The organism is Pseudomonas sp. Marseille-Q7302, from assembly GCF_965111925.1.
On record NZ_CBCOPK010000001.1, the window covers coordinates 274602 to 332272 of the forward strand.

Annotated in this window: 43 protein-coding genes, 1 tRNA gene and 3 pseudogenes (1 of these 47 only partly in view); 24 read left to right on the forward strand and 23 right to left on the reverse strand. The window is 57.8% G+C overall.

The annotated features are described in order from the left end of the window. Positions 1–60 precede the first annotated feature (60 nt). From ACWPW1_RS01380 to hemA, 9 genes and pseudogenes are all read right to left on the reverse strand, one after another. Complete coding sequence (locus ACWPW1_RS01380; protein WP_434775465.1) at positions 61–1269, reverse strand: STY4528 family pathogenicity island replication protein; 1209 nt, start codon at positions 1267–1269, stop codon at positions 61–63. A gap of 2 nt (positions 1270–1271) precedes the next feature. After that, a complete protein-coding gene (locus tag ACWPW1_RS01385) occupies positions 1272–1832 on the reverse strand; it encodes a DUF2857 domain-containing protein (RefSeq protein ID WP_434775466.1) in 561 nt (186 codons plus the stop codon). 593 nt (positions 1833–2425) lie between these two features. Next, positions 2426–3430 (reverse strand): annotated as a pseudogene (locus ACWPW1_RS01390) (ParB family protein); the annotation flags it as partial. 150 nt (positions 3431–3580) lie between these two features. Further along, positions 3581–3667: pseudogene (locus ACWPW1_RS01395) on the reverse strand (LysR family transcriptional regulator); the annotation flags it as partial. A 16-nt stretch (positions 3668–3683) separates the two neighbouring features. Then, entirely contained in the window at positions 3684–4883 is a 1200-nt protein-coding gene (locus tag ACWPW1_RS01400; RefSeq protein ID WP_434775467.1) for an MFS transporter, read from the reverse strand. A gap of 69 nt (positions 4884–4952) precedes the next feature. Continuing rightward, positions 4953–6809 carry an asparagine synthase (glutamine-hydrolyzing) gene (asnB, locus tag ACWPW1_RS01405; RefSeq protein WP_434775468.1) on the reverse strand — a complete coding sequence of 619 codons (1857 nt, stop codon included), beginning with the start codon at positions 6807–6809 and terminating at the stop codon, positions 4953–4955. A gap of 18 nt (positions 6810–6827) precedes the next feature. Next, positions 6828–7898, reverse strand: a complete 1071-nt coding sequence (locus tag ACWPW1_RS01410; protein WP_434775469.1) for a Gfo/Idh/MocA family oxidoreductase — start codon at positions 7896–7898, stop codon at positions 6828–6830. Further along, positions 7895–8395, reverse strand: coding sequence for a GNAT family N-acetyltransferase (locus tag ACWPW1_RS01415; RefSeq protein WP_434775470.1), 501 nt, complete (start codon positions 8393–8395; stop codon positions 7895–7897). Before ACWPW1_RS01415 ends, ACWPW1_RS01410 begins: the two co-directional genes overlap by 4 nt. Next, positions 8395–9627, reverse strand: coding sequence for a 5-aminolevulinate synthase (gene hemA, locus ACWPW1_RS01420; RefSeq protein ID WP_434775471.1), 1233 nt, complete (start codon positions 9625–9627; stop codon positions 8395–8397). Before hemA ends, ACWPW1_RS01415 begins: the two co-directional genes overlap by 1 nt. Positions 9628–9780: 153 nt before the next feature. On the opposite strand from hemA, the gene ACWPW1_RS01425 reads away from it, so the two are divergent. Beyond that, positions 9781–10623 (forward strand): helix-turn-helix transcriptional regulator, encoded by an 843-nt coding sequence (locus tag ACWPW1_RS01425; RefSeq protein WP_454252293.1) that lies wholly within the window; start codon positions 9781–9783, stop codon positions 10621–10623. Positions 10624–10690: 67 nt separating this feature from the next. Here the strand turns inward: ACWPW1_RS01425 and ACWPW1_RS01430 are convergent, their stop codons facing one another. After that, the gene (locus ACWPW1_RS01430) at positions 10691–10921 is read right to left on the reverse strand and encodes a histone-like nucleoid-structuring protein, MvaT/MvaU family (RefSeq protein WP_454252294.1); all 231 of its coding nucleotides are present in this window, start codon (positions 10919–10921) and stop codon (positions 10691–10693) included. A gap of 128 nt (positions 10922–11049) precedes the next feature. Then, positions 11050–12018: pseudogene (locus ACWPW1_RS01435) on the reverse strand (IS5 family transposase). A 137-nt stretch (positions 12019–12155) separates the two neighbouring features. Between ACWPW1_RS01435 and ACWPW1_RS01440 the strand changes: the two are divergent. Further along, positions 12156–12374, forward strand: coding sequence for a hypothetical protein (locus ACWPW1_RS01440; RefSeq protein ID WP_434775474.1), 219 nt, complete (start codon positions 12156–12158; stop codon positions 12372–12374). A 758-nt stretch (positions 12375–13132) separates the two neighbouring features. Further along, the gene (locus ACWPW1_RS01445) at positions 13133–13447 is read left to right on the forward strand and encodes a methyl-accepting chemotaxis protein (RefSeq protein ID WP_434775475.1); all 315 of its coding nucleotides are present in this window, start codon (positions 13133–13135) and stop codon (positions 13445–13447) included. Between the two features lie 230 nt (positions 13448–13677). Here the strand turns inward: ACWPW1_RS01445 and ACWPW1_RS01450 are convergent, their stop codons facing one another. Both ACWPW1_RS01450 and ACWPW1_RS01455 read right to left on the reverse strand, forming a co-directional pair. Continuing rightward, positions 13678–13950, reverse strand: a complete 273-nt coding sequence (locus ACWPW1_RS01450) for a hypothetical protein (protein ID WP_434775476.1) — start codon at positions 13948–13950, stop codon at positions 13678–13680. A gap of 1099 nt (positions 13951–15049) precedes the next feature. Then, complete coding sequence (locus ACWPW1_RS01455) at positions 15050–16762, reverse strand: DUF4214 domain-containing protein (RefSeq protein WP_434775477.1); 1713 nt, start codon at positions 16760–16762, stop codon at positions 15050–15052. A gap of 814 nt (positions 16763–17576) precedes the next feature. On the opposite strand from ACWPW1_RS01455, the gene ACWPW1_RS01460 reads away from it, so the two are divergent. The 7 genes from ACWPW1_RS01460 to ACWPW1_RS01490 are packed head-to-tail and all read left to right on the forward strand — an operon-like array spanning position 17577 to position 26665. Beyond that, a complete protein-coding gene (locus tag ACWPW1_RS01460; RefSeq protein ID WP_434775478.1) occupies positions 17577–18371 on the forward strand; it encodes an ABC transporter permease in 795 nt (264 codons plus the stop codon). Further along, entirely contained in the window at positions 18368–19588 is a 1221-nt protein-coding gene (locus ACWPW1_RS01465; RefSeq protein ID WP_434775479.1) for a Wzt carbohydrate-binding domain-containing protein, read from the forward strand. Before ACWPW1_RS01460 ends, ACWPW1_RS01465 begins: the two co-directional genes overlap by 4 nt. Beyond that, positions 19585–20997 carry an FkbM family methyltransferase gene (locus tag ACWPW1_RS01470; protein ID WP_454252295.1) on the forward strand — a complete coding sequence of 471 codons (1413 nt, stop codon included), beginning with the start codon at positions 19585–19587 and terminating at the stop codon, positions 20995–20997. Before ACWPW1_RS01465 ends, ACWPW1_RS01470 begins: the two co-directional genes overlap by 4 nt. Then, positions 20997–23522: a glycosyltransferase gene (locus ACWPW1_RS01475; protein WP_434775481.1), complete on the forward strand. Its 2526-nt coding sequence runs from the start codon at positions 20997–20999 to the stop codon at positions 23520–23522. The genes ACWPW1_RS01470 and ACWPW1_RS01475 overlap by 1 nt, the downstream gene beginning before the upstream one ends. A gap of 58 nt (positions 23523–23580) precedes the next feature. After that, a complete protein-coding gene (gene gmd / locus ACWPW1_RS01480; protein WP_007159973.1) occupies positions 23581–24612 on the forward strand; it encodes a GDP-mannose 4,6-dehydratase in 1032 nt (343 codons plus the stop codon). Between the two features lie 14 nt (positions 24613–24626). After that, positions 24627–25523, forward strand: a complete 897-nt coding sequence (locus ACWPW1_RS01485) for an NAD-dependent epimerase/dehydratase family protein (RefSeq protein WP_434775482.1) — start codon at positions 24627–24629, stop codon at positions 25521–25523. 5 nt (positions 25524–25528) lie between these two features. Continuing rightward, on the forward strand, positions 25529–26665 hold the full coding sequence (locus ACWPW1_RS01490) for a glycosyltransferase (RefSeq protein ID WP_434776678.1): 1137 nt from the start codon (positions 25529–25531) through the stop codon (positions 26663–26665). A gap of 7 nt (positions 26666–26672) precedes the next feature. On the opposite strand, the gene ACWPW1_RS01495 is transcribed toward ACWPW1_RS01490, so the two are convergent. Next, a complete protein-coding gene (locus tag ACWPW1_RS01495; protein ID WP_434775483.1) occupies positions 26673–27779 on the reverse strand; it encodes a glycosyltransferase in 1107 nt (368 codons plus the stop codon). 322 nt (positions 27780–28101) lie between these two features. On the opposite strand from ACWPW1_RS01495, the gene ACWPW1_RS01500 reads away from it, so the two are divergent. From ACWPW1_RS01500 to ACWPW1_RS01530, 7 genes are all read left to right on the forward strand, one after another. After that, positions 28102–28986, forward strand: coding sequence for a cell wall-binding repeat 2 family protein (locus tag ACWPW1_RS01500; protein WP_434775484.1), 885 nt, complete (start codon positions 28102–28104; stop codon positions 28984–28986). A gap of 24 nt (positions 28987–29010) precedes the next feature. Beyond that, on the forward strand, positions 29011–30114 hold the full coding sequence (locus ACWPW1_RS01505; protein WP_434775485.1) for a DUF4214 domain-containing protein: 1104 nt from the start codon (positions 29011–29013) through the stop codon (positions 30112–30114). Positions 30115–30220: 106 nt separating this feature from the next. Beyond that, the gene (locus tag ACWPW1_RS01510; protein WP_434775486.1) at positions 30221–32722 is read left to right on the forward strand and encodes a glycosyltransferase; all 2502 of its coding nucleotides are present in this window, start codon (positions 30221–30223) and stop codon (positions 32720–32722) included. After that, on the forward strand, positions 32715–35099 hold the full coding sequence (locus ACWPW1_RS01515; RefSeq protein WP_434775487.1) for a glycosyltransferase: 2385 nt from the start codon (positions 32715–32717) through the stop codon (positions 35097–35099). The genes ACWPW1_RS01510 and ACWPW1_RS01515 overlap by 8 nt, the downstream gene beginning before the upstream one ends. Beyond that, positions 35086–35664, forward strand: a complete 579-nt coding sequence (locus tag ACWPW1_RS01520) for a hypothetical protein (protein WP_434775488.1) — start codon at positions 35086–35088, stop codon at positions 35662–35664. Before ACWPW1_RS01515 ends, ACWPW1_RS01520 begins: the two co-directional genes overlap by 14 nt. Beyond that, on the forward strand, positions 35661–36680 hold the full coding sequence (locus tag ACWPW1_RS01525; protein WP_454252296.1) for a hypothetical protein: 1020 nt from the start codon (positions 35661–35663) through the stop codon (positions 36678–36680). The genes ACWPW1_RS01520 and ACWPW1_RS01525 overlap by 4 nt, the downstream gene beginning before the upstream one ends. After that, positions 36677–37657, forward strand: a complete 981-nt coding sequence (locus ACWPW1_RS01530) for a hypothetical protein (protein ID WP_434775490.1) — start codon at positions 36677–36679, stop codon at positions 37655–37657. The genes ACWPW1_RS01525 and ACWPW1_RS01530 overlap by 4 nt, the downstream gene beginning before the upstream one ends. Here ACWPW1_RS01530 and ACWPW1_RS01535 read toward each other — a convergent pair. Then, positions 37640–38329, reverse strand: coding sequence for a YqiA/YcfP family alpha/beta fold hydrolase (locus tag ACWPW1_RS01535; RefSeq protein ID WP_434775491.1), 690 nt, complete (start codon positions 38327–38329; stop codon positions 37640–37642). The genes ACWPW1_RS01530 and ACWPW1_RS01535 overlap by 18 nt on opposite strands. A gap of 39 nt (positions 38330–38368) precedes the next feature. Between ACWPW1_RS01535 and ACWPW1_RS01540 the strand changes: the two genes are divergently transcribed. Genes ACWPW1_RS01540 through ACWPW1_RS01550 form a run of 3 tightly spaced genes read left to right on the forward strand, consistent with a single transcriptional unit; the run spans position 38369 to position 42857 of the window. Beyond that, positions 38369–40144 (forward strand): type I secretion system permease/ATPase, encoded by a 1776-nt coding sequence (locus ACWPW1_RS01540; RefSeq protein ID WP_434775492.1) that lies wholly within the window; start codon positions 38369–38371, stop codon positions 40142–40144. After that, positions 40141–41460, forward strand: a complete 1320-nt coding sequence (locus tag ACWPW1_RS01545; protein WP_434775493.1) for an HlyD family type I secretion periplasmic adaptor subunit — start codon at positions 40141–40143, stop codon at positions 41458–41460. The genes ACWPW1_RS01540 and ACWPW1_RS01545 overlap by 4 nt, the downstream gene beginning before the upstream one ends. 5 nt (positions 41461–41465) lie before the next feature. Further along, positions 41466–42857, forward strand: coding sequence for a TolC family outer membrane protein (locus ACWPW1_RS01550; RefSeq protein ID WP_434775494.1), 1392 nt, complete (start codon positions 41466–41468; stop codon positions 42855–42857). A 54-nt stretch (positions 42858–42911) separates the two neighbouring features. Here the strand turns inward: ACWPW1_RS01550 and ACWPW1_RS01555 are convergent, their stop codons facing one another. The 3 genes from ACWPW1_RS01555 to ACWPW1_RS01565 all read right to left on the reverse strand — a co-directional run bounded on the left by ACWPW1_RS01555 (position 42912) and on the right by ACWPW1_RS01565 (position 47221). After that, positions 42912–44912 carry a DUF4214 domain-containing protein gene (locus tag ACWPW1_RS01555; RefSeq protein WP_434775495.1) on the reverse strand — a complete coding sequence of 667 codons (2001 nt, stop codon included), beginning with the start codon at positions 44910–44912 and terminating at the stop codon, positions 42912–42914. A gap of 118 nt (positions 44913–45030) precedes the next feature. After that, entirely contained in the window at positions 45031–47022 is a 1992-nt protein-coding gene (locus ACWPW1_RS01560) for a DUF4214 domain-containing protein (protein WP_434775496.1), read from the reverse strand. Positions 47023–47145: 123 nt separating this feature from the next. Continuing rightward, positions 47146–47221: transfer RNA gene (locus ACWPW1_RS01565), tRNA-Thr, on the reverse strand. Positions 47222–47339: 118 nt separating this feature from the next. Between ACWPW1_RS01565 and ACWPW1_RS01570 the strand changes: the two genes are divergently transcribed. Further along, positions 47340–47687 carry a hypothetical protein gene (locus ACWPW1_RS01570; RefSeq protein WP_434775497.1) on the forward strand — a complete coding sequence of 116 codons (348 nt, stop codon included), beginning with the start codon at positions 47340–47342 and terminating at the stop codon, positions 47685–47687. Positions 47688–47847: 160 nt separating this feature from the next. On the opposite strand, the gene betA is transcribed toward ACWPW1_RS01570, so the two are convergent. The 3 genes from betA to betI form a co-directional block, all read right to left on the reverse strand. Continuing rightward, on the reverse strand, positions 47848–49590 hold the full coding sequence (gene betA, locus ACWPW1_RS01575; protein ID WP_434775498.1) for a choline dehydrogenase: 1743 nt from the start codon (positions 49588–49590) through the stop codon (positions 47848–47850). A 90-nt stretch (positions 49591–49680) separates the two neighbouring features. After that, positions 49681–51153, reverse strand: a complete 1473-nt coding sequence (gene betB, locus ACWPW1_RS01580; RefSeq protein WP_434775499.1) for a betaine-aldehyde dehydrogenase — start codon at positions 51151–51153, stop codon at positions 49681–49683. A gap of 285 nt (positions 51154–51438) precedes the next feature. Beyond that, positions 51439–52026 (reverse strand): transcriptional regulator BetI, encoded by a 588-nt coding sequence (gene betI / locus ACWPW1_RS01585; RefSeq protein ID WP_059313127.1) that lies wholly within the window; start codon positions 52024–52026, stop codon positions 51439–51441. A gap of 192 nt (positions 52027–52218) precedes the next feature. On the opposite strand from betI, the gene ACWPW1_RS01590 reads away from it, so the two are divergent. The 3 genes from ACWPW1_RS01590 (at position 52219) to ACWPW1_RS01600 (ending at position 56041) form a co-directional block, all read left to right on the forward strand. Continuing rightward, positions 52219–52629, forward strand: a complete 411-nt coding sequence (locus ACWPW1_RS01590) for a winged helix-turn-helix transcriptional regulator (RefSeq protein ID WP_059313128.1) — start codon at positions 52219–52221, stop codon at positions 52627–52629. Further along, a complete protein-coding gene (locus tag ACWPW1_RS01595) occupies positions 52613–53611 on the forward strand; it encodes an LLM class flavin-dependent oxidoreductase (RefSeq protein WP_271653582.1) in 999 nt (332 codons plus the stop codon). Before ACWPW1_RS01590 ends, ACWPW1_RS01595 begins: the two co-directional genes overlap by 17 nt. A 258-nt stretch (positions 53612–53869) precedes the next feature. Then, positions 53870–56041, forward strand: coding sequence for an ATP-binding protein (locus ACWPW1_RS01600; protein ID WP_434775500.1), 2172 nt, complete (start codon positions 53870–53872; stop codon positions 56039–56041). Between the two features lie 134 nt (positions 56042–56175). On the opposite strand, the gene nfsB is transcribed toward ACWPW1_RS01600, so the two are convergent. Continuing rightward, the gene (gene nfsB / locus ACWPW1_RS01605; RefSeq protein WP_271653584.1) at positions 56176–56826 is read right to left on the reverse strand and encodes an oxygen-insensitive NAD(P)H nitroreductase; all 651 of its coding nucleotides are present in this window, start codon (positions 56824–56826) and stop codon (positions 56176–56178) included. Positions 56827–56844: 18 nt separating this feature from the next. Beyond that, positions 56845–57671, reverse strand: the 3' portion of a protein-coding gene (locus ACWPW1_RS01610) for an L-dopachrome tautomerase-related protein (protein WP_434775501.1). Its footprint extends 310 nt past the window's final position; the window shows 827 of its 1137 coding nt (coding positions 311–1137); its start codon lies beyond the right edge, outside the window — the gene reads right to left on this strand; its stop codon occupies positions 56845–56847.

Genomic DNA, 57671 nt, shown 5'->3' on the forward strand with positions numbered 1-57671 from the left:
CCAGGACCGTTTTTGTTGATCTGCCCATATGCGGGATGACCTGTGCCCTTGGTCGGTGAGCTATCCCCTGGGGATAGCGTCCCGCGGAGGAAGGCGCAACGCTGATCGCAGTTGATCCAAGTGAGCCCGACCTACCTCAGGATTTCGTGACGTTTGGCGCGCGCGTGCCGGTGACGATTCGGCAGGAATGATCGGGGTCGGCTCAGGCGGCAGCGGTGGTGGGGTAGGGGTAGACGCTGCAGCGCGGTTGAATTCGCCACGCAGGGCTTTCTGGATGATGCCGAACAGATAGCCAGCAGGATTACGAACCGTTGAGCGTTCGCAGCGGGCTGTCCATTCATCGAGGATTGCCTGTCGCTGTGCAGGCTCCACGGGCTTGAGGGCCGCCAGGGCGCCGGATTGTTGCTCACGGTCAAGAGCAAGAAAGCGTGGGGGGAGTACGAGGTCGTTAGACACAGTCATCTTCGTACGTACTAATTCTTTATCTACTTTACGTACAGTACGGTCTGCCTTCGGATTCCGAAGGGCGCCGTCAGAATCAGGGATTGCACCTGCTTCGGAATCCGAAGACGGTGCGGGCGTACTGTCTTCGGATTTCGGGATTTCAGGGTCCGTTACCGCCAGTACGCCTTTGTCCGTCCAGCCCTGCTGAGCGAGACGTTGAGCAATGATCTGCAAGCGAGTGGGAAGGCTACGCTGGTTGACCTGCGGATCTTCAGTCACCTCCTTTAGCACCTGTCGCGCGACCACCTGCACTGCCTTCGCCGCGTGGCTCAGTGCTTGGCTCACCAGCTTCAGATAGTCCGGATCCAGCTGGATTGCTTCGAACGGCGTGAGAGGCTCATCGTGCAGGACATAGAGGTTGCCCTGGATACGGCCGGTGTGAGGATCACGTTGTCGCCTGACGAGGCTCAGCCAGCGCGTCAGTCGGAGGAGAGCCAGAGCGCGGGCAACGGTTTCATTGGACGCTTGCGCGGTGCAAGGCATGACCGCTAAATACGGACGGAGCCGCTCGTAGGTCGGAAAGGCTGTCAGGCCGCTGCGATCCAGCAGCAGGTGCAAAACCTGCCAAGCGTTGCGCTCTAGCGGCGTCAAACGACGATCAAGCAGGAGCGCGCGCGGTAGGCTGTCGTGGCGGTTACCGCTGTAGAGGAAACCGTCCTGGGGCGTGCCGTCTGCCTTTGGGGATGGTTTGAGAGTACGCAGGACGTCATTAAAGACAGCTGTCAGGGGCGCGGGACTTGCGCGCCGCAACGCCTCGTGGGCCATGCCTACGCCCCCGGTTGGTCGGTCCAGCGACGAACCGACGACCAGAGAACGGCGAGCGGTATTTCATGCGTCTCGGCAAGCTCCATGGCCAGCTCGAGCATGGCGGTTTCGTCCTCGGTTGATAGCCCTCGTTGCACTACCTCGGTTTTCCATTGCCGCCAGAGTGCGGCGTCCTGCGCATCGTCCAGCGCGGGATAACGGCCTTTGCGTTTGGGTAAGCCCAGCACCTTGCGGCGTAAGGCAACCTCTTGGTGGGTGAGCCCGAAGCGGTGACTGACCATCTCGCTGCTGCTGCCCAGGCGCAGCATGCGATCAATCTGCGCGATTTCCTGACTCACATCGGCAGATTGTCCAAGCAGACGTTTGATCACGTCGCGATTGATCGACACCGTGCACCATGAGACTGGCGCATTCACCAGAAGGCTGACCAGGTCTGGCTGCTTCAGAGCGGCGAGCTCCTCCTCGTCAAATCCCATCGCTTGGCAGCGGCGAAGCTCGCCGTGATGTAAGTGATGTAGGGCTTGGGTCAGTACGGCTTGGTTCAGAGGGTGGCTGGTCGGCATGACAGAGGTTCTCGGAACAGTGCACAGGATCAAGAGAAAGAACCGGCCTCTAGGCGGTTGAGGCGACGGGTGTGGCGGATGAGCCGGAATAGCAGTGAGAGCGAAGGTCCACTTAGTGGGGCGATCTCGCCCGCCTGACCCTGCAAGAGCGCGCCGAGTCCATCGGCAAGGGCTGCGCGGTCGACCAGGGGTAGCGTCTGAGCGGTGCCAGTGAGCGCGTGAAGCAGGAGCAACACGGTACGCGCGGCGGGCTGCAGGGCATGGGCATCGCTCGGCCACGTACAGGAGAAGCCTAGGTGGCTTGGTTCGGAGATCACGTAGGGCTCGACACCTGCGTCTCGAGCCAATTGTTGGGCAAGGGGCGCAATCTGCTCTCGCAGGCGCTCAGGTTGGGGCCGCACTGATTCAACGCACGTCGAAGAGTAACTGGATTCATCCCTGCCCAGAGAAGGTTGAGCCATGTGAGGCGTGTTTCCCGGCTGCGCGAAGGGCTCACCGGTATGGCGGGCAATCAACTGCTGAATGGCCATGAGCCGTGGGGTGGTACCCGAATCAGTCTCATTGGGTGTCTGTCCCGACACATGCGAGGTGAGCGATGGCGTTTGCGAGAGCGCACGTTGGCGCGTTTCCTGTTGATCGATGTCCAGTGCCAGCGCCTCGTAATGCATCCCGAGCGCTGCTGCCATTTGTGCGATCAGCTCGTCCTGCACGCGTCGTGGGCAAAAGTGCTCGCCCGCAGAATCAAATTGCGCCAATACGTGTTGGAACAATTCGGCAAAGGTGTGGCGCTCGCGGTGGTTTGCCAGACGCTGCCAGGTGCGTTCGCACGCCCGTCTTAGAATCGCAAGGCGTTCTACTTGATGCCGTCCAAGGCCGGCGTACAGCACGGTGGGTATGGCAGGGAGCAGATAGCGCAACGCTTCCTGCATGCGACTGATGTGGGATTGGCGAACGGGATAGCCATCCGCGTTGAGACGTCGCGCCAGTTCGGATTGGGAGAGGGTGCGTCCGGCTTCTTGCTCGTAAAGCGCTTGCGCCCGTTGGATGGCTTTGGCGCGTTCGATGAAGGTCAGGCTGCCACGGAGTTCATTCTCGGCCAGGTGGCCCGTCAGTGCCTCCAGCTCGCCACGCTCGGTCCACGGACGATACCGGCAAGTCAGCCGGAAAAAGCGCTCCTCACCGGTTTCGGCATAGAGCTCGCGCAGGATCGACAGGCGCGTATTACCTCCGCTGTAGATGATGTAGTGAGACTCGCCAGTACGCCGCGTGATGACAGGTACGCTGTCCAGACCACGCTCGCGGATCGAAGCCTTGAGCTCGTCATAGGCCGGATTTCTTACCGTACGGGGGTTATGATCAAAGGGACGCAGTTCGTCGAGGGTGACGATCCGTAATGACTCGTAGGCCGTTCCTGCCTTGTACGTTTCGGGCTCGAGAAGAGAATCTTCTACCTGGCCAGCTTGCTGAGCCTTAGCGGGGGCACCCTGTCGAGAAGAACGGGACTCGGCATCGCCGGAAACTGATCGGGCCAGCGGGTCAAGCGAGTCAGGTTTGATCGGCTCGTCAGAGCCGGTGGCTTCAGGAGGATACGTGTGCATGGCAGACGTAAGGTCAATTGAGTAGGGGTGAATAGGTCCGGTCTCCGTGGCTCCTGCAAACGGGGCCACCGTCGGTGGAAACGCCCTCATAGCGCACGACCAACAGGAGATACCAGGGTTAAATCGCTTCTGGCGCTCTCCCTAAACCGACTGCTCGATACGCAGTCGTGCCGCTGCCCGGGCAAAATGACGTTCTTCTGCGACGGCGATGAAACAGCGTAAGTGGCGCAGTTCCACCGCCTTTCTCCTTTAGTCAGTGTTTAGAATCGAGATGGGCGTGATGGGATGCCGTGCCTTTCTGGCGTAGCAGGAACAGTTGGGCAAAGGCGCCAAGCGTGGCTACGCCGGCAGCGTAGAGCGCCAGATTACCGACCGGCTGTTCGAGCAGTAGAACGAACCCGCCTGCAGCCGCACCAAGCGCGCTACCCAAGTACAAGGCTGATTCATTCAAGGCCACTGCAAGGTTGCCATCACCATGGTGTTGGCGCGCCTGGATCAGCTCGTTGTTCTGCGGTACCTGCAGGGCCCAGCCGACCGCGCCCCATGCGGCAATGGGCAGCATGACAAGCCAGTGATTCCACTGTGCGGTTTGAGGAAGGAGGAGCAGAGACACGGCCAGGATGACCATGATCGCCAGCGTCAGCATCGCACTACGAACGCGATCAACCAAAGGGCCAATCAGGAAGCTTCCTAGTACACCGCCGATACCCCATACCCAAAGGTAGGGCGTAACAGAGTGGATACCACCGTAGGCAGGGTCGGACAGCAGAGGGGCGATGAAGGTATACATGCCGAGGCTGGATACGGCCGCGAGCAACGACACGAGCAAAATGGTCAGGACTCGGCCATCACCAAGCATGGCAAGTTTTTGGCCCAGGGAGCTGGCGGTCGCCTTGGGTAGCGCTGGCAGACACAGGTAAAGGCCCGCCCAGCTCACAGCGCCCAGGAGCGTGATTAACCATAGAGCTGCTTGCCAGCCCCACTGGTCAGCCAATAGCAAACTCAGAGGTACACCCAGCACGACACCGCTGGCCATGCCGCCCAAAATTACGGCGATACCTTTGCCGCGGCGTTCTGGAGTAGAGAGCGATGCGGCGGCAGCAATGCCCATGGCGAGGTAGACACCGGCACCGATACCGGCGATTGCGCGGCAAGCCGCAAGCGTCAGAAAGCTATCAGAAAGGGCGCTTCCTGCGTTCGCAAGTACGAAGACCAGTAGGGCGAGTAACAGTCCGGCACGCTGCCGGCCGGGCGGCACGAGGGCGACGAACATGGGCGAACCGATGCCATAAGCAAGGGTAAAGGCGGTAACCAGTTGGGCCGCCGTGGCCACTGACACTGAGAGGGAGCTTTGGATGAGCGGGATGAGCCCTGCTGTCACATAGGAGGCCATCCCAAGGGCGAATGCGCCCAGGGCGATGAGATAGGTGGGTGAAGTACGATTTGAAGGCATGACAAAGTCCTCACGGAGGTGAGTCGGTAAATAGGAAGTGAAGGGGCGACGCGGCGGTCGCCCAAGTAGCTAGAAAAGCTCGACGCTGACGTCGTACTCCCGCAGCCAAGTATCAAGCCCGACCGCGAGTTCCATACCCATGCGGTCATACATAGGCGAGTGGGCGCCAAGGGGCCTTTCTAACGCTGCCTCTACACGGGTGAAGTCGAGGAAGGGGCGGACGGGCGCATTCGAGTCCTCCCGGATAGCGGCTAGGGCTCTGCGTAGGCCCTGCTCGTAGGCGGGATCTTGCGTCGAGGGGTAGGGGCTCTTCACGCGCTCGACGATGGACGCTGGCAGAAGGTCGCGTGTCGCCGCGCGCAGAATGCTCTTTTCTCTACCGTCGAAGGCCTTCATCTGCCAGGGGATGTTGAAGGCATATTCGACCAAGCGGTGGTCACAGAATGGCACCCTTACTTCCAGTCCAACCGCCATGCTCATCCGGTCCTTGCGATCTAGTAGCGTCTGTACAAAACGGGTCAGGTTGACGTAGCTCATCTCCCGCATCCGACGATCACCGGCAGCCTCGCTCGGCAAGCCAGGCGCCTCAGCAATAGCCTGCGAATAGCTGTCCTGTAGGAAACTCTGCATATCCAGATGTTTTAGTAAGCCTGGATCGAACAACGTCTTGCCGTCGAAATATTTCTCCGTTACGGAAGTCAGCCAGGGAAAAGTGTGCGCTTGGATGGCAGCTGGATCGTGGAACCACCGATAGCCGCCGAATACTTCGTCTGCGCTTTCCCCGGACAAGGCGACAGTAGAATGCTGTCGGACCTCTTCAAAGAGTCGATAGAGCGACGGCCACATATCGCCCCAAAAAGCTGGGGGTAGGTCCAACGCTCGGATAACCTGCGCCCGCAGCTGCGGATCGGCAAGTTCCCGACTGTCGAGGACGACCTCGCCATGGTGGGACTGGATCTGCTGCACCAAGTCCGCGACGAAGGGTGCATCGGGCGTACCTCGAACAGCATCACTTGCGAAGCCCTGGCCATGATCAGCGAAATCCAACGAGAAAGAGCGGATGTTCTCTTTTCCCGCTGCGATCAGCTTGCGCGATGCCAGCGCTGTGATGATAGAAGAGTCGAGTCCGCCTGAAAGCAGACTACACAAGGGCACATCCGAAACGACCTGGCGCTCAACTATGTCTTCGAGTAGATCACGCGTGTGGCCGATGGTCTGGTCCAACGAGTGCTCGTGCTCCCGTGCTTCAAGCTTCCAGTAACGCTGCCGTTGCAGACCACTGCGGGCAATCCTGATCCATTCGCCGGGTAGCACTTCGCGCATGCCAGCAAAGATGGCCTGCCCTGGGGTTTTCACCATCTCGAGGATTTCACGCAGACCATCTGCTTGAATCTTGCGAGGTACCAGAGGGTTCGCTATCAGGGCTTTGGGCTCGGAGCCAAAAATCACGCCATCGGCAGTTGGAAAGTAATAGAGCGGCTTGACCCCCATCCGGTCACGGACTAGTAACAGTTCTTGCTTGCGTCTGTTCCAGATCGCGAAGGCGTACATGCCATTGAGTCGTTCGACGAAGTCATAGCCCCATTCCAGATAGGCGTGCAGGACTACCTCGGTGTCGCTGCGAGTTTTGAACTGATGTCCGAGTACTTGCAGATCGCGCCGGAGGTCCTGGAAGTTATAGACCTCGCCGCTGTAGGTGATGGCTACCGCCTCAGGGTCGCTGCCGAAGGCCGCCGTCATTGGCTGGCGACCGCCTTCGAGGTCAATGATGGAGAGGCGTCGATGTCCGAGTCCAATTGGTCCATCAATCCACAGGCCGCCCGCGTCAGGTCCTCGTCGCGTCATCGTTTCGGTCATGCGCTGCAAGGTAGAACGCTGGAGGTTAAGATCTTGGCTGAAAGACAGCCAGCCAGTAATGCCACACATTGGCAATCTCCTTTGAAGTCAGCCCAATGTTTCCAAGTCACTCATTTCCGGTAGCAGGCTGCGGTTCCCGTAAGGGACATAGCAGGCCGGAGCAGGGCAACGGGCTGAGGTCTCAATCAGGTTAAGCTGGTGCTGTAGAGCGATAGCCGTTTGCAGGTCTGCAAAGGGCTGTGAGGGCATCTCGCGAAGGAATACCCATCGCACTACTTGGCGGCAGAGGCGACTCAGCTTGTGTAGGGTTTCGAGTCCGGGTTGGGCAGGGCTAAAACACTGTTCATCGATCAGTTGCTCCCGTCCTTGATCATTGCGCGTCCAAATTCGCAGGTGATCCTGATCCCAGGACGGCGTATCGAAGACCAGGCGCGCCTGAATGACTCGCTGTTCTTGATCGATGAAGCTGAGGTCCACCGTGCGCTGACGCACGATGTTCACGAAGCTGGCATAGCCTACTAGTGTGGCCTGGCCCAACGTTCCGGTGAGAGAGACGGTATCCAGCACGGAATGTCCGGAAATCGAGAAGTCCGAACGTACTCCGAGCACATCGTGAATCTGCAAAGGATCTGCAGAGGAGCAGATCCACGACACCAGATCCAGCGCATGGATGACTTCACTGGTGACACCGCAGGTAGGGCGGTAGTCATTGAGCCGGTCCTTACCCCAGTGAAAGCTGGCTCTCACCAGCGACCAACCCTGTGCGCTGATCTGCCGACGCAGAGATTGTGTGGCGGGTGAGTACCGTTCTACCAAGTCCAAGGCAAAACCACTCACCTGACTTAGCTGCTCGGCAACGAGTGTCAGGTCGTCAGCGGGAGTAACGAGTGGTTTCTCGCACAGCACGAAGCCACGATATCCGCTTAGCTCCGCCAGGATTCGTGCATGACTTTCATCGTTGACGCTGACCACGACGATGTCGGGCTCGAAGTGATGAAGCGCGGACGCCACCGTAGGAAAGAATGGCAGTTCTGATGCCTTGGGTTTCCGATCAACATACGCCAAGCGCAAGGGCATGCCAGTACTAACGGACAGGTGTTCAAAGGCACGCCAAAACCGGTGACCGGCATAGCCCAGACCGATGATCAGGACGTTCATGGCCGGCCCTCCGCACGTACCAATAGGGCTTCGCCAGTCGAGGCGAAGCCAAGCATGTGGTAGAGCGAGGTAGCAGCGGCAGTAGTTTGCAGAGCTACTGAGTTCACATGGCGCGCCTTGAACCAGTCTAGAAGCCGCTGCATGAGTGCCGTTGCGATACCGCAGCGGCGCAGCTCAGGTGTTACGGCAACCGACTGAACCCAACCCGATCGGCCATTGAGACAATCCGGAGCCGGGGCGCGGTCATCAATGATGCCTGTGGCGCAGCCAAGTATGGCTTGGGTGTGCTTATGTTCAGCGCACAGGATGAGTACCCGATCTGATCTTTCAAGACGGGCCGCCAGCCAAAGCGGGTAGGCGCTGCGCCAACGCTCAATGTCTGCAGATGTACGGCTGGCGTAAGGCGCTCCGCCGGCATCTAGTAGATGGGCTCTAAGCTCGATAAGAGCAGGAATGTCGTCAGGCGTAGCACGACGGATGTCGTAAGAGATGCTCATCACGCAACCTCCGCACCAATCCGCTGGGAGGCAAAAGGAATGGCGAAATGCTCGAAGGTTTCCCGTAGGGCAAGGGCCAATTGCTCGATCTGCTCATCGCTATGGTTGGGCGTTGCGTTAACGCGGAAACGTTCCGTGCCTACGGCGACCGAAGGAAAGTTGATTGGCTGGAGATAGATGCGATGGGTTTGCAAGAGGCGCCCTGCAGCCGCTTTGCACCGTTCGGCATCGCCGATCAATACCGGCAGTATGTGAGTGCGTGAGCAGGGCATGACGGGGATGTCTTGCTCCAGAAGCTTGCCGCGCAGTTTTGCGGTATGCGCGTGCAGCCGCTGCCGTTCTACGTCACTACGCTTGAGGTGTTCGATACTCTTAAGGCAGCCCGCCGTTACCGCGGGCGGCAGAGACGTGGTGAAGATGAAGCCCGTTGCAAAGGAACGTACAGCATCAATGATGACGGAGCTTGCGGCGATATAGCCACCGATGACACCAATGGCTTTAGCCATAGTGCCTTGAATAATGTCTACCTGCTCCGCAACGCCTAGTTCAGCCGCAACACCGGCACCCCTAGGCCCATACATCCCTACCGCATGTACTTCGTCGAGGTAGCTTAGAGCGTTGTATCGCTTGGCCAGCGCAACAATTTCCTTAACAGGTGCGACATCGCCGTCCATGGAGTAAATCGACTCAAATACAATGATTTTGGGCCGGTCATGGGGGGAGGTCTGCAGTAGTTGCTCCAAGTGCTCGAGATCGTTGTGCCGGAAGATATGGCGCTCATTTGAGGTTGAGCGGATACCGTTGATGATCGAGGCATGGTTACGCTCATCACTGATCACCACGCAATCGGGCAGCTCCCGCAGCAGACACTGTAGGGTGGCCTCGTTAGACCCGAAGCCGGTAGGGAACACCAGTGCCGCTTCCTTACCGTGCCAGTCGGCCAAGCTTTGCTCTAATTGTCCGTACAACGCATGGGAGCCCCCAATGTTGCGCGAACCTCCTGAACCTGCACCGTAGGCATCCAAGGCCTCGTGCATGGCGCTACGTACCTCGGAATGCTGGGACATTCCGAGGTAGTCATTGCTGCACCACATTACGACCGCTGATTGCGAGTCGTCGGCCAAGCGGGCCAAAGGGTAACGACCACACAGGCGGTTCAAGGTCGTAAAGGTGCGGTACTGGTCGGCCTGTTTGAGGGCTTCCAACTTCTGATGCAAGAGCGTGTTGTACATCCGTTTGACTCCTAGACAGTAATAGCAAGCGCGTCTGTTCCTCCTCGCGCGACAGCCCTGACATAAGGCACTCGGCGCCAGGACGCGCTATTCTTCGCACCCTTTTAAGCCTGTTACAATTTGGTTGCTTATACTGTTACTAGGAGTAATGGCATGCCGGCGGCACGGTCTTTCGAACGTTCTCGGATTGAGCTTGCAGAGTTTCTAAGAAGCCGCCGGGAGCGGCTGACGCCTGAAGAGGTTGGGTTGCCTTCCGGTGGGCGACGGCGGACACCTGGGCTACGGCGTGAAGAGGTAGCGACGCTGGCACGGGTGGGTCTCAGTTGGTACACCTGGCTCGAACAGGGCCGAGAAATCAGCGTGTCCTCGACTTTTTTGGACAATCTATCCCGTGCACTCAAGCTCGATGCCACGGAGCGTCGCCATCTCTATCTACTCGCCCAACAGCGGCCACCGTGTGAGCCCGGCAGGACGTGGTGCGTAGTTCCGCCCCTGATTATCCGGTTGATAGAGGATCTGGATGCCCGCCCGTCCTACGTCTTGAACCTGCGCTGGGATGTGTTGGCTTGGAATGACGCGGCCGACCGACTGTTTGGCTTTTCGGAGCAGACTCCTGAGCGACGTAATTTGCTGTGGATGCTGTTTACGTCCAAGCGGCTACGCCAGCTTCTCGATCCGTGGGAGGACCAGGCAGTCCAGATCTTTTCGAGCTTCCGGCGCGATTTTGTCCAAGGAACCCAGGACGCAGACATCGTGGGACTGGTAAAGGACCTGGAGCGGGTAGCCCCAGAATTTTGTGACTGGTGGAATCGCCAGGACATCCATGGGCCCTGCCAAGGGATTCGATACTTCCGGCTCGATGGAATAGGCCAGATGGTTTTTGAACACACGACGCTTACAGTCGATGTGGACCGCCATCTACGGCTGGTTTACTACGCTCCACAGATGGATGGAGCGCAGGGCGCGACGTTCGAGCGCTGGCTGAAGGAAGGGTAGAAAGAAGCTCAAGTCACGAAGCTAAGTGACCTGGCTGCGAAGTATCCATGACCAGGTCGCGTCTCGACTACAACTGCAACCAGCTTTCTACTGTTGCAGCCCCATACTCGGCCTTCCATTGCTTGAGTAGCTTGTGGTTGGCGCCTCGCGTCTCGATAGTCGCGCCAGTACCAGGATGTCGATAGATCTTGGTGCAACGGGGCCGGCGCTTTGTTTTCAATTCTCCTTTGACTTGAAGGGCCATGCTAGGGTCAAGGATTGCGAAAACCTCGTTGGAGGTAAGCTGATACTCCGCCATTTGGGAAGCTCCGAGCAACTTCGCCAAAAGGATCTGACGGACGCAAAAATACCGAGATCACGTCCAAGTTTTAGTCGTCGGTGCCCACGCGCACGACCAAGCGGGGCTTTTCAGCCCGTTTTGCCGTTCTAAACGCGCAACTCACCTCTACCCATCATGTGTTTTCGAGCCATCCATAGGTTCGACAACGCGAACAGGGTCGTCAGTTGCGCCGTGTTCTTCACCAGCCCACGGACCGCATTTGCACGTAGCCGAGCTGGCGCTTGATGACCCGAAATGGGTGTTCGACCTTCGCCCGAGTCGGCGCCTTGGCGCGTTCAATCCGTCGCTTGACCTTGTAGATCAGGCTGCGTTGGGCAAGGTCGAGTAAGTGCTGCGTTGCGCTGCAATCTGCCAAATCACGGTACGCCCGGCAGGCTCTTCTCGCTTCTCGCCCCCGGTGTAACCGGCATCGGCATACACCGCGTTCTCCTCGCCATGCAGCAGTTCGGCCACCTGGGTAACATCCGCGACGTTGGATGCAGTGCCGTGAACGTGGTGCGCCACCCCGATTCCATTTCGGCGCCGATGTGCGCCTTCATTCCAAAGAGGTATTGATTGCCCTTCTTCGTCTGGTGCATTTCAGGATCGCGCTTGCCGTCCTTGTTCTTCGTCGAACTCGACGCCTGGATGATGGTGGCGTCGACGATAGTACCCTGGCGCAGCGACAGGCCCTTGTCCTGCAGGTAGCCGTTGATGACCTGTAGAATCCCAACCGCCAGTTGGTGCTTCTCCCGCAGGTGCCGGAACTTCATGATCGTGGTGTCTTCGGGGATCGGCGCGCTCAAGGTCAGGCGCGCGAACTGGCGCGTCGGCGTGATCTCGCATAGCGCCTCCTCAATCGCCGGGTCGCTCAGCGAAAACCAGTTCTGCAACAGGTGAATGCGCAGCATCGTTTCCAGTGGATACGGCTTGCGCCCGCTGCCCGCCTTTGGGTAGTGCTGCCCGAGCAGCGCCACCAGCTCTGCCCAGGGCACCACCTGATCCATCTCGGCGAGAAAGCGCTCGCGGCGGGTCTGCTTGCGCTTGCCGGCGTATTCGAAATCGGAAAAGCTCATCATGGCTCATGACAGGCTTTCGTAGTGGCTGGGCGAAGGTGATTTCAGCACAGGCTGGTGGACGTTTGGAAACTTGATCGGAGGATCCTTAACGCTGGTCTCATTACTCACGTCGTATCCGTTAAGAGGAGAGAGTAATGACACGCGGCAGTCGGCCTTATACGGTGGTCAACCTAGATATTGGCCTGTTGGAACAAGAGTCGAAGGTTCGAAAAGCGAAGCTGGAACGCTCTAAATCAGCCCTTCAGAACCGATTTGCGGCTTATGCTGATGAACAAGCGGTGGTAGCCGCTTTGGAGAAATCTCTCGCCAAAGCCATAGACTTTTCTAGTCGTCACAACCCCATGGACAGCTGAACGCCACACGAGCGACGCTCAGCTGTCTCCTCTCCTAAGGGTGACGTGCCTCTGATAGCGCTCTGCGATAGAGCGTCACCATTTCATCGAGTAGATCTTGAGCCATATAGGCCGAAATTCGATGACGTAGGTCTGTTGGGCTATCCGCGTTACCCTGATCGTTGGCTAGGCGATCCAACAGGTCGCTGAGCATTGAAGCCCGTATATCCGCGTCTGCCTCTGGCGACTCCCTGGTGAACTCAGGCTGTCGCAACGAGGCTGGGTTGGCGGGGAAGGGAAGGACCGCACCTTTCGTGTCAGCCATTGTTCACCTCCATCATGGAGGTACAACGCAACGAGGTAAGGCAGGGGAGGGGCGCGAGCTTAAAAGGAAGACGATGCATGTTCATGCTGCTCCTTGGTTCGGTTAAGGAGCCGCCACCACCGTTGCTACGCGGTATGGAGGCGGACCGTACGGGGGTAGCAAACCGGGAACCAAGGGAACCGGCCAGGCCGAAGCCTGCCCCGCACGGCCCGCCATAGAATGCACACAACCGAATGCTACGCATTGGCTGTGGGCTATGACGCTGCCGCGCCTTGGTTTGTCAGGTTGCTACACCCGGCCATGGGATTGACCATGGCCATCAGAATCTAACTTTGTGTGGCGTCGACTGCAACTCGGCGCAGCACAGTCTGGATAATCGTCTAGAGCTGCAGTGGTCTACTCACGCCTGAAAACCTTTCCAGGCGAAGATGCACGCTGTAATCAGCAGGGCTCTATGGAAGCGGTCGACTCGATGCAGGTCAGTACAGCTCAGGCGCACGAGACCTATCAGGTTGCTCAGACGGCAGGCCAGGCGTTGAATGACATTTTGCAGGCCGTCAAACTGATCGAAGATCGTAATTTACAAATCGCCACCGCTTCGAAGGAGCAAGCCTATGTGGCTCGCGAAGTAGATCGCAATCTGGTCAGCATTTGTGATCTTTCGGTTCAGACCGACGATGGCAATCGGCAAACCGTCATGGCGAGTCAGCAGCTGTCCGAGTTGGCAGGTGGGCCTGAAGCCCTAGTGCGGCGATTCAAATTAGCCTGATGAGGAAGAGGGCATCACCCTTCCGCTCTTGTGGGTGACGGCTCCTCTATTGCGATTGAAGGGACAGCGAGCGACCACTCGGTACGCCTGGATTTCGCGTCAGTCCAGATCACAGAATGACACCTTGATTCGGTCTCAACCGCGCTGCGCTTGATTCAAGTGCAGAGGCTGCTTGGGCAGAAGCGGGCAGGCAGAAAGCCGCAAGAGCGGCCTCCTGCCAACCCTTACTCCTACCTAGCGCGCGCTTCCGACAGGGCTCGACGATAGAGCGTCACCATTTCATCGAGCAGATCCCGAGCCATATAAGCCGTGATCCGCTGGTGTAAATCATCAGGATCACCTGTGTCGCTCATGTCGGATAACGCTAGGCGATCCAATAGATCACCAAGCATCGACGCGCGCAGATTGGCATCCGCTTCTGGCGATTCATGTGTGAATTCCGGCTGTCGCAACAGGATTTGATTAGCGGGGAACGGCAGAACCGTGCCTTTGGGGTCAGTCATGATCCACCTCCGCGATGAAGGTAGAGCGCATGGAAGGCAGGTGGAGGAGGGGCGCGGGCTTAAAAGGAAGACGATGCATGTTCATGCTGCTCCTTGGTTCGGTTAAGGAGCCGCCACCACCGTTGTCACGCGGTATGGAGGCGGACCGTACGGGGGTGACAACCGGGAACCAAGGGAACCGGCCAGGCCTAAACCTGCCCCGCACGGCCCGCCATAAACTGCACGCAGCCGAACGCTTAGCATTGGCTGTGGGCTATTAGGCTACCGCGCCCTTGATCCTCGGGTTGTCACGCCCGGCCATGGGATTGACCATGGCCATCAGAATTTAACTTTGTGTGGCGTCGACTGCAACTCGGCGCAGCAAAGTCTGGATAATCGTCTAGAGCTGCAGTGGTCTACTTACGTCTGAAAACCTTTCCAGGCGAAGATGCACGCTGCAATGGCACACCAAAACCTGCTCACGTCATAATCGAGGAACAACGTCGAGCACGAAGACGGAGAACTAGATTCGGCGGTGGACGGCCAAGCGTAAGGGCGCGGGGGTTGGGGAGCATTCAGGGCAGGATAACCGTGGCTGAGGCGAGCCTTCAGTACGACTTTTTGTTTTTGGATATCGAATAGTGGGCCGATGCCGCCAGGCGGGAAATGGCGAACGCTATGCAGGCCAATCTCCAGAAGGGTTCTACCCCATCGCGGGCAGCGCCTTGGAACATGTCCTGATCTCCCGCTTCGGAGCACATTGCGCCAAGTGCGATACGGTTCCTGTAGCTGGGAAAAGGGCATGGTGTTTACCTGGCGTACCACTTAACACTCGTGCGCAATTGCGGTTTGCTCCAAGAACTGATTGCATTGCAGTGCCCTCAGCAGAACGGCCTGATCAGGCGTGTTATCCACACGCCTAAGGAACAATGTGTGCATCAGCAGTGGTTCGGAACCTGCAGTGCGTGAGCCATGCGATCAGCGCCTGGATCCACTTCTGCAAGCGCTGACCGCATCAGGTGCTCGTCAGGTAGCCCCAACTGGTCTATGCCCGAGCCACATAATCTGAGCAGGTTCCGCTGAATAATGGCAGTTTTCGCCTACTATAGTCCTATCAAGACTAACGCAGCCGGTATTCGGCGCTGTTCTTAATGCCGGTTTCCACATCGTCTAGGGTCATGGCGCCACTAGTGACCTGAGACATCCAGGTGTTCATGCCGCCGCTATCGGCATCGCGACCCAGATAGGTTTGATACAGCTGCTGGATCGCCGCCTGAGCGTGAGCGATGCCTTCCAAGCTGCCAGCAATGGCGGCCTTGACGGCTGCGATGGTCATGGCTCCGCTTGTTATCTGCTGTACCCAGCCACTTAGGCCCCCCTGATCGGCATTGCGTCCCAGATAAGACACATAGAGCTGGTTGACTGTGCCTTGCAGATTCCCTTGGTATTCGGCACTGCCAATCAGGGCCGCGGCTATGGCATTGCTCGTCATGGCTCCACTGTTCAACTGGCTGGACCAATAGCTCAAACCGGCGCTATCGGCACTGCGCCCCAGGTAGCTCTGATAGAGTCGCTCGACAGTCGTACGATTTTGATACTCGGCGCTGGCCATGATGGCATTGATGACGCCTGCCAGCGTCATGCTGCCGTTCGCCATCTGGGTGGCCCAGTACGTTAAGCCCGCCTGATCGGCTTCTCGTCCCAGATAATCGCGATATACCCCGGCGATTAAGCTTTCGTAGCCTGAATTGTCCACCGCAGTCGCGGTTTCGTTCGTGCTCGACAAAGGACCGATTCGTGGGCAGGTCGAATCGTCCAGATAGGCCTTTAAGGTGGCCCATTGAGGGCGATCCACACCGTTGATAGGTTCCACCGAAAGGTTGTAGTTCGCCCAGCCGGGCCCGGCTGCCCAATAGGTGGCGGGCATGCAGTTCTGTTTCAGATAGGCGAGCATCCGGCCCATGATGACGTTCCAGCGCGGATCGCTGTCTGGAATGCCAAATTCGCCGATCATGCCGCGCTTGCCGTTCTTCTTGAGCCACTCCACGAAAGGCCTGACTCGTTCGATACCGTAGTCATCGGCATAGGCGCTGGCACTGGTATCGGCATAGTTGCCGCCACCACCCACGCCATCGAAATAGGTATGCGCCTGAAAGATCAAGTTGTTTGCCGGATCCTTCAGCGCCAGCAGTGGATCGTTCCATTGTGGCCAGCGAGTAGCCTCGGCCCAACCGTTGCCTTCGATCATGATGGGTCGAGTCGAGTCGATCGTCCTTACGCCGTTGATGCCGTATTGGGCGGCGATTGACCATTGGGCCACTGCATCATGGGGCTCATTCATGATGTCGTAGGCGTACAGGGAGGGCTGCGTACTCCAGCGCTGGGCAATCCGTGTCATGACGTCCTGATAATGGGCATAGGAGACGTTGCCCGTCCCGATCACTACACCGCGATAGCGCATGTAGTTGTGCAGATCTAGAATGATCTTCATGCCGTACTTGTTGGCGTAGCTGAACGTCCGGTCGATCAGGGCCGCATAGGTCGGATCGAAAGAGCTTCCCAGGGTTGGCTGCAATCGCTCCCACAGGATGGGAAAGCGGATCAGCTTCACTCCCCGGCTACTCCACTGGCTGAAGTAGCTCTCGACCGGGAAGATATAGTGAGTGCCGTTCACACCTGGTAGAACCTGGGAGGCAAACCCCGCACCGGACAGATTGAGGCCAACGAGGTGAACGGATTCGGCGTGGACCTGGGAGCCGCAACCTACCATCGCCGCGCAAACCAGCAATGGCTTGGATGTAGCAAGAATGCGTTGGAAGAAAGGGTTCGTCATGTCATGCCGCTTTGTCGATGAGCCGATTTGTCGAGCGGTGATCTCAGGGCACTAGCAACCGCAATGGGTGGCCGGCGGCCCTGCAAACGCAATGGGCCGAGATGACCGACATCCAAACGGTTTATCCGAAGACGAAGAATTTTCTTTAGCAGAAGTAGGCGGATGGCTGACGGGTGGTGTAGTGGTCTATTGACGCATCGCCAACAAGGCGGCGAGGTCCGTGACGGTTTTCGTCTGGCTGTAAGGCCTTTTGGACGGTTTAGACCGGCGGCTTCCTTGCTAAACCCACCGTCCGCATCTTTCGATCAACCGATCCTTTCGCGCATCGGCCCGGACCTTGGCGGTACTTGGCATTTCCCGCACGTCATGTCTGGAACCGCCATTGATGTGGCATGTGACTGCTCAATACTGGCGTTCAATGCGCTAAAATCCCGCCCCTTCCTTATGGGACCGCTCGCGTCTGTTCATGCGATTGACGGCTCACCCAGGTCGGAAGCGCCTCAAGAGCTCCTAAAAGGACAGGGATGAACTGTTTTAGACCACACCTCTCCAAGGCACGCACTGCGTTTCAGCGAAGTAGAGAATCGGCGGTGATGACCATTAGCAGTAGTGACATTCCAGCCAGCGGAAGCGCTACGGCCGCGCCTTTCGTTCATCGTTCCCAAGGCGCTTTTCGCCGCCGAGAGACTGCCATTGCGATGGCGTTAAGGGTGAAGCGAAGCGTCAAGACCTTCCATGGTGTGCGCTCAGACGTCTTTGCCGTCAGGCCAAGCACCGCTATTCCTAAGAATCACAATCCGACGGGGATTATCAAATGCTAGGCATGCTGAGAAGCATCTGGGCCTACAGAACATTCATCACCTCTTCCATAGGTAATGAATTTCGGTCGCGATTTGCACGTAGCAAATTGGGTGGACTATGGATGATCATCAATCCTCTGGTGCAAGTTGCCATCTATGCACTCATCCTTTCCAACGTGCTGGCAGCAAAATTGCCCGGGATCGATAATAAGTATGCTTATGCTATTTATCTGGTGGCAGGTACCCTGGGCTGGTCGCTGTTTGCTGAAATTGTAGGCCGTTGTCTGACGGTATTCATCGATCAGGGAAATCTCATGAAAAAAATGAGATTTCCCAAGATCACCCTTCCCACCATTATTATCGGCTCCTGCCTGTTAAACAACGTGCTGCTCTTCGTTTCGGCAGTGATTGTTTTTCTCTTCCTGGGCCACTCTCTGACATTGGCGGTGTTTTGGTTGATACCGCTAGTGCTGGCCATCGTAGCACTGGCTATAGGTATCGGTTTGTTACTGGGTGTGATAAATGTTTTCGTGCGTGACGTGGGTCAGGTTGTACCTATATTACTGCAGCTGATGTTCTGGTTTACGCCGGTAGTTTATCCCGCCAATATAATTCCTGAAGAGTACCGCAGCTATCTGGTCTGGAATCCTATGCTGCCCATTATCACCTCGTACCATGATGTCTTGGTCTACGGTACCCAGCCGGAGGCCATGAGTCTTGTGTATATCGGCGTTATTTCGATCTTCCTCGCGCTTGTCGGACTCTTCATTTTCAGGCGAGCCAGTGCTGAAATGGTGGATGTCTTATGAGCCTGCTAAAAGTCGAGAATCTCGGTAAAGCCTATCGAACTTATAGATCTGAATGGCAACGATTCGGCAAATGGTTTGGTCTGCCTACCGGATCCGTTGATGAGCATTGGATAATTCGGGATGTCAATTTCGAAATAAAACCAGGTCAGGCCATCGGTATCGTTGGGCAGAATGGGGCTGGCAAGAGCACCTTGCTGAAGATGATTACGGGTACGCTGCAACCTACTGAAGGCAGTGTGCAGGTCAACGGGCGCATCGCGGCGATATTGGAGTTAGGTATGGGGTTCAACCCTGAGCTGACTGGCCGCCAGAATGCCCGCTACGCGGCGGGTTTGATGGGCTTTACGGCAGAGCAGATCGACGCTGAGATACAGAACATCGAAAACTTCGCGGAAATTGGCGAATACTTCGATCAGCCCGTGCGAACCTACAGCAGTGGTATGCAGATGCGCGTGGCATTTTCTGTTGCCACCGCCTTCCGTCCCGAGATTCTGATCGTGGATGAAGCCTTGTCAGTCGGAGATTCCTACTTTCAGCACAAAAGCTTCAGCCGAATAAACGAATTTCAAAGCAAGGGTACCTCTTTGCTTATTGTATCTCACGATCGAAATTCGATTCAGGCTCTGTGCGACAGGGCAATACTGCTGGAGAAAGGCGGTATCTTGAAAGACGGCGCTCCTGAAGAGGTGATGGATTATTACAATGCCATTATCGCCGAGAAGGAGAACTCAAAGGTCGAAATCAAAAAACTCGACAGCGGTCAAGTCCAGATAAGTTCTGGGACAGGCGAAGCGCGAGTTGAAAGTATTACGCTTTACAATGACAAGAATCAGCCGGCGGATTTTGTCAATGTTGGTGAGTCGGTAAACTTGCGTATAAAGGTCCGGGTCTTCGCGGCCATTGAAACGCTGGTATTGGGCTACGGAATCAAGGATCGTCTTGGCCAAGTCATGTATGGGGTCAACACCTGGTATACTGATCAGGTAATACATTCTCCAAAGCCCGGAGACGTGTACGAATTCAATATTCGCTTCCGTGCAGATCTCGGGCAGGGCAGCTACTCGGTTCAAACGGCCTTGGTCGACAAAGAAACACATTTGACCGCTAATTATGAATGGCGCGACCTCGCTTTGGTTTTCAGTGTTTCGAATTTGGACAAAACGTTTTTTGTAGGCAATAACTGGCTCAAATCGGATATTGAGATAAAAGCGCTATGAAGATGATCTCGTACGCTCAGAACTATGAGGATGTAATCCTGCGGCGTGCGCTGAGCGCAGTCGAAAAAGGCTTTTATGTCGATGTCGGAGCCAATGACCCGGTCGAACATTCGGTGACCAAAGCTTTTTATGATGCAGGCTGGCGGGGTATCAACATAGAGCCGGTACCCCAGTGGTTTGCGCGACTGGAGCACCAGCGTCCTGAAGATATCAATCTGAAGATCGCCGCAGGCGCCGAAAAGGGTGCAATCACGTTCTATGACATTCCTGACACAGGATTATCCACGCAGGATGCGTCTCTGGTTGAGCGGCATCGCGCCGAGCGCGGATTCGATACGGTCATTCGGCAAGTAGAGCTGGATACTTTAAACAGTATTCTGGAACAGCATCTGGTTGGTGACATACACTTTCTGAAGGTGGATGTCGAAGGTGCGGAAAAGGACGTATTGAAGGGACTTGATCTCGGTCGTTTTCGTCCTTGGATCATTGTCGTAGAATCTACAGAGCCCTTGTCTCAGCAAGAGAACTTCGAAGACTGGGAAAGCTTGATTGTCGATTTTGGCTACGAAATGGTCTATTTCGATGGCTTGAATCGCTTTTATCTGGCAGTCGAACATCGGGAGCTCGCTGCAGCCTTTGCCAAGCCTCCCAATGTTTTTGATGATTTCATTACCCTAAGTCAATGGCAAGACCGCAGCGCCTACGGCGATCTTAAGGTCGAATATGCTCGACTCGAAGGTGAATTGAAACGACTCGGACTGGAGTCGACAGAGCTCGAGAACCGTATTACCACTTCTCTTTCCGATGGCAACGTGCTCAAACAGCAGTGTGAAGCTGACGTTCAGGCCTGGAGAATCAAGGCGCTAGAAGCTGACAATCGGGCCAAGAGCTTTGAACTTGAATGCGCCGAGTATCGCATCAAGTTGCTGGAGGCCATGAGCGCCAAGCGGGAGACCGAGCAGGCCCTGCAAGCGTCGCAACAGAATTCTCATCATTGGTGGCTGCAGGCGACGCAGGCGCAGGAGCATTTGGCACTCGTTCTGAACAGTACCTCTTGGCGACTTTCAGAACCTGTACGCGCCTTGGTCGAGTTTCTGCGAACCAGCCGATCCGTCAAGATGGCTGGTAAACGGCTTCTTTATCGCCCTACCGTCTCGCTTCTTCGCACGGTAATCACCCATGGCGGCGCCACCCGTACTGGGCTTCGAGTTCTCAATACCTTTCCCGGTCTCAAGGCCCGCTTGAGGTCCATTGCTGCTCGAGAAGGATTGATCGAAGACGCCGCGATGGGTGAAGCTGTTCCGGTACTGCAGGCCGATCAAGATGTTTTGGATGTGTCGCAACTACCCAAAACAGCCCGAGACATTTACTTCAAATTGAAACAGAAAGCGCCAGAGGTTCAGGCCTGATGCGTATCGTTGTGGATTTACAAGGCGCTCAGAACGGCAGTCGGTTTCGTGGCATTGGACGATACACGGTTGCCTTTACCAAGGCGCTCATCAGACAGGCTCAGTCCGGTGGTCACGAGATTGTGTTAGCACTCAATGGGCTCTTTCCTGAAACGATCGAACCCATTCGCAAGACCTTCGATAGCATGCTTTCACAAGAACACATCGTCGTTTGGCATGCCCTCAGTCCTGTTCATTTCCTCGATGCTGCCAATGATGCCCGGCGAATCACTTCGGAAGTGCTGCGTGAGGCGTTTCTGGCTTCCCTCGATCCGGACGTGGTAATCGTTAGTAGCCTGGTCGAAGGGGCCGGTGACAACGTTGTCACCAGTGTCGGGTCATTTTCTCGCAGCGCCCGCACCGCGGTCATTCTCTATGATCTGATTCCTTTGCTGTATGCAAAAGAATACCTCGCCGACAAGCGTGTGAAGGCCTGGTATTCGAACAAAATAGATCATATGAAGCAGGCAGATCTCTGGTTTGCCATTTCTGAATCTTCCAAGGAAGAGGGAGTCCAGCATCTTGGGATTCCGGAAGATCGCATCGTCAATATTTCGGCTGCGGTAGATCCAGCTTTCCAGTATAAGGAATTCACCGAGCTATTCAGTAAAGAAACCAGCAATAAGTTTACCCTTTCCAAAAGTTTCGTGATGTACAGTGGCGCTTCTGACCCGCGCAAGAATATTAACCGTCTGATAGAGGCATTCAGTCGCGTTCCGGATACAGTCAGGCAGCAACTCCAGCTGGTGTTGGCCGGCGGAATGCCTGCTGATCATCGGCATTCTCTGGAGAACTATGTAAAGTCGGTAGGGCTTAGCAATAGCGATGTGGTCTTTACCGGGCATATCAATGACGATGAAATGCTCTGGCTGTACTGCAATTGCAAGTTTTACGTATTCCCGTCATATCATGAGGGTTTCGGTCTTCCGGCATTGGAGGCCATGTCATGTGGCAAGGCGGTGATCGGTGCGAACACCTCAAGTGTTCCAGAGGTCATCGGTCTGACAGAGGCACTCTTCGATCCTTTTGACGTCGAGGAAATAGCGCGCATGATCGAGCGCGTGGCTTCTGACGACGTGTTTCGCGAGCGGCTGGAGATGCATGGCCTTGCTCAGGCGAAAAAATTCTCTTGGGACCACAGTGCCCGGACCGCCCTGGCAAGGCTGGAAAGCGAGTTTTCGACCGCAGAACAGAAGACGGTCGATCTTGGCGATCAACTGATCGCGGCCTTGCAGGACATAGTGCCGCAAAATGATGAAGAGCTAATGACGACCGCGCTTTGCGCCAGCAGGATTCTGCCGCGCAGTGAAGACGGCAAACTCCTTTATGTCGATGTATCCGAGCTCTATCAGCGTGATTCGCGCAGTGGAATACAACGAGTCGTTCGTAGTCTTTTGAAGGTCTGGCAAACCCATGCTTTGACTGGATATCGCTTCTGTCCGGTCTATGCCACGGTAGATGACTGCTATCGTCACACGGCGAAGTTCAGTGGCGGGGCTGAAATCCTTTTCGAAGAAGGAGAGCCCATCGATCCCCGTGCGGGCGATATCTTTCTGGGTCTCGACTTCCAGGACAACATCATCGAGTCCAAGAGAAGTTATCTCAGGCGAATCAGAGACGTTGGGGTTCGCGTCTATTTTGTTGTCTATGATCTTTTGCCGATCAAAGCCAGCAAGTACTTTTCCAGCGAGGTTTCTGACAACTATCGTGTCTGGCTCGAGACCGTCACGGATGCGGATGGTGTCGTTTGCATCTCTCGCAGCGTAGCCGACGAACTCAAGGCGTGGCTTGAGGAAACCCGCAAACCCCGTCTTTTGCCTCTCCACGTGGGTTGGTTCCATCTTGGAGCGGATCTTGCTCAATCCGAGCCGTCCAAAGGCGTGCCTGATAATGCTGTTGCTATCAGGGAGCAGCTCAAGGCGCGCCCAAGCTTTCTGATGGTCGGAACCCTCGAACCGCGCAAGGGCTATGCGCAAGCTCTGCGCGCCTTTGAACGGCTTTGGGAGCAGGGTGAGGAAGTCAACCTGGTGATTGCGGGGCGGCAAGGGTGGATGGTCGACGAGTTGGCCAGCACGCTCACGCACCACGTCGAGGCCGGCAAACGGCTGTTCTGGCTCGATAAGGTAAGCGATGAGTTCCTCGAGCAGCTCTATGGGCATAGCCATTGCCTTGTCGCCGCGTCAGAGGCGGAAGGCTTCGGCTTGCCACTCATTGAGGCCGCTCAGCAACGGCTGCCACTGATTGCTCGCGATATACCCGTGTTCAGGGAAGTGGCTGCCAATCAGGCGGTTTATTTCAAGGGCGATGAGCCCGAAGCTTTGGCTGAGGCAGTCAAAGCCTGGCTCGAGCTGTATCGTAGCGAGACCGTTCCTGACTCAGGCGCCATTCCATGGCTGAGTTGGGAGGAAAGTGGCAAGCAGTTGCTGAGCACTATCCGTGACGCAAAATGGTACTTCGAATATCCGGATGAACCGACCGGGCATTAGGCCGGCCATCGGTACTACACAGTCGCTAACGTTCAAGTTGAATATCAAAGAGAGCACCATGAAAGCAATCATCACCGGCATCACTGGCCAAGACGGGGCCTACCTGGCTCAATTGCTGCTGGAAAAAGGCTACACCGTTTATGGCACCTATCGTCGCACCAGCTCGGTTAACTTCTGGCGGATCGAAGAGGTCGGCGTCGCCGGCCATCCTAATCTGCATCTGGTCGAGTACGACCTGACCGATCTATCGGCCAGCATTCGTCTGCTGCAAACCACTGAGGCCACCGAGGTGTACAACCTGGCCGCCCAGAGCTTCGTCGGCGTATCCTTCGACCAGCCGGTCACCACCGCCGAGATCACCGGCGTAGGTCCAGTGAACCTGCTCGAAGCCATCCGCATCGTCAATCCGAAGATCCGCTTCTACCAGGCGTCCACTTCGGAGATGTTCGGTAAGGTCCAGGCGATTCCACAGATCGAGAGCACGCCTTTCTATCCGCGCAGCCCCTATGGCGTGGCCAAGCTCTATGCCCACTGGATGACCATCAATTACCGCGAGTCCTACGGCATCTTCGGCACTAGCGGCATTCTCTTCAACCACGAATCTCCGCTGCGCGGCCGCGAGTTCGTGACTCGCAAGATCACCGACAGCATCGCCAAGATCAAGCTGGGCAAGCTGGACGTGCTGGAGCTGGGCAACCTTGACGCCAAGCGTGACTGGGGCTTCGCCAAGGAATACGTCGAGGGCATGTGGCGCATGCTCCAGGCTGACAAGCCGGACACCTATGTACTGGCCACCAACCGCACTGAGACCGTGCGTGACTTCGTCAGCTTGGCGGCCAAGGCCGTAGATATCCAGCTGGAGTGGAAGGGCGAAGGCGATAAGGAAGAAGGTTATTGCACCCGTAGCGGCAAGAAGGTCGTGGCCGTGAATCCGAAATTCCACCGTCCCGCTGAAGTGGATCTGCTGATTGGCAATCCCGAGAAGGCCAAGCGTGAGCTGGGCTGGGAGCCCAAGACCACCCTGGAGCAGCTCTGCCAGATGATGGTCGAGGCTGACCTGCGTCGCAACGAACAAGGCTTCTCGTTCTAACTAAGGGGATAGGCATGCCAACCGCTCTGGTCACAGGCGCATCGGGCTTTACGGGACGCTATTTGATCCAGGCGCTCAAGGCGCGGGGATTCAAGGTAGTCGGATTCGGTAGTGGTACTACCGATGCGGATGTCACCCTGGCATGCGATCTCACCGACAAGGCGGCGGTTGCCGCTGCCGTAGGTCAGGCGCAACCGGACTGGGTGATCCATCTGGCGGCGCTGGCCTTTGTCGGGCATGCCGATCAGGAAGCCTTCTACCGGGTGAACCTGTTCGGCACCTTGAATTTGCTGGAGGCGCTCGGCGCTCTCGAGCGTCAACCACAGCGTGTGCTGATTGCCAGTAGCGCCAACATCTATGGGACTCCGGGCATCGAAGTGATCGACGAGTCCGTCTGCCCGGCACCAGTGAATCACTACGCCTGCAGCAAATTGGCCATGGAACATATGGTCGCCACCTGGTACGACCGTCTGCCCATCGTCATCACCCGGCCATTCAACTACACCGGACCTGGCCAGGACGAGCGTTTCCTTATCCCAAAGATCGTCGGTCATTTCGCCCGCGGAGAGCGCTTGATCGAGCTGGGCAATTTGGACGTGAGTCGAGATTTCTCCGACGTTCGCGACCTGGCGCAGGCATACCTTGGGCTGCTCGACAGCGACCATCGTTCGAGCCCGGTCAATGTCTGCTCGGGTAAGGCGACGGCGCTGCGGACCATCATCGAGATGATGGAGCGCATTGCCGGTTACTCGATAGAGGTCCGGGTCAATCCGGCTTTCGTTCGGGCTAACGAGATTCCAACGCTCCGCGGCAGCGATGTACGCCTGCGCGAGATCGTAGGAGATAGAGCGCTGATTTCGTTGGAGCAGACCCTCGAGAATCTGTACGTATCCTTGGGGGGTAGTCGTTGACGACGTTGAAGGTTGGGCTGGGGACGACGGTATGGTCTTCCGGGACGGCCAAGGGCCACCTTGATGGGATCGGTATCTATACTCAATCGCTGTCCCAAGCGCTTGAGTCCTGCCCGGACGTTCAGGTCAGGCCCTACACCTTCGGCGTGGATACGCCGACCCTGGGTTGTGGTGTACCTGCGAGCCTGGCGCCGCACTTTCCCAAGTTCGTCCTGAAGAACGCGCTGCTCGGCGTTGACCACAAGGTTGACCAGCGACTGGCGAGCGAAGTCGATGTCTTCCACGCGCCTGATCATCACATTCCGCGATTCAAAAACGTGGCGATGGTGGCTAGCGTGATGGATTTGATTCCACAGATACACCCCGAGTGGGTCACGCTCAAGCTACGCAGATTGAAGAATTGGCTGTTCAACCAGAGCGTAGGTTGGGCAGATCAGGTCATCACCATATCGGAGTACAGCAAGAGCGATATCGTCAGGCTGCTGGGCATTGCGGAAGAGCGAGTCCATGTCACGCCACTCGGCGTGGACGGGCACTACTTCACCCGGCAATCCGACGTCATGCGTCATGAGGTGCTGCGCAAGCATGGCCTGGAGCCTGGCTTCTTCCTCTTTGTCGGTACCTTGCAACCGCGCAAGAACCTTGCGGCTGTCCTTGCGGCTCATGCCCAGCTACCCAAGGCGCTACGCAAGCGGCACCCCCTTGTCGTTGTTGGGCGCAATGGCTGGCGTGCCGAGATCCTGGTCGAGGAACTGCGTGCTCTGGAGGCCAGGGGCGAAGGCAAATGGCTGGAATATCTGCCACAGGATGAGGTCATCGCCTTGCTGCAGAGTGCAGCGGCCCTGGTGTTCATGTCGCTGTTCGAAGGCTTTGGTTTGCCGGCCATCGAGGCCTTCGCCGCGCGATGCCCCGTGATCTGCTCCAACACGACGTCGCTGCCGGAAGTGGTCGGCGATGCGGCCTTGCAGGCCGATCCGCAGGAGCCCAAGGCCATTGCCCGGGCGATGCTGGAAGTACTCGACGACCCTCTGGCAGTACGTCAGCGAGTCGAAGAGGGCGAGCGCCGCGCCCGCAATTACACATGGGACGCCTGCGCCGCTCGGACGCTAGAGGTCTATCGCCTCGCTCTGAAAGGTCGGTAGGTTCTACTCAGGCAAGGGCCTCGCGATAGACCTCGATGAGCTTGCTGGCCATGATTTCGCTGCGAAAATGCGTCTCGAAGCGTGCCTGGGCCGCTTGCCCGTAGCGGGTCCGTAGCTCAGCATCCTCCCACAGTGTCATCAGCCCCTCGCGCAAAGCCGCAGGCTCCGGTGGCACACCGATCCCTGTCTGCCCGTTGAGGTTGATCTCACTCATGCCCGAGCCGATCTCGCAACTGAGCATTGGCTTGCCGTACATGGCCGCTTCCAGCAGCGCCATGCCAAAGGCTTCGGAGCGCAGGTGCGAGGGAAACACAAAGCTCTCGCAACCTGCGTAGAGCGCTGCCAGATCCTCTTCGCTCTGACGTCCGAGAAAATGGCAGTTCTTAAGGCCGAGCCGCTCGCACTGCGCACGCAGCGCGTCGCCTTCCGGGCCGGCACCTACGATAGCCAGGGGGTAGTCCAGCCCTTGGAGCGCTTCGAGCAGCAGATGCAGACCTTTGTAATAGCGCAACACGCCTACGAACAGGAGGTAGCGCGGTCCCAGGCGCTGGCGCCAGCTCGCCATCCGTTGCGGATCCGCGTCCGGATAGCTGTCAGGATCGAGGCCATAGGGAATTACCCGGACCTTGGCACCCAGACGCTGCAGGGTTGAGCTAGATAGGCGATAGGGTTCGGTTGCAGCTATGACGCACTTCGCGTTTTCCAGGAAGCGTTGCATCAGTGGCGCATAGAGCTTGAGTAGATGGCGTTGCTTGACGATATCCGAGTGGTAGCTCACGACATAGGGCTTACCTGGCCGTATCAGCAGCTGCAAGACGTCCATGAACGGCCAGGGAAAATGGAAATGCACCAGGTCGACGGCACGGGCTTCCTCGGCGAAAGCTTTGAAAGCAGCCAGGGAAAGTCCAGTTGAGGCGAGGTCGATGTCCTGCCGGACTCGGCGGACGGGAATGCCATCCACCTCGAGGTGCTCCGGAACGGGACGCCGGCTGAGTGTCAGGATCCTGTGATCGATCCCGGCTCCCTTGGTAGCCAGGCACATCTGGCGGATGACGTGTTCGATGCCACCATGGGTGTCGGGTAGGTAGGTCTTGAAGACATGCAGAATGCGCACGATCGATCTGAGCCCAAAAGGAACGCACCCTAGCACAGGTGTCTAGTATGCAGTTTCCAATCTAAGTGTTAAGGATCTCGGAGTTGTGGGCCAATACGCCCTTTTTTATGGCTTTTTGCTATCAAAGCCATTGAACTTTTCTACCGAACGGTAGTGGTTACCTGTGATTTGACGTTGAGATTTAATGAAATTCTTCTATTCTGACCACGTCAAGAAGCTGGCGCCGTCACAGAAGAAGTGTGATAGGGTTAGCACTTGACCGAGGCTCGGATGCACCTATCCGGGGCTGTTAAGGACATTGGTCACGGGCGTAATGGATCAAATGGACGATTCACCCTTCACCTTCAAGACTCGGCTGCTCACCCTCGAGCCCGGCATGTATATCGTTCGATATGCATCCCAGGACATTGCCGAGGAGCCTTGCCTCATCAGCCTGCAGCCTGCCCCGATCGGCAAGAGCTCGGTCGATTTCTTTCCTGGCGAAACCGTCGTTCGCAATACCCTGTCCCGTCTTGGCGATACGCTGATCGTGCGTGTCAAGAACGGTGCTGGAACCCTGCTCATCACCGAATACCAGCGTGCCGATCTACCGGTGCGCCAGGTCGACCTGCGTGTCGATCGGATCGATACCTCCGCTGACATCATCCGCTCCGAACAGCAGCGCAGCGCTCCGGTCGTGGCCAGTAAGGCCCTGGAAGTGGCAGCACGTGCCGAGCGTCATGGCAGCCCTGTGGTGCTCAAACTGATCGGCCATGTTCAGGCCCAGGGCGACGTCACGGCCAATGAATGGGTGGGTCACATCGATCAGGAAGCCCGTCTCGAAGGTTTCGCCGTCGTCTGGCCGAATAAACCTCAGGGTGTGGACATCGCCTATAGCTGCAAGGTCGCCGATGTCCTGCAACCGGCCGTGCTCAGCGGCAATTTTTCGGGTTCGCGCGGCAAGCGCGCACCCATTACCGCGGTGGCCATGGCTCTGGTCGGGCCTCGCCGCGCCGAATACGTACTGGACGCCCAAGCGGTCTTTGCCGGATGCCCTCCGCAGGACCTCGTGGACGGCCAGGAAGTTACTGCCCAACAAGGGCAATCTAAGCTCGTCGCTCTACATGTATCGATCACCCCCCGCATCGAGATGAACGCTGCCCGCTACCAGTCTCCTAGGGAAGATCTCACCCAAACCCCGCTTCATTCCGCGCAAGTTACAAACTGACGCGCGACCCAGGAGATTTTTTTCATGCAATACGATGCCGCCATTACCGCTTCCAGCTTCACTACCGCTCTGGCCGCCACTTCGCTGAGCAGCACCACTATCGACGCCATCTCGTCGATCCTGGATCTGAACGACACCACCACCACCATCACGCCGGCTGGCTACAACGGCAAGTCGCTGAGCCTGACCGTCGATCCGACCACTGGTGCTGTGCAGACCCCTGATTTCGTTTCCCTGGATGTGACTGACCCTGCAGGTACTGCAGTCAACATCCCTGTTGGTCCGGCTCTGGCCGATGCATCGGTATTCCTGATCAACTCGGCTGCGGACATTACCTTTACCGTAGGCAACGCTGTTACCACCCAGGCGACCGTCGATGCGAGCGGTATCGCTCGTGCTATCGTCAGCGGCTCGGGTGACGACACCATCACCGTGAACGACAACGTTAACACCTTGGTGGACGCTGGTGCCGGTAACGACAAAGTGACCACTGCCGGCGGTAACGACGTCGTCATTCTCAACGGCGGCAATAACATTGTTAACACCGGCGCAGGTGACGACCTGGTTTACACCGGCAATGGTAGCGACACCGTCAATGGCGGCACCGGCTTCGATGTGGTCCAGGTCAGCGGCAACCTGGCGGACTACGTCGTCACCTCGACCAGCAACTCGCTGGTGCTGACCGGCAGCACGGGTACTGTAACGCTGAGCAACGTTCAGTTCGTGACGGATGCCGCTGGTACCAACTCTGTTGCAGTCGTCTCGTCGGAAGCCGAAGCGACGGCCCTGCGCCTTTACGAGGGGCTGCTGAATCGCGATGCCGACGCTACCGGTGCGCAAACTTGGACTGGCGCTCTTGCCGGCAACGGTGGTGATCTGAACGCGATCGCCAACGGCTTCCTCAACTCTGCCGAGTACACCAGCCAGGGTACGTTGAGCGATGCTCAGTATATCCAGAGCCTGTACACCAATGCCTTGGATCGTACGGCAGACGCCGAAGGCCTGGTGCATTGGGCGCAGATGCTGGCTACCGGTACCACCCGTGCCGACGTGGCTATCGGCATCGTAGGCTCCGCCGAAGCTGCGATTACCGACACCGGCGTCATCGTCATCACCGGCCAGGTCTAACGACGTTTCGTTGACCTAAGATGAGACTTTCCGGCCTGAGGGCCGGAAAGTCTTTTTTCAAACGGCAGTACTTTGTTCCACCTGGCTTTCGCGGAGACCGATGTCCATGAGCCAATTAACACTCATGGAGGACTATCAGGCTCTGCTCCAAGCCGGACGGCTGAACGAGGCTAATCAGCGTCTCGAACTGGCTTTACAGATTCCTGATCAGCGCTCGGTAGCGCTGGTTTCCACTGGTCTTGCGTCGCTCAAGAAGGGTGAGCTGGATCAGGCGTTTCTGGCCTTGGCCGAAGCCAACGCCAGTCTGGCACGGCAGGGCGAGACAGCGGCGTTGCTCGCTCATGTGCTCCTGCAAAAGGGCGAATCTCAAGCCGCCTACGATTTTCTCGCCGACCCGGCTAATCCTGCACGTAATACCCCCGCAGTCCGGCTATTGCGTTTGCGCGCGCTCATCGCGCTACCTGGCGTCAAACCTGCGCGGCTGGTCGAGCAGCTGCCTTACGTCAACAGCGCTGACGAGCTGGCCGTGCTATTGCAGCAGTTGTCGCCACGACGTTGGGGGCATGTCGAGTTCGATCCGGCCAGCCAGGAAATTCGTGGCTGGGCGCTGGATACCCGGCATCCACAAACGCCGGTCAAGCTCACGTTGAAACTGGGCGATCGCCAACAAACCATCGTCGCCAACCTACCCAATCCGTTGTTGGTCAAGTCGGTCAATGGAGGGCGTCATGGTGGCATTCGCATCCGTCTACCCGCACCCATGGGGCGCGTGCGGCTGTGCTGGGCGGATGGTAGCGAGGTTCTGGGCAGTCCCCTGGCAGCCGTCGAACCCCTGCGGCCTACCCCGGTTGAAACACCAGTGGAAGCGATCGAACCGCTTGTGGATGTGCTCATTCCCATCTACCGCGGACGCGAGGCCTCGCTCGCCTGTATCCATGGCGTGCTCGATAGCCTGGACGCCAACCAGACTCCGATGAACGTGGTGGTCTTGGACGACGAAAGCCCCGAGCCAAAGTTGAGTCAGGCACTGCGCGAGCTGGCCGAGGCCGGCCGGATCGAACTCCATCGCAGCCCGGCCAACCTGGGCTTCATCCGTAACATGAACAGGGGCATGGCCCTTCATCGCGCCAGAGACGTGGTTTGGCTGAACGCCGATGCGCGGGTCTGCGACGACTGGCTGGATAAACTGCGCGAGGCGGCCTATTCCGCAGCCGACGTGGCTACCGCCACACCCTTCAGCAACAACGGCGAGCTGCTCAGCTTCCCGGAAAGCCGCAAGAGCCACGCCATGCCCACGTTGGATGAACAGCGTACCCTGCATCGCCAGGCAGCCGTCGACACCGCTCCGCCCCCCGAGATCGAAGTGGGCTGCGGCTTCTGCTTCTATATCAAGCGCCGGGCACTGGAGCAGGTCGGCTTGCTCGACGAGATCCAGCTCAAGCGCGGCTATGGCGAAGAAACCGACTGGTGCCTCAGAGCCAAGGCCCAGGGCTGGCGACACGTCGCGGCGCAACGGGCCTTCGTCGCTCACCGCGGTGGCGTTTCCTTCGGTGCGGAAAAGCTCGAACGGGTAGCCTTCAACAACGCCATCCTGCGCGGGCGTTATCCCGGAGCGGAGCGTGCGTTCGAACGCTTCTACCGCTACGATCCGCTTAAGCCCTACCGGCAGCGCCTGCAACGGAGGCGACTCACCGGGCTCGGCGAACGAATAACGGCTGTCGAGGCGACGGCTACCGTCATTCCGGTTGATCGGTTGCATCTCCTCATGGCCCTGGGTGCTGACCAACCCACTTTCGTTCTCTCCTACCATCAGGCGGATGCGGCCTTGAAGGTCGAGCTGCGGGTCTTCAATCTGGGTTTGCCACTGCTGCTTGACTACCGACTGCCTGCCGATGGTGAACAGTTGCTCGAAGACCTGCATCATCTGCGACCTTCTGTTCTGGACTACGTCCAGCCCGAGTGCTGTCCCCTGCTGCTGCAAGGGTTGCCTGAACGAATCGGCATTCCCTATCGCCTGGTCGATCCGGCCGTAGCGGATGCTCCATCCGCCGTCATCCGCTTTTGCGAGGGTGCGGCCGAACAGCGCACTGCCTTCGCTTCGCTCGCCACCTCGCTGCTGATGAATCACCCGCTGGTACCCGTGACCCAGGACGCCTCTCCTGTTCCGCTCAATACGGTCGCCGCACCACGGCTGGGCCACATCCTGATCGCTGATACGCTTGCCGACCCGCGCATGGCACAGGCCTGGCTGAAGGTGGTCCGTCTGAGTCGGCGCCAGGGACTCGCCTGTCGCTTTCTGCTCATCGAGCGCACACCTTGGGAGAGAAGTCTGCTCGCCAGCGGTAATGTCAGTCCGCTGATCGAGCTTTCCGGCATCCCTGGGTATCGGATACCCGCGCTGGCTGGATGCACTTTGGCGTTGAGTTTGGAGGCAGCACCTGCCAGCGCCTGGCTCGCTCCCCAGGTCGCTCGGCATACCGCTTTGCCCCTTTACGCACCTGCTGGCGCCGTGGCGACCGAAGCCGGCGCCCATCCCCTGAGTCTGCTGCCCGCCCCCTTGAACGCTCTGCTAGGCAACGCCCTACCCGACAGGTTTCTTCATGACTGAATTGTCCCAAGCCCCCGCTCTGGTCACCGTGCAAGGCCAGATCGAAGGCCTGCATGGTGATGTGCTCCAGGGCTGGGCCTTCGATCCTGCTCAGCCCGACCTGCGCCTGGCGCTGGACGTCGTCATCGACGGCGCCTCGGTAGCCCTGGTGCGCGCTGATACCTATCAGCACGATCCCCTGGCCGGCGACGGCTTTCACGGCTTCGCCCTTCAGCTGCAGCCAGCCTGGCTCAGCGGAGCTCGGCGCATCGCCCTTCGCCTGGCCAATGAAGGCCCTTGGATCGGCGAACCCCTGAGCTTGCCCAATGAGAAGCGGGTTAAGGCCGAGGCCAAGGTGCCCGGCAGTCAGGTCTGGTATGGCGGAGGCCTGGTCGTGGCCGGCTGGGTCTGGGATGACACCACTCCCGGTCGTCACGTTGAAGTCCGCGCCCGCCTGGGCTATCAAATCGTCGCGCGCTGCCAGGCTAATCTGCATCACCCCGCGCTCATCTATCGCGCCGATGCCGATCACGGCTACAGCCTGGAGCTGCCCTGGCAATTCGGAGACGGCGAGCGCCGCGAAGTGCATATCGAGGATGACCAGGGCCGACCCCTGCAGGGCAGTCCGATCACCGTCTGCTGCCATGCTGAAGGGCTGAGTGCCCTGGTCGCCGCCCATTGGCCCGAACAGGCCGATCCGGCGCCTCGCGATCTGCTCATCCGCCTGGCGAGGGACTACGACCAGCGCTGTCCGCGCAGCGCAGGGTTCGGTCACTATCCCGAATGGTTCGCGCACTATCAGCGTGCGCCTCAGTATCTACAAGCTATGAACAGCGCCAAGATCGCCGTTTTGCTGCACGGCGAAGCCAGCGAGACCGAGCGGCAGGCGTGCTTGGATAGCCTTGCCCAGCAGCGTCTGCAATCTATCGTCCAGGCCGTCGCCGATCCCAAGGACGTGTCCACCTCGCTGCAGTTGCTGATAGAAGAGGGAGCCGAGGCCGTCCTGCTGCAGCCGTTGGATAGCCGTCTACCTTCCCATGCTCTGGACCAGCTCGCGCTGGCCTTGCAGCCCGACGACCAGGGACAATCCGCAGCCTGGGCCTTCGCTGACTGTGATCAGGATGACCCGGCAGGCCGACGCAGCAATCCTTGGTTTAAACCTAGCTGGGACTTGGATCTCTACCTAGGCGCCGATCTCTTTACCGCCGGAGCCCTGTTCGGTCGCGACGTCATCCAGCGCGCCGTGCGCCTGCTAAACGCGGCGCCCGAGCTGCCGCGGGATCACGAAGGCGTACTGGCTGCCTTGATCCTTGCCACGGTACGGGAAAATCTGCGAGTCGCCCGTGTGAGCCAGGTACTCAGCCACCGCAGCGCCAATAGTCCGGCCACCCCGGCCGAGTGCGATGCTCGCAAGACCGAGCGCCTGGAGCGTCTGAGCTGGCTGGTAGACAGGCTACGCCCAGGTACCCGCCTGAGTCGGCAGCCCAAGTTGCCGGGTGCCTTGCGTACCCATTGGCCCTTGCCCGAGCGCCTGCCCAAGGTCAGCCTCATCATCCCTACCCGGGACGCCTATAAGTTGCTGCACGCTTGCATGGAAGGCCTGCTGACCCAGACCGACTACCCGGATCTGGAACTGATCATCGTCGACAACCAGACCAGTGACCCCCAGACGCTGGCCTACTTCGATGACCTCAAACGCCGTGGCGTGCGTATTCTGCCGCATCCCTATCCCTTCAACTACGCCACCCTGAACAACGTGGGCGTTGAATTCGCCACCGGTGAATACATAGGGCTTATCAACAACGACATCGAGATCCTACATCCCAACTGGCTCAAGGAAATGCTGAGCCTGGCCGTGCGACCCGATGTCGGTGCGGTGGGTGCAAAACTGCTGTGGAAGAACGATATGGTCCAGCACGCTGGCGTAGTCATAGGCATCAACGGTCTCGCTGCCCATACCGGCAACAACTGGATGCGCAACGACGCTGGATACCTCGGCTTCAACCATCTCACCCGCCGCCAGAGCGCCTGTACCACTGCCTGCCTGATTCTGCGCCGCGATCTATATCTTCAGATCGGGGGTATGGACGAAATCCGTCACCCCGTCGCCTTCAACGACGTGGACATGTGTTTGCGGATCAATGAGCTGGGATTGAAAATTCTTTGGACGCCGTTTGCGGAATTGATTCATGCGGAGTCGGCGAGTAGGGGGAAGGACTCTACAAAAGAAAAATCTGCTAGAGCTATAAGAGAACAGCGGTTCTTGCTAGATAGATGGGGGGTGAAGTATAGATTCGATCCATTCTACAACCCTTCGCTTAATGCAGACTGGGCACTTAATACGTACAGCGGAGTTATTTTGACTAGTTTTGGAGTAAATAAATTTGGATCATCTTAGAAAAGGAGCGTTAATTGTCGGGGCGGCATCAGGGCTGTCTATAGACGATATCAAGTTGTCTTCAAGAAAAATATACGCATTAAACTCCGCATATTTTTTCTTGGAAGAGAATAATATTGATGTAGAGGCTCTGATTACTGGCGATGGCAGATTTTTAGCGAAGCAATCTAAAGGTAGACTTTCGAAATTAAATAACCTGGTTACCTTTAATTATGATTCCAAGCAGCCTGGGTACCAAGTTCTTGGTGGGAAAGCATTTTTTTTCAACTGCTTGGGAAGAGATGGTTTTTCGAATGACGGTGAAAAAGGATTTTATCATGGATGCTCTTCTTTCTTCCTCGCTGTTCAATACCTCACCTTCCTTGGATACAAAAGTATCCAGACTTTAGGAGTGAAGTTCCCCCCTCCGGAAATGTATAGACGGATAGACGATTCGGCTACACAACCAGAATTTGTCTATCATATTCAGCTAAGGAACATAATAGCCATGCGTCAGTTTTTAAGTAAAAATTTAGTTGTGTTGGAATCCCTAGATACGGACTCGAATTTGTCGATACTAGTATGATAAATATTCATTTCGATTTAGCAACTCAGCGCAGGATTTGTGGCTGGGCTTACGACTCAGAAAGCTTAGAGTTTCCTTCGTTGTTTATAAAGAAGAATGAAGACGATGTTGGGAAGCCTATTTCGTCAACCATAAGGGAGGACGTTGCAGAGGCAAAGGAGTTGCCTGCAGCAACAATAGGATTCGATCTGATAATTCCAGATGCGTTTGATGAATGGGTAGATGACTACTTAATAAGTGATGGGGAAAACATACTGTTCAGATATTCTTCTGCACTAGAAGCGCTGTTCCATGAGGCGGTACTAAACCCGTCCGGTCCGTTTCTTGTTCCAGATTTTAATAGTGGAAGGCACGTTTGCTTTATATATGAGAAGGGGAGCCAGCTGGAAAGTTTTTTTAAGATAATAAAAACTCATCGGGGGGCAGCTCTATTTCCTACAAATATTGGGCCTCTGAGGATTAGCTTTCTTACGTTACATGAGATAAGTGGTTTTAAAAAGCAATTAATTTCTTGCAATGATCTCATGATAGTTTGCCCAGGCAGCTTACTGCCTGGGCTTAATAGTATTTCTCCATCGCTATCCAATCTCGAAAAGTTTGTAGTGCTTTTCGAGGATGTTGGCTTGGAAAGCAAAGTTGGTTTGCATAAATTCAAGCTTAATAATTTTTTTCTCAAAAAAACTCGTTCGGATTTTTCCGGGAGTATCTTGGTTAAGTCTCTTCAGAAGCTTTGGTCTGGCATAGAGCAATATCAAGACTTGTTCTTTGACAGGTCCTCGGGGTTTTATTTTTTTGCTTATGTGGAGGGCACGGTTTCGAAGCATGTCGCTAATTATATAAGATCATCTATTCAGGGCGTGGTTAGCGATGACTTGGTAAGGATTAAGAGTGATGGCTGTACAGTTATTTTATTGAGAGTGACGTCATATATAAAAATATTTGACTATATTGGTTCTGATAAATTGTGGATGGAGTCTATGGCGCGCGGGCTATCCTATCGGAATTTCGTACTATGAAAATACTATTAGTCAGTGAAAGTCCTGTAGCTGGAACTATTGTTAGATTCGCAAATGCATTAAATGACTGTTGCAGCGTTACTTGTGTGCCATTTGTCCTAAGAGGCTACAAAAGTAATTCTTTTGATCTTCCTCTAGGTGTAATGGGGATCTATGAAAATTGGGCTGAGTTGCTAATTGATGAAGTAAAGAAAGCTGATGCTATTGTAATTCATAACGTTGCAGATCAAAATATTATTGATTTAATAGGGGTGTATAGACAAAACGACTGTTTCATAGGCTACCACTATCACTCGCCTCCCTTTGAAGCACCATTGCATGATTACAACGTGCTACAATCAACTTTTCTCGATGCAGTGTTTTGTGTCGCACAAGGGCATAGTCGTTTTTTCGAAAACCCAATTGCAATTGCAAACATTATTGAAGATGTAAACATTGTCCCCAAAGCTATTCGGGGGAATGCTGTTTTTGTAGGTCATCTACGGACAACCGACGCAAGATGGAGCCGAAAAGTTCCTAAAGACTTTATGCCGAAGTTGGCCGAATCGCTGAAAGGGTCGCCTGTTGGGGTTTATGACATAAAGAAGACTTACGGTTCAGATTCGGTAACCAATTCGATTTTTATCAATGGACTACAACGATTTGAATATGTCGTAGATGACGTATGTTCTGGACTATTTCATCAAACTTCGCTAGAGGCATTGAAAGCTGGAGCAATAAGTTTTAGTGCGGCTGATGAAATATCGCTCACTTCGTTTTGCCAAGCGGCGGATTGCCCACCGCCCCCGTTTGAACTCGTTTCGCACCCTGATGAAGTTTCAGATAAGATTAAGTTCTACTCTAAAAATGTCTTTCTCAAGGATAAGCTGCGTTTGCAGAATTTTGAATACTCCAGTAAGTATTTGAGAAAAGAACGTCTTGAAAAACTTTTTATAAAACGGCTTTCTAATGTGATAGGACTAGAAATTAATAGATAGCTGGTTGAGTTTTTTTATCAAAGAGCTGCTGTCAAAGCCAACCCAGCCATGATCGACGGTGTCGTGGCTGAACGTGTTGAGTCTCGGGCATTTGCCGGTCATAGATTTGATAAGTTTTTCAGCAGCGTCAAGATCTGCCGGATATAATCCATAGTGGATTTCGAAATAGGTGTTAATAGGATGGCTACTCGCTTCTATTAAGGAAGGCAAGTCTTGCCAGCTCGCTTCTTTCATTTTTCTAGTCCACAGACCGTATTTGTGTAACATCGCGCTATCTAGGTTGGTTTGTGGGTTTATGGATATGCAGGCAGCAAGATTGCAGTAAACTGCATAATAAATGGCGCCGTATCCACCCATGGATGAGCCTACGGTGATGGCTTTGTGGGGGGGCAGCTGATGTTTATGAAGGATGCTGTTTATTTCTTCGGCTATGTGCTGGCTAGCAGGAGCATTACCCGCTCCAAGATAGAAATGTTGAGCTTCATCTTTTAGGAATATATAGGCGGCAGGTCTGGAAAGTTTGTTTTGGGTGAACCAGCTCCATCTTTCAAATTTACCTGGGTTCATGCTGGAGAAACTAATAATAGCTACTTCTGGATTTTCGTCACTCCACGTGAGAATATCAATGCCGTTGCATTTGTATGACTTTTCAAAAATGTTGTTTGAGTTCATTTAGATTGATCCAATCGCTTTTATTTAATGGTACGATTTATGCAGCTTAAAATCAATAGTGAATTCAAAGAAGCTTGGGACGAATGTAAGTATAGTTTTTATACGGTTTGGTTTTTTAGTGTTTTCGTAAATGTCCTGCTTTTGGTTCCTGCTTTTTATATGATCGAGGTTTATGATCGAGTAATTAGTAGCCGAAGTGTTACGACGTTGATAATGCTAACGATTATATTGGTCGTGATGATGTCGACCTATGGTCTTTTAGATTGGATTCGATCTAGAGTAATGGTTCGAATATCTACCCGATTAGACCTTTTTATGAGTGAAAGGGTTTTTGGGGCAAGCTTCAAAAAAGCTCTCTATACAGGCGGCTTAGGGTCGGCGGGTCAGCCAATGTCTGATCTGACTGGTTTGAGACAGTTTTTAACTGGTAGCGGTATTTTTGCGTTTTTTGATGCACCTTGGTTACCTTTGTATATAGGTGTAATGTTTTTCTTTCATCCTTTTTTTGGGCTTTTAGTAATTGGAGGCGCACTCGTTTCTATTGGTTTAGCTGTTGCAAACGAAAAGTTAACAGGGAAAAGGCTTAAAGAAGCGAATAAAGAAAATAGCGGGTCTTTGAGCTTAGTAGGGAAAAGTCTTCAGAACGCTGAAGTGATCTTCTCGATGGGTATGCTCACGAATGTTCTAAAACAGTGGAAGGATGGTAATGTCAAGGTGCTCGCGCTTCAAGGCCGTGCTAGTGAAATAGGCGGGGCTATAAGTAATATATCTAGAACTTGGCGAATGCTGCTTCAGTCCTTCGTGTTAGGTTTGGGCGCGTATTTGGTTATAAATAACGAAATAACGGCGGGTATTATGACTGCCGCTTCATTGCTCACTGGTCGCGCTTTAGCTCCGATTGATCAAATGATAGCAAATTGGAAAGGCTTCGTAGCGGTTAGAGGGCAATATTCACGTTTAAATGAAATTTTACAACAAATTCCATCCGATCCTGGCAGGATGTCTTTGCCAGTGCCTAAGGGCGATATTTCTGTTGAGCAAATCATAGTAACGCCGCCCGGCGGTCAATTCCCCGTAATTAAAGGTATTTCTTTCAGAGCACCTGCTGGCGCTTCTGTTGGGGTTCTTGGTGCAAGTGCAGCTGGCAAGTCAACCTTGGCCCGTGCTCTATTAGGTATATGGCCAGCCCAGAGCGGAAAGGTACGCTTGGATGGTGCAGATATTTTCCATTTGGATCGAACTCAGATAGGTCCTTATATAGGTTATCTTCCACAAGACATTGAACTATTTGACGGTACTATTGCACAAAACATTGCACGTCTTGGCGAGGTGGATGCGGAGAAGGTCGTAGATGCGGCCAGGCTAGCAGGCGTACACGATATGATTCTGCGTCTACCCCAGGGCTATGACACAATCATTGGGGCGCATGGTGGCGTCTTGTCAGGTGGCCAGCGCCAACGGATAGGGCTGGCTAGGGCGCTCTATGGCGATCCCAAGCTAGTTATTCTCGATGAACCCAATTCCAATCTGGACGACGTGGGCGAGCGAGCCTTGGGCGAGGCGCTGATCAAGCTCAAGCAAAAAGGCACGACGCTATTCATCATTACCCACAGGGTCAGTGCCCTGGCGTTTGTGGATAACCTCCTGGTGCTGAGCGAGGGGCAGATCGTCATGTCCGGCGCCCGCGATCAGGTCTTGGCTCAGCTCAAAGCTCAGCAGAGCGGCGGCCCTCAGCAGGTTGCCAATCCTGCGCCCGTCACGCCGTTGCCGCCCAAGCCCAGTAGTGCGGGCCAGCCGGGAGGTACGCCGGCATGAGGGATGTGTATGCAGAAGCCGCGGCGGCGGGTCTCAAGGTCGACGACGCACCCGTGCGGCGCCTGGGGTTCATGATTCTTTTCGTGGTATTCGGTATCGGTGGGGGCTGGGCGGCGCTGGCACCCTTGGACAGTGCCGTCTATGCCTCGGGCCAGGTGGCGGTGGAGAGTTACCGCAAAACGGTACAGCACTTGGAGGGCGGTATCGTTCGCGAGGTTCGTGTCCACGACGGCGAGGACGTGAAGGCGGGGGACGTATTGCTGGTACTGGATCCGACACAGACGTCTTCGGAGCTTGAAGCGGTGCGCAGTCAGCTGGTCGCGGCTCAGGCCCAGGAAGCCCGCCTGATCGCCGAGCGCGATGATGCCGATGATGTGATGTTCAAGGACAGCGACCTATCCACTGCGGACAAGAGGGTGCAGGAAGCCCGCGCCAGCGAGCGCCAGATTTTTATCGCTGGTCGCGATGCGCGTCGAGGCGAGGTCAATGTGTTGAAGAATCGCGCCGCCGAACTGGAGCAGCAGATTCGCGGTTACAACGAGGTCATTGCCAGCAAGGAAAGCCTAGTCAAGTCCTATGCCAGTGAGATCAAGGATCTCACTGGGCTGCTCAAGGAAGGCTTCGTTAGCAACGAGCGGCTGCGCGACCAAGAGCGCAATCTCTCCCGACTGCAGGCGGAGATTGCCGATCATCGTTCATCCATCGCTCGGGTAAAAGTACAGATCGGCGAGACACGGCTACAAATCCTTCAGACCACCCAGAAGTTTAAGTCGGATGTCGCAAGCAAACTCGCCGATGCACAATCGCGGGTCTACGAGGCCCGTGAGCGGCTGGCTGCCTTGCAGGACAGGTTCAATCGTACCGAGGTCAAGGCACCGGTGGATGGCATGGTCATGGGGTTGGCGGTGCATACCATCGGGGGAGTGGTCCAGCCAGGCACCAATCTGCTCGATATCGTGCCGGATGCCGCCAAGCTGATCGTCGAGACCCACATCGAGCCCAAGGATATCGATCGAGTTGAGCTCGGTAGCAAAGCTGAGGTGCGCTTCAGTGCGTTTAGCCATGCCACCACGCCGATTATCGAGGGCGAGCTGATCTATGTGTCGGCGGATCGACTGACCAATGAGCGTGATGGCGCGCCGTACTACCTGGGCCGGGTAAAGCTCACGGACCAAGGCGCCAAAGATTTGGGCAATCGCGAATTGGTGCCCGGCATGCCCGCCGATGTGCTGATCAACACCGGATCCCGTACCATGCTGCAATACCTGCTCAAGCCGGCGCGCAATGCCATGGCCCGTTCCATGATCGAGGAGTAGGGCTGATGATCGCTAAAGTCTTTCCTCTTGCATTGGTCTTGAGCTGGAGCGGTTTCGCTCTCGCCCAGGCCCTCGATACTCCGCGTGCCCAGGATTATGTGGACCTCTGGAAGCTGTATCAGGACAGTGCACTCTCCGATCCCCGCATTCGTGGCGCCGAGGCTCAGGTAAAGGATTTGGAAGGTCAGGAGCGCGCTGCGTTCGGTCAGCTGCTGCCCCAGTTGAGCGGCGGCGTCTCGACCAGTCGTGTTCGCCGTGAAGAGGGTGAGCAGAAGCTCAACTACAATGGCGAGAGCTACAACCTGACCCTGAGCCAGGCGCTGTACAACGCTGCGGCATGGCGTGGTTTCAAACGTTACGAGCAGCTCACCGAGCAATATCGCGCTCAGTACGACGATGCAAAGAACCAGTCGGCAGCGGATCTGGTGCAACGTTATTTCGCCGCCTTGGCTGCGGAAGACAGTCTCGAGCTGGTTACCGCCGAGCGCAAGGCGACGCAGCGCAACTTGGAGCGTGCCCAGGCGCTGTTCGACAAACAGATGAGCACGGTCACCGATGTGCTGCAGATTTCGGCGAAGGTCGACAGCCTCAAGACCCAAGAGATCGAGGCCCGCAACCAGATTCAAGTCACCCGTGAAGCCCTGGCCGAATTGATCGGCCGGGCGGTCTACCAACCGCTCAAACGACTCAATGAGAAAGCCCAATTGGCCATGCCCCAGGGTGACGAAGAGCAATGGGTGAACTCGGCGGTGGCGAACAACCCGGCCCTGCAAGCCAAGCAGCGCGCTGTGGACGCGGCCAACTATGGGATCGCCGAAGCTAAGGGTGGGCATTTGCCGACCGTGAGTTTCAATCTGGGCGCGCAACGCAGTGACTTCGCCTATGAAAACGTCATCGCCTCTTCGGCGATCAATACCTATTCCGCCACCATCAGCGTGCAAATTCCCTTCTATAGCGGCGGTTCTACCAGCGCTCGGGTGGCAAGCTCCTATGGCTCGCGCGATGCGGCCGAACAGGAGTTCGAATCCATTCGCCGTCAGGTAGTCAAGGAAACGCGCACCGCCTACATAAAGAGCGCTGCGGACCTCGCCAAGATCGGCTCGTCACGTAATGCGCTGGAGTCGGCCATCAAATCACGCGCCGCCAGCGAGCGCTCGTTGAGCCTCGGCGTGGCGACCGCCGTAGACGTGCTCAATGCGGTGCAGCAAGAGTACAGCGCGCGGCGGGATTACCTGCAGGCGCAATATGACTTCGTCACCAATCAGCTAGTATTGCTGCGTTGGAGCGGTGGTTTTCGGGAGACCGATATTCAGAAGATCAACGGGTGGCTGGCGGTACCGACGCCGGGCGAGGAGCGTAAAACGGGGGTCAAGGAGGGCGAAGTCGCCAAGGGTTGAGCAACCAAGCCGAAAGAAAAACCCGCCGAGTCAGGCGGGTTTTTTGTGCCAGGGTCAGACCCAGTCACTCTGGCCGATGAGCTGAATGAAACCATCAGGGCCTTCGGTCAGCAGGTGGTTTTCCTGCGAATTGGTGAAGTTGATCATGGCGGCGCCACGACTCAGGCCGGCGTCAAGCTGCTGCGTCCAGTGGGCCAGGCCTGCCGCTTCACCCTCGCGTCCCAGAACGGTCTGATAGAGCTGATTGGCAAAACCCTGGTTATCTACGGCGCTGTAGCGCAGAGCGAATTCCTGGGACTGGGCGAAGCCGTTGGCAATGGTATTGAAGGTCATGCCGTGGCTGTTGGCATTGAGCCAGTCCTGGAGGCCATTGAAGTCGGGGACGCGGTCGAACACGGTGTAGAGTCGGGCAATTTCCGCCTGGTCCTCTGTCAGCACGAAGACGTTCTTGTCGATGAAGCTGAGCATATTGATGTCGTTCAGCAGCATTCTTTCACCGTTCGCGCTGTTGATCAGGCTCAGGGTGCTCGAATTGGCGAGGCCTCGTTGATAGCTGCTCGAAACACCTTCCAGATAGAGGATGTCGCCGCCCTTGTAGCCATAGAGTTCGGTGCTGTTGCCGGCATCGAAATCGAATTGGCTTTCATGAAGTCGGTCTCCGTACTGGCTGCCAAAGACCACACCATCCTGGATCACCGCATCGTTGTCGGACCAGGCGCTATGGGTCACGATCTTGATAAAGCCATGGTTGCCGGAGGTGGCGTTGATGCTTTCCTGCGAGTTGGTGAAATTGACCATGGCCTCGCCTCGGCTCATGCCCTGATTCAAAAGATGAGTCCAGTGTGCCAGCCCTTCGGCATCCCCAGAGCGCTGTAGGATGGTGTTGTAGAGTTGGGCGGCGAAGCCTTGGTTATCTAGGGCGCCATAGCGACCTGCGAATTCCTGGGAGTTGGAAAAGCTTGCGGCAATGGTGTTGAAGGACGTCCCATGCTCGTAGGCTTCAACCCAATTCTGCAAGCCCTGGAAATCAGGGGTACGGCCAAAGACCGTGTAGAGCCGGGCGATCTGCGCCTGATCTTCGGTCATGACGTAGACCATCCAATCCCGGAAGGCCAGGGCATTGATGTCGTTTAGCGATAGCTGCGTCTGGCTGGAGAGATTGGTGACATTTACCTGGCCACCATTAGCCGCGTCCACGGTGATCTGATAATCGCTGTAGAAGCTGTCCATCACCAGTGCATCGGCGCCTTTATAGCCATACGCCGAGGCAGCCTTGGCGATATACGAAAGCTGGTATTCGTACATCAGATCATCAAAGTCACTGCCGCTTGCGACGCCCGCGCCGACGGGGCGGTGCTGATAGCCTTCGAGCAGCAGGTTGTTGTTACCCGATACACTCTGGGCGTACCAGAGGGCATTGAAACCGCCGGTCGCTGCATAGTAGGAGCCAGAGCTATCTCCTGCCGACAGGACACCATTGATGATCGGAGTTCCCGAACTCATATCCAGCAGCGGACCGCCTGAGGCGCCTGGGCCTAGCGTGGCTCCTACGTCATAGGCTGCGGTGGAAGGAAAGTCCGAGTAGGCGTACCCGGTGGTTTGAATGAGGCCGGACTGATCGGCCGGGTATCCCAGCAGGGTAGCCTGGAAGCTGTCGGTGGAGTTTCCTACGGTAAGCGCACCGCCGGTCGCTGCGGCTAGGTTGACGTCGAGGCCGATGAGCGCCATGTCCTGGCTGGCCTCCCTGATCGTCAGCAGATGATCGCCATCAGTATCCCAATTGGTGGTGCGACCGACCCAGTTGCTGGCGAAGTAGGTGCCAAAAGGCGCCCCAAAGCTACCGATGCTGTCGTCCACATAGGCGCCGGGTGTGACCACAACTTGGGTAGCCCAGCCACCGTGGGTGGCATCGAAAACCACATGCAAGGCCGTCAGCACGTCGTTGATACCTACGACACTGCCGGAGCCCCTCGCAATGGTACCGTCCGGAAAATAGGTCTCGATGTAGCAGACTTGCTTATAAGGGGCGACAGAGCGATCGGTGATCAACGGCATCACGACTCATCCATGAAAGATTAACGAATCCAATGATAGCCCTGGCGCCGAGCACCAGACGTGCGCTTGAACCGCTAAACCGACATCTCGTCGAACAGATAGCCCGTTGCTGCCGCCTTCAGGTCCAGTCGCTCGTGCCGACCAGTTGTATGAAGCCTTCCGGGCCTTGGGTCAGGTATTGATTCTCCGATGAATCGGTAAAGGCGATCAGCACCTCCGCACGGCTCGATCCACGCTCCAGGGCATCGATCCAGTGCGCAGCACCTGCAGCTTCCGCAGGGCGACCGAGCACCGTGCCATAGAGCGATTCCACGAATTCCAGAGTGGTCAAGCCGCCATAGTGCAGAGAAAACTCGGCGGATTGCGTGAAGCTCTGAGCGATGGCGGCGAACTCCGTACCGTGACGTGAGGCGATCGTCCAGTCATGCATGCCTGCTAGGTCCGGCGTCCGGTCGAAGGCCGTGTAGAGCCGGGCGATTTGAGCCTGGGAAGACGTCAGGACGAGGACGTTTCTGTCGCTGAAGCTCAGCATCTCTACGTCATGCACCTGCATCTCAACCCCGGTAGCAAGGTTGACCAAGGTGACGCTGGCGACGTCTGACTTGCCAGAATCGCGTAGATAGCCGCCCGCTGCTCCGTCCAGCTGCAACACGTCAATGCCACTCTGGGCGAACAATCGCACCTCGTTCGAAGAAACGAGCAGCGCTGCCTCGTCGAGATGATCGGTAGAGTCGGTACCAAGCGCCAATCCGGGTTGAATGACCAGATCGTGAGCGGACCAGGCGTTGTGGGCCACGATCTTCAGGTATCCGATAGTGCCTTCGCTATGCTGCCGATTCTCGGCGGATTCGGTGAAGGCTAGCAGAGTATCTTGGCGACTGAATCCGGCTTCGAGTTGCTCGAGCCAGTGGGTCATGCCTGAAGTGTCCGCCTGTCTGTCCAGAACGGTGCCATACAGGTCAGAGACGAATTGGGTGTCGCTGCTCTGACCATAGCGTCCGGTGAATTCTGCGGAGTCGGCAAAGCCAGAGAGAATGCTCTGGAACGAGGTGCCTTGAGAATAGGCGCTTAGCCAGCCTTGCAAGCCGTCGACATCCGGTGCCCGGCCGAAGCCGCTGTAAAGGCGAGCAATCTGAGCCTGCTCTTCGCTGAGCACGTAGAGCGTTCGATCTAGAAAGTTCAGGACGTTGATGTCGTAGAGTTCAAGCTGCGCGCCGGTCTGGTGGTCGGTTACCGTCAGTGCGCCGTTGCTGGTCGCGACGATGTATCGAGCATACGAACCTTGCATGACTAGGGTGTCGGTTCCCTGGTATCCATATACCTTGGCAAGGTTGTCGGCATCATAGGATAGGCGGGCTTGCAACAAGCGATCATCGTGATCGCTACCACTGGAAATACCCGCTCCCATCGGCCGGTAAGCGCTGCTGACATCGAGCAGGACGTCATTGGCGGCAGCCGCCGCCTGGTACCAGCTCAGATTGGCGCCTGTCATGGCTGCGTAGATGGCGTAGGTGTAAGCGCTGTCTCCTGCAGACAAGACTCCGCTGACGGTAGGGAAGCTATGATTGGAATCGACGAGCGCTCCGCCTGAAGCTCCTACGCCCAAGGCGGCATCGACACGAAATACGGACTCATTGGCGAAGTAGGTGGCATTCACGGATTCCTGCATCACGCTGGAGCCGCGTGCAGGATAGCCAACGATGGTGCCAGTGAAATTTTGCTGGCTGTTCGTAACCTGCAGACTTCCTGTCAAGCTGGCCAGATTCAGATCGAAATTGAGCAAGCCCAAGTCATGGCCGGACTCGGCAAGACTGGGAATTCCATCGTTGTTGGTATCCCAGTTCGAAGAGTATCCCGTCCAACTTTCCGCCGAGTAGGTACCAAGAGGCGCGGAAAAGCTATTGCTACCGACCAGGGCTCCGGGCGTCACGCTGACGTGAGTTGCCCACCCGCCGTGATCGGCGTTGTAGATCACGTGCAGTGCGGTGAGCACATCGTTGGTACCCACCACCGTCCCAGAGCCACGTAGTACGGTCCCGTCGGCATAGATAGCTTGAATGAAGCAGCTTTCTTTGTAGGGCGAGACGCTACGGTCGGTAACTTGGGCCATGGTCCGATCCATTTGCAGTGATGACCATGGATCATACAGAGGCAAGCGTATGACGGTAGCGGATAGATCCGACGGAAGGAGAACTGGCGTGAGCGATCAGTTGGGAACGTAAGGAGATTTAGATGGTGCCGGCACCAGGAGTCGAACCCGGGACCTACTGATTACAAGTCAGTTGCTCTACCAGCTGAGCTATACCGGCAAGGGGGAGGCCATTATAGCCATGAAAAAGCCCTTGTAAACCAAGGATGTGCGGCGGTTAAGGCTCGCGTAAGGCAGCGGCGGCTAAAATAGGTTGAAGAGCTTGTGAGGAGCCACCCATGAGAACGAAGATCCTGGCCATCCTGGCCGCTGCTCTGGCGGGTTGTACCAGCCAGGCGAACCTCGAGCGCAATCCGCCGATGGAGCTGCGCACGGGCAAGAGTGCCGAGGACTATCGCACCTGCCTGGTGACCGGTCTGAAAAAGGATGGCCGCCATGTGCTGGTCCAGCTGCAAGGCAACAGTGGGCAGCGCGTACTGGTGGACAGCAAGGTGCCGGGCGCCACGGCGGCCATCATCGACATCGGGTCGGCGCCGCGCGGTACGCGTATCCAGTTGCGCGAGCAGATGGCCAACAATCCGCTACGGCCGCGGACCATTCTGACGGCGGTGAAGGATTGTCTGTGAGGTGACAGATGGTGGCGGGCTGCCCTCACCCCGGCCCTCTCCCAGAGGGAGAGGGGGAAGAGCGGTCTACTGGCAATTGGTGGGGCTTGGCCAGGCAACCGCTACCAGCTACGAAGTCAGATACAAGAAGGGCGCCCTTCTTGCGTTCAGCTGCCTGGGATCAGGCGGCCGGCTGGTTGCGACGTTCCGGGACCGGCTCGGCGGCACGCTGGCCGTTGACATCGCGCAGCGGGGTACCCCGTACCGGGGCGCCGTTGGCGACGTAGTAGGCGGCGTTGCTGCGCGGCAGCGGGGCGCGGCCGCGGATTTTGTCGGCGATCTTCTCGGCGATCATGATGGTCGGGGCATTGAGGTTGCCCGTCGCGATGATCGGCATGATGGAGGCGTCCACCACGCGCAGGCCTTCCAGGCCGTGCACGCGACCGGCGCCGTCGACCACCGCCATGTCGTCGGTACCCATCTTGTTGGAGCAGGACGGGTGATAGGCGGTCTCGGCGTGGGAGCGCACGAAGGCGTCCAGCTGGGCATCAGTCACGCAGTCGCGGCCCGGGTTGATCTCTTCGCCACGATAGGGGTCCAGCGCCGGCTGTTGCATGATCTCGCGGGTCAGGCGGATGCCGTCGCGGAATTCCCGCCAGTCCTGCTCGGTGCTCATGTAATTGAACAGGATGCTCGGATGCTGGCGCGGATCGCGCGAGGTCAGTTCGATGCGGCCGCGGCTGGGCGAGCGCATGGAGCCGACGTGAGCCTGGAAGCCATGGGCCTCGATAGCGTTGCTGCCGTTGTAATTGATAGCGATCGGCAGGAAGTGGTACTGGATGTTGGGCCAGTCAAACTCTTCGCTGGAGCGGATGAAACCGCCTGCCTCGAAGTGGTTGCTGGCGCCCAGGCCGGTGCCCTTGAGCATCCATTCCAGACCGATCTGCGGCTGGTTGTACCACTTGAGCGCCGGGTACAGCGAGACCGGCTGCTTGCACTCGTACTGCAGGTACATCTCCAGGTGGTCCTGCAAGTTCTGGCCGACGCCGGGTAGGTCATGGATCACCGGGATGTCGAAACGACGCAACAGCGGCGCGGGGCCGACGCCGGAGCGCTGTAGGATCTGCGGCGAGGCAATAGCGCCGGCGCAGAGCAGCACCTCGCGACGGGCGCGCACGGTAATGGCTTCCAGCGAATCGCCCTTCATGTAGGCGACGCCGTTGGCGCGCTTGCCCTCGAAGAGAATGCGATCGGTGGTGGCGTGGGTGACGATGGTCAGGTTCGGGCGACCCTTGGCCTGATCCAGATAGCCACGGGCGGTGCTGGAGCGCCGGCCGTTCGGGGTGACGAAGCGGTCCATCGGGCCGAAGCCTTCCTGCTGATAGCCGTTGAGGTCTTCGGTGCGCGGATAGCCTGCCTGGACACCGGCTTCGACCATGGCTTCAAACAAGGGATTGGTGTCTGGCTTGGCGGTGGTCACCGACACCGGACCCTCACCGCCGTGCCAGTCGTTGGCCCCGGCATCGCGCTTCTCGGCCTTGCGGAAGTAGGGCAGGCAGTCGAGGTAGGTCCAGTCGTCCAGGCCATCGAGTTGCGCCCAGTTGTCATAGTCCAGGGCGTTGCCGCGGATGTAGCACATGCCGTTGATCAGCGAAGAGCCGCCCAGGCCCTTGCCGCGGCCGCATTCCATCCGGCGATTGTCCATGTGCGGCTCGGGCTCAGTCTGGTAGGCCCAGTTGTACTGCTTGCCCTGCAGCGGATAGGCCAGGGCGGCCGGCATCTGGGTGCGGAAGTCCAGGCGGTAGTCGGGGCCGCCGGCTTCCAGCAGCAGGACGCTGACGTCCTTGTCCTCGGTCAGCCGGGTGGCCAGGACGTTGCCGGCCGAGCCGGCGCCTATGACGATGTAATCGAATTCGTGTGCCATGAAGATTCTCCTCCTGACGGCGGGTGGGGTGGTGACCCCATCCCCGGGCCCTCTCCAGCGGAGAGGGGAGAAAAGCGCTACTGAAGCGGCCTAGAAGATCGAGGCGTAATCGCCCAGCTCGACCTGTACCGACTTGATGCGGGTGTAGTGGCCGAGGGTGGTGAGGCCGTTCTCGCGACCGACGCCGGAGTGCTTGTAGCCACCCACTGGCATCTCGGCGGGCGATTCGCCCCAGGTGTTGATCCAGCAGATGCCGGCTTCCAGGCGATGGATCATGCGGTGGGCACGGGCCAGGTCACGGGTGACCACGCCAGCGGCCAGGCCGTACTCGGTATCGTTGGCGCGGCGCACCACCTCGTCCTCGTCGGCATAGGCGAGGATGCTCATGACCGGGCCGAAGATCTCTTCGCGGGCGATGGCCATGTCGTCACGGCAATCGGTGAAGACGGTGGGGGCGACGAAGTTGCCCTTGGCCAGCTCGCCCTGGGTGACGCGCTCGCCACCGGTGAGCAGGCGGGCGCCTTCGGCCTGGCCCTGGGCGATGTAGCCCAGCACCTTTTCCATGTGCGGGGTGCTGACCAGCGGCCCGAAATTGGTCTCGGCGGCCAGGGGATCGCCCAGCTTGATGCGCTTGACCCGCTCCACCACCTTGGCCTCGAAGTCGGCCTTGAGCGCCTGGGGCACGAACACCCGGGTGCCGTTGGTGCAGACCTGGCCAGAGCTGAAGAAGTTGGCCATGACGGCGATGTCGGCGGCGCGCTCCAGGTCAGCGTCATCGCAGACGATCAGCGGCGACTTGCCGCCCAGCTCCATGGTGACTTCCTTGAGCGTCGAGCCGGCGGCGCTGGCCATGACCTTCTTGCCGGTGGCGACACCGCCGGTAAAGGAGATCTTCTCGATGCCGGGATGCTCGGTCAGGGCCACGCCCACCTCGGGACCGACGCCGTTGACCACGTTGAAGACGCCATCGGGCAGGCCGGCTTCGGTGTAGATCTCGGCCAGCTTCAGCGCGGTCAGCGGGGTGACTTCGCTGGGCTTGAAGATCATGGCGTTGCCAGCGGCCAGGGCCGGGGCGGACTTCCACAGGGCGATCTGGATCGGGTAGTTCCAGGCACCGATGCCGGCGACCACGCCCAGGGGTTCGCGGCGGGTATAGACGAAGGAAGTCTCGCGCAGCGGGATCTGCTCGCCTTCCAGAGCGGGGACGAGCCCGGCGTAGTACTCGAGCACGTCGGCGCCGGTCACGATGTCCACGGCCTGGGTCTCGGACAGGGCCTTGCCGGTGTCCAGGGTTTCCAGCAGGGCCAGCTCGTCGTTGCGTGCGCGGAGGATGTCCACGGCCTTGCGCAGGATGCGCGAGCGTTGCATGGCGGTCATGGCGGCCCAGACCTTCTGGCCTTCGGAAGCGGCTGCCACTGCCTTGTCCACGTCGGCGCGGCTGGCGCTCTGCACCACGGCAAGCACCTCGCCGGTAGCGGGATTCAGGGTTTCGAAGGTGGCGCCACCGGTGGCGGCGACGTAGCGGCCACCAATGTACAGCTGCTGTTCGGCGAAACGGGCCATGGACGATCTCCCAAGACGGGGCGGGCGCCGTGGCACCCGCAAGGAACACAGGGGGAGCGAAAGAAGGGCTCTTTGCTCCAGCGATGAATCCAGTCTACTTAATTTTTATTGAACGTTCAATCAATGAAAAATTCGTGGTCGAGGCGAGACGAGCCAAGGGGCCGCCTAGAGCGGATCGGTCCGGGGCGGGTGATTAGCCAGGGGGAGAGGAGGGAGGTTGGGGAGGGAGCAGCTGAAGACGCCCCGTCGGTGCTGACCGGCAGGGCGGGAGCGATCGGGTGAGCGTCAGGCCTTGGCCAGTTGCAGGTCCAGGTAGTCGTAGGCGATCTGCAGGGCCTGCTGGGTGTTGAAGGCGTCACCGGAGAGGGCGCCGCGCAGCCAGAGGCCGTCGATGATGGCGGCCAGGCCGCGAGCGGCGGCGCGAGCCTGGTCGCGCGGCAGCAGGCGTCGGAATTGCCAGCAGAGGTTGGAATACAGGCGCAGGTCGTTGATGCGCTGCAGGCGGCGCAGGTTGGGCTGATGCATGCTGGTGGCCCAGAAGGCCAGCCAGGTCTTCATGGCTGGTCCGCTGACCTGGGTGTCATCGAAGTTGCCCTGGATGATGGCGCGCAGGTTGGCGGCGGGATCGTCCCCGGGCAGCGCCGCGCGGCGCTCGCGCACGGCCTGGCGCAGGGCATTCATCAGATGCCGCATGGTGGCTTCGAGCAGGCCGTTCTTGTCTTGGAAGTAGTGGCTGATGATGCCGTTGGAGACACCGGCCTTGCGGGCGATGAAGGCGATACTGGCGTCGCCCATGCCAACTTCGTCGACGGCTTCGAGGGTCGCGGCGATGAGCTGCGAACGGCGGATGGGCTGCATCCCGACCTTGGGCACGAGGCATCTCCTGAACAGAGGGAAGAGTCTCCGAGGGTAACTATTTTTTATTGAACGTTCAATCAATAAAAATGGTCACGACCTCCTGGATTGTGCCTTGGCCGGAGCAGCAGTACCAGCCCTGACAGGTGGTTACTTTTAATAACCGCCCAGAAGGCGTAGGCTGGAGTCAGTTCTGCTTCGAGGATCGCCATGGACGCCGTGGTCAGTCGTATCTCCAGTCGTCGCCGCCTGCATGCCCATGCCTGTCCGATCAGGGACGTGCTGGATCGGATCGGTGATGCCTGGTCCTTGCTCACGCTCTTCACTCTGGAAGCCGGCCCGTTGCGCTTCAATGAATTGCGTCGTCGGGTCGATGGCATTTCCCAGCGCATGCTCAGCGTGACCTTGCGTCAGCTGGAGCGCGACGGCCTGGTGTCCCGCACGGTGACCCCGACCAAGCCGCCCCAGGTGGAGTACGCGCTTACCGCCCTGGGCCAGAGCCTGATGGTGCCGGTGGGCGCTCTGGCCGCCTGGGCCGCCGCGAAGCAACCTCTCATTCAGCGCCACAGGGCGGCCTACGATCAGGCCGCCGAGGAGATCCCTGATGACCCGTCTCTCTAAGACCGCCCTATCGGTCCTTGACCTCGCTCCCATCCGCGACGATGGCGATGCCGCCCAGGCGCTGCACAACGCGCTGGACCTGGCGCGCCATGTCGAACAGCTCGGGTTCTCCCGCTACTGGGTCGCCGAACACCACAACATGGACGGCATCGCCAGCTCGGCGACCGCCGTGCTGCTGGGCTATCTGGCCGGTGGCACCAGCACCCTGCGCCTGGGTTCGGGTGGGATCATGCTGCCCAACCACGCGCCGCTGGTGGTGGCCGAGCAGTTCGGCACCCTGGCCTCGTTGTATCCGGGCCGTATCGAACTCGGTCTAGGTCGCGCACCGGGTTCGGATCAGCGTACCGCCTATGCCCTGCGCCGTGATCGCCTAGGCAGTTCCGACGACTTCCCGCGGGACGTGGAGGAGTTGCAGCATTACTTCGGGCCACAGCAACCGGGGCAGGGCGTGATCGCCATGCCGGGCGCGGGCACCGAGGTGCCGATCTGGCTGCTGGGTTCGAGCCTGTTCAGCGCCCAGCTGGCCGCGGCCAAGGGCTTGCCCTATGCCTTCGCGTCGCATTTCGCGCCGCGCTATGTGCACGAGGCGATCCGCCTGTACCGCGAAAACTTCAAGCCATCCAAGGTCCTCGACCGGCCCTACGTGATGCTCGGCGTGCCCCTGGTGGCCGCCGACAGCGACGATGAGGCCAACTACCTGGCCACCACCGTCTACCAGCGCATCCTGGCCCTGTTCCGCGGTGACAGCCTGCGCCTGCAACCGCCGGTGCGCAGCATGGAGGGCGTCTGGTTGCCGCACGAGAAGGAGTCGGTATCGAGCTTCCTCGGCATGGCGGTGATCGGTGGCCCGGACAAGGTCCGTGAGCGTCTGGAACTGCTGCTGGAGAAGACCGACGCCGACGAGCTGATCTTTACGTGCGACGTCTACGAGCAGGCGGATCGCTTGCGAGCGTTCTCGATCCTGGCGGATCTGAAGGGTTAAGGCGGTCGAGGTCTTTTCAACGTCGCGGTTGGTACGGCGGTGCGCGCTCTCGCACCGCCGCCGCCGAGGCGGTTCCTGACGGACCACTCTCCAGTTTCATCCGCTCCCCGGTCCCACGCAGCAGGCGCTTTATCGCAAAAGCCTGACCTTGCTGGAACCCCATCGTAAGAAACCGTGCCTGTAGCTTTATACATAAAGCCTGGCGGTTGGTACGTCGTTATTCGATCGACGCCCTTGTCAGGCAAGGATCGGTTACTGATGTCTTCTGTGCACGTACTCCTTCGTCAACGAACGGCACTGGCAAAGTTTGGAGAGCTTGCACTCAAGGGAAACGACCTTGATGAAATCCTCCATCAAGCCTGTCACCTCGTCAGTGAGGCGCTGGATACACCGCTGGCGAAGGTCATGGAGCTCCAGGCCGATGGGAGTAATCTACTTGTCCGCAGTGGCGTCGGTTGGAAACCCGGCGTAGTCGGGCACGAGCTCGTGCCTGCTAAAGAGCGTTCGTCCGAAGGTTTCGCGCTACAAACGGGTGAGCCGGTGGTATCGACGGATATCACCACCGAGGATCGTTTCGATTACCCGCAGTTCTTGAAGGATCACGGCGTGCGGGCGCTGGTGAACGTCATCATCCTGGGGCCAGACGGCCAGCCGCCCTTTGGCTTGCTGGAGGTCGATAGCCCCGTCGAGCGTGAATTCTCGCCAGACGACATCGACTTCCTGCGGACCTACGCCAACCTGCTGGGGGCGACCGTGGATCGCCTCAATAAAGTCCAGGCGCTCGAGCATTCCGAAGCCGAGTTGCGTGAGCGCGAGGCCCAGTATTGCGCCGCGACCGTCCTCAATCCGCAGATTCCCTGGACAGCCGATGCGCAAGGACTCATCGATTCCTTCGATGACCGCTGGCTGACGCTTACCGGTCGCTCTCGTGAGGAGCTGTTGGGCGAAGGCTGGTTGCAGGTGCCTCATCCTGACTACCGGGAGCGTATGCAGCAGGCCTGGCGACACTCCCTGGCAACTGGCGCCGCCTACGATATTCGAACCTGTCTCCAGACGGCCAGCGGTGGCTACGGCTGGTACCGCGTCAGGGCCTTCGCTCAAACGGACGAACAGGGCCAGCGTCAGCGCTGGTACGGCACCATCGAAGATATTCAGGAGCGAATGGATCTCGAGTCGGCGCTGGTCCATTGGAACGAGACGCTGGAAGAGCGGGTACGTGACCGCACCGCAGCCTTGGAGCAGGAGCAAGCAGAGCGGGCGGTCACGGAGGAAAAGTTGCGCCAGAGCCAGAAGATGGAAGCGGTCGGCCAGCTCACGGGCGGGATCGCGCATGACTTCAACAACATGTTGGCCGGGGTGATTTCCAGTCTGGAATTACTGCAGCTACGCATCGCCAGAGGCCGTTTGGATGATCTGGACCGCTACATCATCCTGGCCTTGACCTCCGCGAATCGCGCCGCAGGCCTTACGCACCGGCTTCTGGCCTTTTCTCGTCAGCAGCGCCTCGAGCCAAAGAATCTGCAAGCCAGTCTGCTGGTCAGCGAACTGGAGGATCTGATCCGGCGCACGGTCGGGCCCGGGATCCGTTTTGAAATCCTGATCGGAGACACGGGCGTCATCCATTGCGACCCCAACCAGCTCGAAAATGCGCTGCTGAATCTCGCCATCAATGCACGCGATGCGATGCCGGACGGCGGGGTACTGACCCTTGAAACGAAACGGGTGTCAGTAGAGCCCCACTACGGCGAGCTGAGGGATCTGCCGATAGGCGACTATCTCAAGATCAGCCTGACCGATACCGGTATCGGCATGTCGCCGGACACCGTGGCGCGGGTCTTCGAACCCTTCTTCACGACCAAGCCGCTAGGGGAAGGCACCGGCCTGGGTCTGTCCATGGTCTTTGGTTTCATGGAGCAGTCCGGCGGGCAGATCCGGGTGCATAGTCAGCTGGGCGCAGGCACGTCCGTCAGCCTGTTTTTCCCGAGGGGCATCAGGGGCATCGAACAGATCGATGAGTTAGCCAGTACCGATCCCGACGCCTGCCCTACAGGTAACGGAGAACGTGTCCTGGTGGTCGATGACGAGCCGGTGGTTCGCAAGACCATGGCGGCCGCCCTGAAAGAGCTTGGCTACCAGGTCATGGAGGCAGCAGATGGTGCCTCGGCGCTCGCCAAGTTCAAGGCGTCGCCGGATATCCAAATCTTGGTGACCGACATTGGCTTGGCGGGAGGAATGACCGGCAAGGTCCTGTACAGCCAATTGATCGCGTTGGATCCCCGGCTCCGGGTGCTGTTCGTCAGCGGCTTTGCCGGTCCGCTGTTCGAAGAAGGCCTGCCAAGCCAGGCGCTGCAGCTGTCCAAGCCGTTCACGATGAATGAATTCAGTCGCTGCGTAAGCCAACTGGTTCGCGCGCCTCACGGCGCGAGATGAATACAGCCTTCGTTGAGATCACTGCATCCAAACGCCTAGGCCGTCGATCGATACAGGCGCCTTAGCGAGTAGTGCGCCAGGAAAGGACGACTATGCCGACGTCCTTTCCTGATGGTTACTAGGCTGCCTCAGCATCAATCGAGGAAGGTGAAGACCTGCTCGCGGGTCAGGCGTGACTTGGGCAGAGCGGCGTTGAAATCACTTTCGCCACGATAACCCAGGCCGACTACCACCAGGGCGGTGTAACCCTGCTCGCGCAGGCCCAGTTCCTGGTCCAGGCTGTTGGCGTCGAAGCCTTCCATGGGGGTGGCATCGATCCCCAGCGCAGCAGCGCCGAGCAGTAGGGTGCCTAGCGCCAGATAGGTCTGCTTCTCCATCCAGTGCTGCACATCCTGGCGCTCATGACGATGCAGGTCGACGAAATGACGGCGGGTACCGTCCTGGGTGGCGCGCGCTTCGGGCTTGGCGAAGCGGCCGTCCTGGGCTTCCTGTTCCAGCACCTGGGCCAGATGGCCTTCGGTCATCTCCAGGCGGGTGCAGAGCACGATGACGTGGGAGGCCGGCAGCACCTTGGGTTCGTTGTAGGGGCTCTGCATGCCACGGGCGATGCGCGCCTTGGCCTCGGCGCTGGCGGCGACCACGAAGTGCCAGGGCTGGGAGTTGACCGAGGAAGGCGCCTGGCGCAGTAGCTCCAGCAGTTCTTCGACCTGTTCGGCCGGGATGCTGCGGGAGCCGTCGAAGGCCTTGGTGGTGTAACGGGTACGGGCGATCTGGGACAGCTGCATGGATAACTCCTGATCGGATCAGTGCTGGGCGTCGATCTTGACGCGGAACAGGCTGTAGGGCTTCTCGCGCAGGTCCTGGCCACCGTGGAACTGGGCCTGGCGATGGAGCTGGTTGGCGGTGAAATAGAGATAGCCGTCCGGGCCGATGCTGAAGGTATCGGGCCAGAGCACGCGCGGATCGTGGACCAGGGTCTTCCAGCTGCCATCGGCCTGGCGCTGGCGCACGGCATTGTGCTCGTAGTCACCGGCATAGACGCGGCCCTGGGCATCGGCTTCGAGGCCGTCGGACGCGCCTTTCTCGCCGAGATCTTGCACCCCGGCACGCACCTCGGCCTCGCTGGCGTTGGGATCACGCAGCAGGGCGGTGGGCACGGCATAGAGGTGTCGGCTGGATAACGGGCTGAAGTAGAGGGTGCCGCCATCCGGCGACAGGGCGATGCCATCGCTGGCAATGGCCGGCCGGACCTTGCTCCCATCGGGACGCTGCATCAGCAGCGGCTCGCCTTCTACCACTGGCAAGAAGCTGGGATCGACATTGGCCTGGGGCGCGCCGGTCAGGCGGCGCTGGGCCTGGCCGGTGGCGAGGTCGAGGATGATCAGGCCGCCTGGAGGTGCCGAATCGGTGACATAGGCTACCCCGGCGCGGCCGACGCGAAAGTCAAAGCGCATGTCGTTGACGTAGCTGTTGGGCTCGAGCACCGCCGCGGGAAAGACCAGGGTCCTGGCGACCTTGTTGGTCTTGAGGTCGATGGCCACCAGCTTGACGCCACCGGCCTTGGGCGGAGCAAAGCCAGGCGCGGCGGTGTCCAGCACCCAGAGGTGTCCGCGACCATCGGCAACCACGC

Excerpts from the sequence above, each read along its gene's own strand:
- betB (WP_434775499.1), bottom strand. The coding sequence starts at position 51,153 with ATGGCCCGTTTCGCCGAACAGCAGCTGTACATTGGTGGCCGCTACGTC.
- ACWPW1_RS01560 (WP_434775496.1), bottom strand. The coding sequence starts at position 47,022 with ATGGCCCAAGTTACCGACCGTAGCGTCTCGCCCTACAAAGAAAGCTGC.
- ACWPW1_RS01525 (WP_454252296.1), top strand. The coding sequence starts at position 35,661 with ATGATAAATATTCATTTCGATTTAGCAACTCAGCGCAGGATTTGTGGC.
- ACWPW1_RS01410 (WP_434775469.1), bottom strand. The coding sequence starts at position 7,898 with ATGAACGTCCTGATCATCGGTCTGGGCTATGCCGGTCACCGGTTTTGG.
- ACWPW1_RS01460 (WP_434775478.1), top strand. The coding sequence starts at position 17,577 with ATGCTAGGCATGCTGAGAAGCATCTGGGCCTACAGAACATTCATCACC.
- ACWPW1_RS01445 (WP_434775475.1), top strand. The coding sequence starts at position 13,133 with ATGGAAGCGGTCGACTCGATGCAGGTCAGTACAGCTCAGGCGCACGAG.
- ACWPW1_RS01515 (WP_434775487.1), top strand. The coding sequence starts at position 32,715 with ATGACTGAATTGTCCCAAGCCCCCGCTCTGGTCACCGTGCAAGGCCAG.
- ACWPW1_RS01590 (WP_059313128.1), top strand. The coding sequence starts at position 52,219 with ATGGACGCCGTGGTCAGTCGTATCTCCAGTCGTCGCCGCCTGCATGCC.
- betA (WP_434775498.1), bottom strand. The coding sequence starts at position 49,590 with ATGGCACACGAATTCGATTACATCGTCATAGGCGCCGGCTCGGCCGGC.
- ACWPW1_RS01595 (WP_271653582.1), top strand. The coding sequence starts at position 52,613 with ATGACCCGTCTCTCTAAGACCGCCCTATCGGTCCTTGACCTCGCTCCC.
- ACWPW1_RS01385 (WP_434775466.1), bottom strand. The coding sequence starts at position 1,832 with ATGCCGACCAGCCACCCTCTGAACCAAGCCGTACTGACCCAAGCCCTA.
- ACWPW1_RS01510 (WP_434775486.1), top strand. The coding sequence starts at position 30,221 with ATGAGCCAATTAACACTCATGGAGGACTATCAGGCTCTGCTCCAAGCC.
- asnB (WP_434775468.1), bottom strand. The coding sequence starts at position 6,809 with ATGTGTGGCATTACTGGCTGGCTGTCTTTCAGCCAAGATCTTAACCTC.
- ACWPW1_RS01470 (WP_454252295.1), top strand. The coding sequence starts at position 19,585 with ATGAAGATGATCTCGTACGCTCAGAACTATGAGGATGTAATCCTGCGG.
- ACWPW1_RS01425 (WP_454252293.1), top strand. The coding sequence starts at position 9,781 with ATGCCGGCGGCACGGTCTTTCGAACGTTCTCGGATTGAGCTTGCAGAG.
- ACWPW1_RS01455 (WP_434775477.1), bottom strand. The coding sequence starts at position 16,762 with ATGACGAACCCTTTCTTCCAACGCATTCTTGCTACATCCAAGCCATTG.
- ACWPW1_RS01450 (WP_434775476.1), bottom strand. The coding sequence starts at position 13,950 with ATGACTGACCCCAAAGGCACGGTTCTGCCGTTCCCCGCTAATCAAATC.
- nfsB (WP_271653584.1), bottom strand. The coding sequence starts at position 56,826 with ATGCAGCTGTCCCAGATCGCCCGTACCCGTTACACCACCAAGGCCTTC.
- ACWPW1_RS01555 (WP_434775495.1), bottom strand. The coding sequence starts at position 44,912 with ATGCCGTTGATCACCGATCGCTCTGTCGCCCCTTATAAGCAAGTCTGC.
- ACWPW1_RS01485 (WP_434775482.1), top strand. The coding sequence starts at position 24,627 with ATGCCAACCGCTCTGGTCACAGGCGCATCGGGCTTTACGGGACGCTAT.
- ACWPW1_RS01570 (WP_434775497.1), top strand. The coding sequence starts at position 47,340 with ATGAGAACGAAGATCCTGGCCATCCTGGCCGCTGCTCTGGCGGGTTGT.
- ACWPW1_RS01400 (WP_434775467.1), bottom strand. The coding sequence starts at position 4,883 with ATGCCTTCAAATCGTACTTCACCCACCTATCTCATCGCCCTGGGCGCA.
- hemA (WP_434775471.1), bottom strand. The coding sequence starts at position 9,627 with ATGTACAACACGCTCTTGCATCAGAAGTTGGAAGCCCTCAAACAGGCC.
- ACWPW1_RS01545 (WP_434775493.1), top strand. The coding sequence starts at position 40,141 with ATGAGGGATGTGTATGCAGAAGCCGCGGCGGCGGGTCTCAAGGTCGAC.
- ACWPW1_RS01465 (WP_434775479.1), top strand. The coding sequence starts at position 18,368 with ATGAGCCTGCTAAAAGTCGAGAATCTCGGTAAAGCCTATCGAACTTAT.
- ACWPW1_RS01530 (WP_434775490.1), top strand. The coding sequence starts at position 36,677 with ATGAAAATACTATTAGTCAGTGAAAGTCCTGTAGCTGGAACTATTGTT.
- ACWPW1_RS01540 (WP_434775492.1), top strand. The coding sequence starts at position 38,369 with ATGCAGCTTAAAATCAATAGTGAATTCAAAGAAGCTTGGGACGAATGT.
- ACWPW1_RS01550 (WP_434775494.1), top strand. The coding sequence starts at position 41,466 with ATGATCGCTAAAGTCTTTCCTCTTGCATTGGTCTTGAGCTGGAGCGGT.
- ACWPW1_RS01415 (WP_434775470.1), bottom strand. The coding sequence starts at position 8,395 with ATGAGCATCTCTTACGACATCCGTCGTGCTACGCCTGACGACATTCCT.
- ACWPW1_RS01380 (WP_434775465.1), bottom strand. The coding sequence starts at position 1,269 with ATGGCCCACGAGGCGTTGCGGCGCGCAAGTCCCGCGCCCCTGACAGCT.
- ACWPW1_RS01440 (WP_434775474.1), top strand. The coding sequence starts at position 12,156 with ATGACACGCGGCAGTCGGCCTTATACGGTGGTCAACCTAGATATTGGC.
- ACWPW1_RS01505 (WP_434775485.1), top strand. The coding sequence starts at position 29,011 with ATGCAATACGATGCCGCCATTACCGCTTCCAGCTTCACTACCGCTCTG.
- ACWPW1_RS01500 (WP_434775484.1), top strand. The coding sequence starts at position 28,102 with ATGGACGATTCACCCTTCACCTTCAAGACTCGGCTGCTCACCCTCGAG.
- ACWPW1_RS01600 (WP_434775500.1), top strand. The coding sequence starts at position 53,870 with ATGTCTTCTGTGCACGTACTCCTTCGTCAACGAACGGCACTGGCAAAG.
- ACWPW1_RS01535 (WP_434775491.1), bottom strand. The coding sequence starts at position 38,329 with ATGAACTCAAACAACATTTTTGAAAAGTCATACAAATGCAACGGCATT.
- gmd (WP_007159973.1), top strand. The coding sequence starts at position 23,581 with ATGAAAGCAATCATCACCGGCATCACTGGCCAAGACGGGGCCTACCTG.
- ACWPW1_RS01475 (WP_434775481.1), top strand. The coding sequence starts at position 20,997 with ATGCGTATCGTTGTGGATTTACAAGGCGCTCAGAACGGCAGTCGGTTT.
- ACWPW1_RS01430 (WP_454252294.1), bottom strand. The coding sequence starts at position 10,921 with ATGGCGGAGTATCAGCTTACCTCCAACGAGGTTTTCGCAATCCTTGAC.